The organism is Rubidibacter lacunae KORDI 51-2 (genome assembly GCF_000473895.1).
Classification (GTDB): domain Bacteria; phylum Cyanobacteriota; class Cyanobacteriia; order Cyanobacteriales; family Rubidibacteraceae; genus Rubidibacter; species Rubidibacter lacunae.
Window position 1 is genome coordinate 57,672 of sequence record NZ_ASSJ01000001.1, and the last position, 57,671, is coordinate 115,342.

The following is a 57,671-nucleotide window of genomic DNA, read 5'->3' on the forward strand; positions in this document are numbered from 1 at the left end:
CGTGTGCAGCTATGGGCTTCTGCAACAGGAGGACGTGGCCGCCATGCTCGCCAAGGTGTCTTGGGAAACGGTCATCCTCGACGAGGCGCAGGCGATAAAAAATGCGGCCACGAAACGATCGCGGGCGGCAATGTCTTTGCAGGCCGGATTCAAGTTAATTTTGACGGGCACGCCGATCGAAAATCACTTGGGCGAACTGTGGACTCTCTTTCAGTTCATCAATCCGGGTTTGCTCGGTTCCCTAGAGAGCTTCAACCAACGCTTTGCTTATCCGATCGAACGAGATCGCAACAAACAGGCACGCGAGCGTCTTAAAAAACTAATTCGGCCCTTTTTGTTGCGCCGCCGCAAGAGCCAGGTTCTCGAAGAGCTGCCAGCCCGCACGGAGATTGCGTTGCGCGTCGAGCTGAGCCTCGAGGAGAGGGCTTTTTACGAGGCGTTGCGACGAGAGGCGTTGGCGAATGTGTCAGACAGCAAAGCGGCAGCGGGGCAGAAGCACTTGCAAGTATTAGCCGAAATTATGCGCTTGCGACGGGCTTGTTGCCACCCGCGCCTCGCGAACGACCAGGTGAACCTGCCCAGTGCAAAGCTGAAGTGCTTCGGCGAAGTCCTAGCGGAACTGTTAGAGAACAACCACAAAGCTCTAGTGTTCAGTCAGTTTGTCGATCATTTGCAGATCGTCCGCGAGTATCTGGAGACCCAAACTATTCGGTATCAGTACCTCGATGGCAGTACGCGGGCCGCAGATCGCCGCAAGCGGGTCCAGGCGTTTCAGGCTGGAGAGGGCGATGTCTTCTTAATCAGCCTGAAGGCTGGAGGCACGGGTTTGAATCTGACGGCGGCAGACTACGTCATTCACCTCGACCCTTGGTGGAACCCAGCGGTTGAGGACCAAGCCTCCGATCGCGCCCATCGCATCGGCCAGCAGCGCCCGGTAACCATCTACCGACTGGTGACTGTCAGCACCATTGAGGAGAAAATCATCGACTTGCACCGCCACAAGCGCGATCTTGCCGATAGCTTACTTGCAGGCACTGATGCAGGCGGCAAGCTCTCCACTCACGAACTTCTGAAACTTATGGGCGCGTAGTTGCCGCGCGCAGCAGCAACGCTAGCTCTCTTCGCGCTCGACAACTTCACTGCCGGCAATCGCGAAGCCCCAAGCTGGATGCTTGTCTGCCAGATGCCGAGCGGCATCGACTTCGCCCAGCCGACACAGCTCGACCAGTTGCCGATAGCCGGATTCGCGATCGCTGCAACGGCCGAGACGGCGATCGCCGATCGGTCGGGCAAATGCATCGATGTTCCCGAGTTTCTTCATGGCGGTTGCCGGTGCTTGCGCGTGACGTGCGAGGAGCAGGCGATCGCGTCCTGTCCTAGCTCGCACATTATCTCGCAAGCTGAGGTGACGCTGGTGGAACGCCCGGCACCTCAAATCGAGAGACTCCCATGCGGTCGTGGATTGTCGGGCGCGATCGCGCGCTGACATGCGGTAGGCAACGACGGCGATCGCGCGGCCGCCACCGAGCCAAGCGCTAAACTTAAACCAGCCGCATCCGAGCACTGCCAAGGCCTAAGGTGCCGGGCATTCGAGCCGGGGTGACACTTCCGCTGACCTCCGACAGCGATTGTGCGACTAGACCGCTTGCAAAACTTCCGATTGGCTTTACGGCGCTTCAAGAGGCGTTGTAGGCGGTCTGCTTGTAGTAGCGAGGAGGGGTGTCGAGCTGCATGCTGCGAATCATCACTAATGTTGCCGAGGCTCGGATGGAGCTGCGGCGTATCGGCAACCGCATTCGCGACATTCAAATTGCCGACCGGGAAGCGGCCGTGCGCGAGCTGTTCGGTCGAGTTCGGCGTATCGGCGATCGCGCGATCTTTGAAGCCGGCGCCCGCGAACCGCTCCGCACGACTGGCTCGGAACTGGATGCAGCGTATCAACAGCTTTCCAAAGAAGCTATCGACGCCCTGCGCGCAGCCTATCGCGAGGTCGAGGCCTTTCACCGCCAGCAACTGCTGCACCCCTGGGTGCAGTTCGGCGCGGGCGGACGCGTCTGGGGTCGGCGCTACCAGCCAGTGGATTGCGCGGGGATTTATGTGGACGGCGGTCAGTCCGCTGGCGCAGCAACGACGATCGCCCTGGCAGTGCCAGCTCGAATAGCGGGCGTGGCGCGCGCGGTTTTAGTTGCAGCCCCGGAAGCCGACGGGCGCGTGCACCCAGCCGTCCTGGTGGCAGCGCAGGAAGCAGGCATTACCGAGATCTATCGCGTGCGGGGAGCTGCCGCGATCGCAGCGCTAACGTACGGTACCGAGACGATTCCTGCCGCCAATGCAATCGCGGGGGTCGGCGATGTGGATGTGGCGCTGGCGAAACAGCTGGCCTACGGCACGACGGGCGTTGACGGGCTGCAGGGACTGACGGAGTTGGCAATCGTGGCTGATGACAGTGCCGACCCAGCAATAGTGGCCGCAGATATGCTGGCCGAAGCCGAACGGGATTCGATGGCAGCTGCCGTGTTGCTGACAGCAGACATCGATTTTGCCCGGGGTGTTCAAAAGGCTGTAGAGCAATTGCTGCCAGCACACCCGCGCCGGACGCTCGCTGAAAAGGCGATCGCCCATTACGGATCGATTGCGGTAGTCGGGTCGATGGCTGAGGCGATCGCGCTAGCAAACGAGTTTGCGCCTGAGCGTCTAGCACTTGCAGTGCGGGATCCGTGGGCGCTGCTGGAGTCGGTGCGCCATGCAGGGACGATTTTCCTCGGGCAAGAAACTCCTTTGGCGGCGGGCGATTACCTGGCTGGCTGCGATCGCGCCTTGCCGGCGTCGGGGGGAGCGCGCTACGCATCTGGTGTGGGCGTAGAGACATTCTTGAAGGCATCTAGATTAGTGCAGTACCCTGCTGCTGCGCTGGAAGGCGGGATAGCGACCCTGGCAACGCTTGCCGATTTGGAAGGACGCTACGCCCAAGTCAAGGCTTTATCCCTACGCCAGCAACTGGATGATAAGAGCGCGTTCGGCTGAGATGCCTTTGGAACTGTAGAGAACAGCTTAAGAGGTACGGCGATCGCGGGCATAGGACCTGCCTTGCCAAGCGCTAGTTGCTGGCTGCGCGATCGTCAGAAATCGCCTGCTGGCAAGACGCGGCTTCAAAACGCAACTGTTGCTTTAAGCCCCCCGACTGCACCACCATCGCGTCACGCGGGGCAGTTTGCGAACGTCACTGCAGGGAGGCTCGCCTCCTAAAACGGCTTGCGCGCGACCCAGTACTTACTCGCGAGGTAGTTGTAGACAGATTCCACCTCGAAACCAGCACTCCGCAGGCGATCTTCTAGATTGTCGGTGATGTAGTGCTTGTAGTAGGGCTCGTGGAACGTAGCCGGAAAGTTTTTCATAAGCGGCAGCATCTCCGGCGAGTCAATCGCCTGAACCGAGTCGCAAATAACAAACGTCCCGCCCGGCTGTAACACGCGATAAATCTCGTTGATGACATTCTGGCGCGCGTCGCCCGGCAGCTCGTGAAACGAAAACACGCAGGTGATGCCGTGGAAATAGCTGTCGGCATAGGGCAACTGTTCGGCATTCGCTTGCAGCAACTGCGGCAGCTCGCCCGGCAGCTCAGACATCAGCGCATTTGCCTTGCGCAAGTAAGCAGGCGACAAATCCGTCCCGTACAACGAGGCTTGGGAAAGCGCTGCCCGCAACATGCGCAACGTCCGACCCGTCCCGCAGGCCACATCGAGCACGCGTACCAATGATTGAGGAACCGCTGCGAAGGCATACTCCAAACCCTGCTTCAGCGGAGCTAAAATGCGACGGCGCATGGCATCTGCCGAGCCGTTGAACAGTAATTCCACCTGTAGGTCGTAAAGCTCGGCTGAGGAGTCGCTAAGGTAGCCGTCAGTTTGGTTGTGGAATTTCTGCAGGTAATATTTCGGATAGCCTTCAGTGCTGACATCTGCAGGTACATCTTGATAGCGACGATTGCGAACGCATTCCCAGGTGTTCGGCAAGTCCAAGACTAATGCTGGGTAGAGCGTCAAGAAATCCAGCCAAGGGTTATCAAACAGCAGGCTTTTTGGGTAAACCCCGCACTCGGCGTCGTGCCAATCGGCGGACTGAAGCCGCTCTAAACGCTGTTGGAGGAAGGCAAAGGTCTCATCCGCAACTGCAACGGTGTCAGGCTTAGGCACGAAGCTGAATGTCTTTGCCAATCGCGTCGCTGTCGTTTTGTGTGCCAGGGCAAATGCCGCTTTGCTCTGCTGGAGTAGGTCGTATGCCGATTTCAGAAGTGGGTTGAGTGCTTGGGACAGTCGGTCGATGTTCGGCGTAGAAGTCATGGGCTATCGGTAAGCGAAGCAATAATGCGATTGCTTGCATCGCTTTATGTCAAGAATCTTTGAACAATCTTTTATTATATCAACCCAAGGAAGTGCTTAGTCAGATAGCAGATTGGGAACCTTTACCCCTCGGGATTGTTGGCCTCATCAGCGATCGACATTGTGAAAATTGGTATAACCAAGCCATTTATAGGAAGCTGGCGGCGTCTCCCGTAGGAGAACGTCCCGCCCGACAGTTGTTTTCAAGACCTCAAAAATCCCCACCCCCGAGGGATGTTCGGACAGAACTAAGCAATCGCACACCGCTCGGGGGAAAGCCTTTCCAAGGATCGGGATATTGGTTTGGCTTGTCGGACGGCTTGCATGCATTTTTTGAAGTTACGGCCGGATTGCTGAAGTCGTTGCGCAGAATCGCGATCGCGCCGGCGTGCTGGAACCGCAAAGTTGCAGGATATTGCAAGCAGACCGTTACCGCTTGCAGAACCCTTACTGCTCGCGGAGGACCTGACGGTATTTCTAGCAAGCTTGTTGTCAGTAAGGCTTCCTACCAACCGGATTTTTCAACAAGTATGAAATCGCAGTCTGCCAGCACGACCTAGACTTGGAGAAGATAAATCCAAGAGGCAACCCATGAGCTACGATTACGACCTATTCGTCATCGGCGGGGGCTCCGGTGGCATCGCTGCTGCGCGCCGGGCAGCTGGCTACGGAGCCAAAGTCGGCCTCGCCGAAGTCGATCGCCTTGGGGGCACCTGTGTCAATCGCGGCTGCATTCCCAAAAAGCTGATGGTCTATGCGTCGCATTTTCCCGACTTTTATGAAGATGCCACCGGCTACGGTTGGTCGCCGGTCAACAGTCAACTCGATTGGCCGCACCTCGTCTCGGCGATCGATAAGGAACTGCGCCGCCTCAACGACATCTACGTGACGAAACTGGCCGAAGTGGATATTCATCGGACTTACTCGCGGTTGTTAGATCCCCATACCGTCGAAGCGGGCGATCGCAAAGTCACGGCCGATAAAATCCTCATTGCTGTTGGCGGCAAACCCGTTCATCCCTCCATTCAAGGCATCGAGCACGCTGTTAGCTCCGACGCCATGTTTTCTTTGCCCGAACAGCCAAAGCGCATGCTCGCGATCGGCAGCGGCTACATTGCCTCAGAGTTTGCCTGCATTCTTCACCACCTCGGCACTGAAGTCACCCAGTTCACCAAACACGACCTCATCCTCAAGGGCTTCGATGACGATCTCCGCGAACACCTACAAAATTCAATGGGCGAACAGGGCATCCGGATCCTGCAGAAAAGTCAAGTCGGGTGGCCGGTGCAGATCGAACGCGTCGACAGCGGTTTAAAAGTATGCTTCGAGCAGGGCGACCCGATTGAAGTAGATCTGATCCTCAGTGCCGTCGGTCGCCGCCCGAACTTAGAGAAACTCGGACTTGAAAATGCCGATGTCGAAACCTCCAGCGGCGCGATCGCGGTGGACGAACATAGCCGCACGACGCAACCCAACATCTACGCGGTCGGAGACTGCACCAATCGCGTCAACCTCACGCCCGTTGCCATCCGCGAAGGTCGCGCCTTCGTCGATACAGAATACGGCAAGCAACCCTGGGTAATGAGCCACGAAAACGTGCCGTCCGCGATCTTCACGACGCCCGAAGCAGCTTCCGTCGGACTAGGTGAAGCGCAGGCTCGCGAGCGCTACGGCAACGAGGCGATCGACACCTACCGCGCCCGGTTTGCTGCCACTTATTACGCTTTGACTCCGCGCCGCCAGCGCTCGATGCTCAAGCTTGTAGTCGAGCGAGACAGCGATCGCGTCCTCGGCGTGCATATGGTCGGCGACCACGCGGCAGAGATTATTCAAGGCATGGCGATCGCGGTGAAGATGGGTGCCAAGAAAGCTGACTTCAATGCCACGGTCGGCATTCACCCATCTGTTGCCGAAGAGTTCGTGACAATGTAAGTGCGCTCAAGATTTAAGTGCGGACAAAGATTTTGCGATACTTTGCGCCGTTGCGCGATCGAAAAACAGTGCACTTACTATTCTTGGAAGCGCACTGTTTTTAACTGATTCAGAACTCAGAGATGCCGCCACAAAACTGACGGGCAAGCGGGGCAAGTCGTGGAGGTAAAGATACTTCAACTACAGTCTTGAAAGTTGTGATTTTGCCGCATAATAGATGATAATTTTAATCGATATAGACACCCTCACCATTCACCTTTAAGACCCGAAAATTTAGCTTGTCTTGCGATGATTTCACCTGAAGAGATTGCCCGCCCCGAGGTTCTAAGTCTTTGTGAAAATGCTCGTAAGCAACTGTTGAGTTAATATCCGGAAGCGTATTACCAAAAGGGTCGGAAGATGCGCCCCAACCGATTATTTGTGACCGGGTTCCATCTGTTGAATTGCATTATCATATCCGACAGTTTCCTGACCGGACCCAATCTCAACCTCGAGCGGATCTCGCCCCTACGACGAGTCAAAAACACCATCGTCTAGCGTTCCTTGGCAATGGGCTTTGTTCGTTTTCCCCAGGTGCTACACGGTTGACTCTTAAGTTCGTTGAGCGACCGGCTTGCGGGCACAAACATCCCCACCTTGCTATGTTCCGTGCAAGGGTTTTACGAGGAGTATTCCGAGCTTAATGCCCACCAAATATTTCCAACACCCACCCGTACGGTCTCCAGTGCTGTAAGTCCTCAGCAATGACCCCCCTGAAGAACGTCGTTAATGTTAATATTCCGCTGCCGTCGCCTAGATCCAACAACACTCCGGCGATCGCCGCACTCCAGGCGCAACGGGTTTACTGTTGTTAAATAGGAAAGAACGCTCACCACATCAGGCACGCGGTTATGTCCGAGATGCCAACGTCAATCGCGCAGCACTACCACGAGCGCACCAAGTACGACCCAGATACCCTCGCCGCCAAAAACCGAGCGCTTGACTGGGACAATCAGCCCGTACCGTTCAAAACCTACAAGATCGGCACCACCTACGACCTCAAGCCTTATCTCCACGACCCGCAGCCCGAAGCCGACCCGGATTGGCGTCGGTGGCAGAGGTTGTCGCTGTTTTTACGCTGCAGTTACGGCATCACGGCCAAAGTCTCACCTCCGGGCAGCGATCCGATGTATTTGCGAGCGTCGCCTTCAGCTGGTGGGTTGTACCCCGCGGAACTTTATTTGATCGTGCGCGGCATGGCTTTCATGCCTCCCGGGCTTTACAACTATCAATGCCTCACGCACAAGCTAGTCCATTTCTGGGAAGATTCGGTCTGGTCCGAGCTGCAAGCTGCGTGCTTCTGGCATCCGGTGCTTGAAAATACTCAGCTTGCCTTGGTAACGACGGCGGTGTTTTTCCGGTCGGCCTGGCGCTATGAAGATCGCGCGTACCGGCGCATTTTCCTAGATACTGGCCATCTGCTCGGCAACCTCGAACTGATCGGTTCGCTGACCGATTTGCGCCCGCATCTGATTGGCGGCTTCAACGACGATACAGCCAACGCGTTGCTTTATCTGGACGCCGATCGCGAGGGCGTCACGGCGATCGCGGCCCTGGCCGACCAACTCGAAATCGACCAAAATCTCACGCCAAGACGGCTTACGGTCCTACCGTCGGGAACGACGACGTACTTCCCGAGCCTTCCCGATGGCGAATTGCTGCACTATTTACACCAACAAACTCGCATCAAAACCGAACCCTCTGGCGAGATGCTGCGGCGGCAACCCGAATCCATCCAGGAAGACAAATACAACTTTCCATTCTGCTTGAAGGTACCGGTCACCAGCCCTGGCATTGATTGGGAGTCGGACCTCAGCGGACTGCCGACAACAATGCTGCGGCGGCGATCGACGCGCGCCTACACCGGCTCTAATTTGAGCCTCGAAGAGTTAAATGCGCTGCTTCACTTCACCTACCAGCCGCAAGCTTACGCCGATGACGGTCTCGACCCGATGCCGGACTATTTCGACCTGAATTTAATTTCCACGTTTGTTGCCGTATCGGGCGTCAGCGATCTGGAGGCAGGCTGCTACTACTTCGCGCCCATGGCTCAAGAGTTGCGGCAGATTCGCTTCAAGAATTTCCGACGTGAGTTGCACTACCTTTGTCTCGGCCAGGAACTCGGACGCGATGCAGCAGCCATCGTTTTCCATACTGCCGACCTGCGGCAGGCGATTCAGCGCTACGGCGATCGCGTCTATCGGTACTTACATGCCGATGCCGGACATCTCGGGCAGCGGTTGAACTTGGCAGCCATCCATTTGGGACTGGGCGCGAGCGGAATTGCGGGCTTTTTTGACGACCTCGTCAATGACGTCCTCGGTATTCCCGAAGACGAAGCCGTTCTCTATATAACAACCCTCGGGCAACCGCGCGTCCAGCCGTCGGTTTGAAGCAACTGCTCGATCGCATTCGGCGATTGCCCGCCCGCGATGCACGCCAATCCGACAAGATTTCCCCTGGTGAATGATTCCTGTCGCAATCCGGGTGGACTGTTACTGGGAAAACTGAATGCGAGCGATCGCTCGGCAACCTTATTCCACCAGCGTTACCTGAGAAGGATTCCTCTGGATACACGCTGACGCGATGTGAATGCCGGGTGACAGCTTTCACCCCATCTAGTAGAGGTAATTTAACGTCACGGCTGGAGCTTTTTCCGGTCGAAGGCAGTCTTAATCCATGTCTTGGCGAAGCAACATCTGCTCGCGTAGCGCAATTACATGCGATGCCTCTTTTCAACGATTGGCTGACCCCAGTCCCTACCCAGCAAGGAGCTTGACACCATGTTCGACTTACTCATCATTGCCGGATTCGCCCTTACCCCCGTTATTATTCAGCATTACATGACAAACCGTCTGACGATCGTCGATTCAGATAGGCTCCGCGAAGCACAGCCTGAATCGTTTGGCGACTGAGCGATTCGTTCGAGCAAAGGGCGCGCCTGGGTTTCGTCGGTTTTGTACTTCTTCATACACGCGAACGATCGTTGGCACCTCGCCGCGCTATCGGAGGCGCGATCGCCTGCTCGTTCGCAATTAGCTCTCAGGTTGCAGCCGACGCTGATAGTCGGGCAACGTTATTTCTAGCGTCCTAGCGCTCCTCCCGCCAAGTGTTTGTCTGCCGAAAGCATCGGTGCGTCCGAAAGTTGCGCCTCATCGAGCCGGGAAAACAGCTGCCAGCCCTTCTCGGGCAAGAGAGTCGAGTCCTCGCGATCGCCGCGGGCAGAGCAGCGGTGCAGATCGGCTTAAATGAGAAAGACCAACTTACCCTGCCTGCAGCCGAGGAACCGCACTATGCTTCAGCAACCTTCCCGGCAAGACGCCCAGCGGCAAGAGCTGGACGTGCCGATTCCAATTCCACTCGGGATCGGACTGGCGCTGACGTTGCTCACCGTTGTCATCGTTCCCGAGCGGAGCTATCTCGGCGAGTTGTTGTTCGAACGGGGCTTCACTCAATACGTTGTTATCTATTTTGCGTGGGTTGTCGCGGCCTTCACCGGTCTTAAAGCCTACAAGCTCGCGATCGAACAGCAAGTTGCGAACCGTGCTTGGGTCCCGGGCTCGTCGTACCTGAAACCCGCCACCGGGCCCCAGGTGGCACAGCTTTACGAGAACTTGGCGCGATCGCCTCACTTGGCACCTGCACGCTACCGTCGCGCGTTGGGGACCTACATCCAAACAGGCAGCGCCCGGCAAGCAACCGAGCAAGCGGCCGACGATTCATCGTTCTATCAATCAGCATCGGGAGCGTCCTACGCCTTTCCACGCATCCTAGTGTGGGCGATTCCGTTGCTCGGGTTTATCGGCACGGTGGTTGGCATCAGCGGGGCGGTGGCCGGGTTTTCTGGGTTTCTGGATGCCGCCGCCGATGTGGATAGCCTGCGCGAGGGCATTGGCAATGTAACAACGGGCTTGGCTGTGGCATTCGATACCACGCTGCTGGCATTGCTGCTTAGCGTGCTGGTGATGGTGCCGCTCTCGCTGGTGGAACGTCTAGAAGCCCGCTTACTGCTAAATCTAGATATTTACATCAGCGATCGCCTGTTATCCAAGCTCGACGAGCCGACCGAAGAGCGCGTCAGCGATGTCATCCGCGACGCTGTGGCCGGCTCGATCCAAGCGCACATGCCCGCACCAGAGGCGTTGCTTCAGCCCGCACGCGACTACGCCGAACGCGCCGCCAGCGAACTCGCCCAAAACTTCATCGCCGAAGTCGGTCCGGTGCGCGAGGTGGCCGGACAATTGCTCGCACGCTTGCAAACCGAAAGCGAGTGCACCTTCGAGCGTCACCAATCCCTCGCCGAGGCGATCGCCCGCCAGCACGACGTGCAGCAAACTGCTGTAACTGCTGCAATCGACGAACTTCGCACCGCCACTGCCATGCTGCTCGGCGAGCTGCAAGCGAGCAACGCCGATGCAACCGCTCGCTTGCAGGACCGCGCGGCCGAACTCGCCCAACATCTGGAAGCGGCGGCGGCTGCCCTCGACCAACGCGTTGCCAGCATCGAGCGCCTGGCCGCTCAAACTGCCGAGCTCGCCCAACTGCACGCCAGCGTCGAGGGGGCGATCCGCGATCTCCAAACCGGTAACAAACTGCAAGCAACCTTCGACGGCGTCAGCGATCGCCTCGCGCAACTCAAGCCCGTCTTGGAGCAGTTGCGCCAGCCGCGCCGCATCATCCTGATGGAAAATAACGACGAGTAGACGAGTAAGCCATGCGCCGCCCCTCTACCCCGCTCGCGCGCCCGCAACTGGAACTGTTTCCCTTCCTGTCTGTTCTGGCTTGCACCATTGGCAGTTTGATTTTGCTGATTGTCGTCATTGCCGCTCAAATGCTCGATAGCGATCGCGAGGTAGCGATCGTGGCACGGCTCGAAGCGGGACGCACCCAGCAAAAAGTACCGCGCTACATCGAAATCCGCGGCGATGGTGTTGTTATCCATCCCGGTGAAGTCTTCGTGTCGGTCCTCAATCTTGATGACGCTAAATCGCCCTTAGTACAGTTACTCGACGAGATCGAACAGCGACGCGATTCGGAGTATCTGATCGCCGCCGTGCGCCCCAGCGGCGTTTCCCTATTCGACGCCGTCCGCACGCTCATCGAGCGGCGCGAGATCGACCTGGGCTTCGAGCCTATTGATGAGACCTGGCAATTGCGCGTTGAAGCAGGAGCCGAAGCGTTACCGAATTCGCCCTGAACGGATTTCTCTCGAAGCGCGTTTGCTTCGAAACCCTGCGTAACTCGGCTACCACCGGACACAACTGCCGCCGGTCACAAATGCCGCCAAATTTGTGCGACCGCCTCAACGCTCGCCTCGGCTTGCTTTCCATACACCTCTACTCCTCGACCGAGCTATGCACCGCCGCCGTCCCATCCGCTTTACTGCTCCCGAGCAGAACCTGGATTCTTTCCTCGATATCCTCACCAATACGGTCGGCGTATTGATGTTCATCGGCCTGTTCGTCAGCCTCGTGGCCGTGGAAACTGGCACGATCGTCCGGACACCCTTGGTCGCTCCCAGCCGCAAGCAAGCTCATTTCCTCGAAGCCAACGGCAACGAAGTTTTCAACTTGACCGCCAGCATGAATTCCGTAGACGTGCAGGTTGATGGATATGCTTACGAGCTACCGGATTGTCCCGAGCCCTTGCCCCCGAGGTCCAAAACCTACAACGCTTGGGACCGCTACCTAGATCGAGTGGGGGACTACCAGCGCTGCCTCGAGGCGCGCTCGCAGCAGCTGAAGAACTTCCGTACCACCACTGATGATTACCGCGTGCGCCTTTCCGGAACGGGCGCAATCGAATTCGAACTGGTCGCCAATGCCGATGGCGAGTCGTCCGGCGACCTGGCACGCCCAGGTTCGGAGTTCCGCCAATTACTCGCCAGTCTCAACCCGCGAGGCGATTATCTGGCGTTTGTCGTGCGGCCGGATAGTTTCGAGGTGTTTCGCAAAGCACGGCAGATCGCTCAAGCCGAGGGCTTTGAGGTCGGGTGGGAACCATTTCCGTCGGAGCGATCGCTCGCGTTCGGGTCGTCGGGTCGCAGTATCGGCGTGCAGTAGCACGCGCCAATTCGTCCACTGCGGATGCTAGCGGCCGGGCGATCGCTCTCGCGTCCGCCCAAAGCGGTCGCGCCAAGGGACTAGGTTTGCTAATGTGGGTGCTTAATTGCTTCACAATGTCGCTCGTCGCGATCGCCCAGCGATCTGCCGCGAAGAGCATATCAGTCTGCTCCCCTGCCGTCCCGATGAGCAAACGCCTCCCCGAAACCGTTGCCCACGTTCGCATCACGCAACAATCCTGGCAACAGGGTTGCATCGAGGGCGAAGTCCGCGCGGCATCCTATCAATGGCAATTCCAATGGCGCTTCCGGCAAAGCCAGCTGGTCGTCGAGCCGTCCCTAGGTCGCGCGTTGATCCTCGAACCACTGGGTCGCTTTCTAGAGCGCAGCGACTACCAACTCGAACCCGGCGGCGACTACCAGTTCAAGGTCCGTGCCGAGCTTTAGCCGGCGGACAAGCAGCTCGTTCGCATCCAGCCAAGTCCGGGGCGCCCCAGCAATCCCCCACGCGGACACCATCGGGTTCTGCTTCGGAGCGCGATCGCCCTGTCAAGTTGACCCGATCTACTCCAACAGCATCGGCCAGCCGTCCGCGGGATCGTCGACTCCAGTTATGTCCGATGGCGTAACCTCGGGCGGGAATAGCGCGACGACATGCGGGACCGGACGCGGCGTGTATTCCACCTGTGATGCACCTTCGTAAACCAGCGACGTGCTCGCCCCCGAATCCAGCATGACAGCATCGCGGAAGTCCAACTCGTGAAGCGCTTGCCCCAACGTCACTGAGTCGGTCCGCGAAGTCGTGACGCCGATGACCGGCTGTCCGGTGCGATCGATGCCCCAAAAGGCCCGGAAACGTATGGCATCGAAGCCATACAGATCGCGGAACGTGGCGCGCGACTGTGGTGAGCCATCTCGAACCAGCCAGGCGGCCGCGACAAAGGCGTCGGTGACGGTCGGCAGCGCGTCGCTCAATCCGGTCCGCGTATTGTGAGCGTCCGGGTCGAACGGGACGAACGCCACGCGATCGCTGCCGATCAGCACCAGCGGGCGATCGCGCAGCAGGGGATTTTCGCCCGGATTTCCGGGAACGAACTCCTCCCAGTTCTGGCTCTCGGCACTGAGGACCGGCCCGATCATCGTGTTGGCTTTCAGGTCCCGTAACGAGAAAAAGCCGCCGTCAACCGCCGCGATCGCGTCCGTCCCCGCCAAAATCTCCGCGACCTGATAGCGACTATCGGCGTGAATCGTCGTCGGCCGGCCGCCGCGAATCAACCGCACGCGAACGCCATTAGCTTCTCGATCCTGTTTGCGAATCGGAGTGGTGAAATTAGCGGCACCATCTCTCCGTGCCAGGGGAAACCCGCCCCAGGCGGACTCGATGACTTCTTCGATGCGCGACTGACCGAAGCGCGCGATCTGGAGCAAGTCGTCCGATGTGCCCGCATAGTCTTCGTTGTAATCGTCCATCGACAAGGCAGCCACGTATCCGGCTTCGGCGACGAGTTCCCGCACGCGCTCGTCAGACTTACCAACTGGATAGGTAAAGTAGTCGATTTCGATGCCCAGCCGCTCTTCGAGGATTTGCTTTGAGACAAAAACCTCCTCGCGTAACTCGGCGTCCGGCAGCGGGCGCAGGTCGTTCGGGTGTGAAATGCTGTGGGAGGCGATCGTGACGAGCGGGTCGGCAGCGAGTTCGGCAAGTTGCTCCCAGGTGACGCTGCTACGTCCGGTGGTTTGGTCCATCTTGTTGACGTAGATGGACAATACCGCTGGGTATTCGAAGCGCTGTAGCAGCGGATAAACGTACTCGTAGTGTCCGCCGTAGCCGTCGTCGAAGGTCAACAGCACGGGCTTCGGCGGCAGCGGCACGCCCGTTCGCAAATGCTTCACCACGGCATCGATGCTAACGGGCCGGACGCCCTCAGCGCTTAACAACTCGAAGTGCGCTTCCAGCTCTTCCGGCGTGACATCGAAGAAAACTTCCTTCTCCGGCAAAATGTCGTGATACATCAAAATCGGCACTTTCGCCAACCGCGCGCGATCGCCGATCTCCGGCCAAGGTGCAGGCGCAGGGATTTCCTCGAAGCGCATAACGACGAGTTCGGTTAGCGGCTCCAAGCTCGGAACTAGCGTCGGCAACGACGTCGTCGGGCGCGCCAATTGCCAGAGGTAACTCGGACCGGGCGATGCGAGGAACGCGCCGAGTCCAGTTGAGGCGATCGCGATCGCGCTGCCGAGGAGCCAAAACGGCAGCGGCTTTCGCTGCGGTCGAGCATAGCGCGATCGGGCATATAGCGGGCGGTGCTTTTTGTCGGGCGTCAGCATAGATCCGCAACGTGAAACCGCAGCATCGAGGCGCGATGGCGGGCGATCGCGGACGACCTGCGAGCGACTGTTAAGAAAAGCCTAGACTGTCTTGACAAGCCCGGCAACACCCGAGACGCCCGAAATGTAGCTGCGTTCCCCAGACGTGCTGCACGAACTCTCTCTCAAAATTTAATTTAACCCCCTCTTCCGCTTGGGAGGAGGGGGTCGAGTCCGACAAGTTGCAAGCGAGTGACTGCGGTTTAAGACCTACGATGCTGCCATCGCTGCCGAGCGCCGGCGGCGCCGTCCGGTTGACTTCCCGTTACCATTCGTGTCGCCGTTGGCGCTACTGCCAGTGGTTGAGTCACCAGCGATCTTGCCTTTTGCATTACCGTTAGCGGCTGCATCGACAGCGTTTACCGCCTCGATCGCAGCATCGGCACCGACAGCGGTGAGTGCCAGGGCCACCAGCGGCTGACTGCGAAGCTCTCGGCGGACCAAGCGCTGTATACTGCTTTCGAGTTCCGCTCGCAACCCCGCCCAATCAATACCGTTTGCACCGCGATTGCTGGAGCGAACGAACTCGCTCCACCGGTTGTCCACGAGTTGCGTCACCGTGCGCGCGACCAGCGATTGAATTGCGCTCGTCGCGATCGGCGTAACGACTCCGTGCAGGCTGACCTGCGGTGGAGCTAAGAATTTGCCCGCTCCATCCAAAACTGCTGCTACAACCAGCGTGCCGTCTTGAGCCAGTTGCTGGCGATCGCGCAGGACCTCTTTGTGCACGATTCCCGAGCGATCGACTAGTTCGATACCCGACGGGACTTGACCGCCGATGCCGATCCGATCGGCAGTAACCTCAACGATGTCGCCGTTATTAATCACGACCATGTTTTCCTGCGGGATGCCGACAGACCGGGCCATTGCCGCGTGCTTGACCAACATGCGATGCTCTCCATGAACGGGCACGAAGAACTTTGGTTTCACCAACGCCAGCATCAACTTGTGATCTTCTTGGCTGCCATGACCGGATACATGGATGCCTAGATGGCGGCCATACAGTACGTTCGCTCCCTGCATCATCAAGCGGTCGATCGTATTGACGACAGCGATCGTGTTCCCCGGAATCGGGTTGGCTGAGAACACCACCGTATCGCCTTCGCGGATCTTGATATGCTGGTGCTCCCCGCGCGAGATCCGCGTTAAGGCTGCAAGCGGCTCGCCTTGAGAGCCCGTAGTCAAGATCAAGACCTTCTCATCCGGGTACTTATTCAAACCCTTAAAGGGCACGAACAGGTCGTCTTTGCAATTGATGTAACCGAGATTGCGAGCATGGGCGATCGTGTTGAGCATCGATCGTCCCACCACCGATACAACGCGCCCGTGCTTGGCAGCGAGTTCCAACAAAATCCGTACGCGGTGAATCGACGAGGCGAAGGTCGTCACCAGCAAGCGCCCGTTCGTTGTGGCAAAGATGCGATCGAGGTTGGGGCGGACCGACTGCTCGGAGGGCGTGTGTCCCGGCACTTCTGCATTGGTCGAGTCACTCAGCAAGCAAAGGACGCCCTTTGTCCCGTGCTCGGCAAGGCGATGCAAGTCGAAGTGTTCGCCATCGACCGGCGTGTGGTCGATCTTGAAGTCGCCCGTATGCACCACCACGCCCAGCGGGGTATGAATGGCGAGGCAGCAACTGTCGGCGATCGAGTGCGTATTGCGGATGAACTCGATGAAAAAGGAGCGTCCGATGCGAACCGTGTCGCGCGGCAAGACCGATTTGATCGCCGTGCGATCGCTCAGGGCGGCTTCCTCGAGCTTGTTGTGCAGAAGAGCCATCGCCAGGCGCGGGCCGTAGATGACCGGGATGTCGAACTGTTTGAGGTGGTAGGGAATGCCGCCGATGTGGTCTTCGTGTCCGTGGGTGACGACCATTCCCTTGATTTTGTGGCGATTTTCGCGCAGGTAGGTCATGTCCGGCAACACGACATTAACGCCGTGCATGTCGTCACTGGGGAAGCCGATACCGGCGTCGATCAAAAGGATCTCGTCGTCGTATTCGAGCACGCAGGTGTTTTTACCAATTTCGTGCAATCCCCCCAAGGGAACGATTTTCAATGCCGGTTGGTTGACGTTATCGCTCATCTTAGTTTCTCGCGATTCTCCAAGTCGATTGAACAAACTGCGCTTTGGGTAGCATCAATAATTGGTATCAATAATTCGCTAAAGGGCACGAGGGTTATGTGGAAGAAGGCTATACGGCTAGACCTGCACGCGCGCCGACGCGCTCGCCATTCAGAACCCGACGTTTGCGTTCCCGCACAAGCCGACGCAAGCCACAGCTGTGAAGTTGTCCGAACGGAATCGTAACGTACCGATTGGCTACAACACGCCTAATTCTTCCAGGACCGCCGACAATTGCGCTTGGAGGTTGGATGGGATGTCCCCCAGGGGCAATCGCGGGGTGCCTACCGGCCATCCTTGCAAGCGGAGCGCTGCCTTGATGGGAATGGGATTTGTCGTTGCAAATAAAATTGAAAATAGCGGCATCAGCCTCAAATGCAGGTCTCGGGCAGTATTCACATCTCCAGCGAAGAATGCGCGGATCATCGTTTGCAGGTGAACTCCTGCCACGTGGCTGGCAACACTCACTACTCCTGCACCACCCACGGCAAGCATCGGTAACGTCAGGGCATCCTCGCCCGAATAAATTGCAAATTCCGGTGGGGTGAGACGGCGCAGTTCTGCCGCACGCTCTACGCTACCACTAGCATCCTTAATTGCGACAATGTTGTCGATCTCGGCCAAATCTGCCACCGTCTCCGCGGCGAGGTCCCGGCTCGTCCGTCCCGGAACGTTATACAGCATTAAGGGTAGTTCGGGACATGCTCGAGCAATTGCCCTGAAGTGCGCGTAAAGCCCTGCCTGCGGCGGCTTGTTGTAGTAAGGCACGACTTGAAGCGTACCGCTCATGCCTAGTTTAGCAGCCTTCTCCGTCGCCGCGATCGCCTCGCGGGTGGAGTTCGAGCCCGTTCCGGCTAAAACCGGAGCGCGATCGCCAACGGCCGCTTGCACGACTTGAAAGAGCCGGTATTCCTCATCCCAAGTCAGAGTCGGCGACTCGCCAGTCGTCCCGCAGATGACGAGAGCATCGTTGCCGTTGTCGAGCAGGTGGACGGCCAGGCGCTCGGCTACGGCGTAATCGACGTTGCCGTCTGCCCCAAAGGGCGTTACCATTGCCGCGATTGTCCGCCCGAAAGGCGCTCCTGTCGTGCTGCTATCCGTCACGCGATCGTTACTCCGTTCGCACTAAGTTCTCAGTAGCGGCTGCAGTCGGACGCAAACCTCGCTCGCGAAGGAGCAATTCGGCAATCTGTACGGCATTCAACGCCGCGCCTTTCCGAATCTGATCGCCGCTCAACCATAACTCCAAACCGCAGGGATGCGAAAGATCTTGGCGAATGCGACCGACAAAGACATCGTCTTGTCCGGCAGCATCGATCGGCATGGGGAAACGGTTGGCTTGCCAGTCTTCTAAAAGGGTGACCCCCGGTGCATCGGCGAGGAGCGCCCGCGCGCGACTCGCTGGAAAGGGCGCGTCAAATTCCAGATTAACCGCCTCGGAATGAGCGCGCAGTACGGGTACGCGCACGCAGGTCGCCGTCATGCGTAAGTCGGGCACGCCAAAAATCTTTCGCGTTTCATACACCATCTTCAGTTCTTCTTGGCAGTAGCCGTTGTCGCTGAGGTCGGAGTTGTGTGGAAACACGTTGAACGCTAGCGGAAATGGGAATGCTTCCGTTGGGGGAGCCTTGCCGTCGAGAATCGAACGCGCTTGGGTTTTGAGTTCTGTCATCGCCCGCGCGCCCGCGCCGCTAGCTGACTGATAGGTAGCGACGATCGCTCGGCGGATGGGCTGTTCGCGGTGGAGCGGATACGCGGCCATCGCCATCAAAATCGTCGAGCAGTTGGGATTGGCAACAATCCCGTGGTGGGTAGCGATCGCTTGAGGGTTAATTTCCGGGATGACGAGAGGCACCTTCGGATCCATGCGGAAGGCGCTGGAATTATCGATCGTGACGGCCCCCGACTCGACTGCCGTTTGCGCCCACGCTTTGGAGATCGCGCTGCCAGCCGACGCTAGTACCAAATCTATATCTCGAAATGACTCGGACGTCACTGCTTCCACTGTCAGCGGTTCGCCTTTAAAGTTCAGCATCTTACCTGCTGACTGCGGCGAGGCTAAAAGTTTCAACTCTGCCACGGGGAAGCTCCTGGTAGCCAGGAGCTCTAGTAGCTCCGCTCCCACCGCACCTGTCGCACCAAGAATTGCGACCCGAACTCCCTCAGACAAAATAGAGGCCCTCCCCTGTACAGCACCACCAAGCACGCTGGGTTTGCGCCGATCGCGATGCCCGCGTCACTAATTATAGGGGGTCGAACCGCCCCCCTGCGCGCACTCAAGTTGCCAGACGCTCTCCTCTAGGCTGCCCGCGAGCCGTGAAGAGTTACCCCGGCTTTCAATCGGACTGTGCGAGATACCGGGGCTGGGGTGCTAGCATAAGCGTCGCGGTTGCCGTGAGGCTTCGCTAGCATGTGGGTGCGATCGCGCTACGGGTTATGGTTCGGAGGCAGCTTCTTTCGGAGCGCTTCTGGCTCAACCGCGATGGCATCTGCCAGCCGAAAAATGACCGCACCTAGTAACTGTTTCTGCCGCACATCGAGGTCGATTTGACAATGAAAGTAACCCAGGAGAAACTCGCCAACAGCCAAGTTGGATTGGGCATTGAAGTTTCCGCCGATGACACGAAGAAGGCTTATGAAAAAGTCGTCAGCAACATCGCGCGATCGGCGAACATTCCTGGGTTCCGCAAGGGCAAGGTGCCGCGTCAGGTATTGCTACAACGGATGGGTCGCCAGCGCATAAAAGCAGCGGCGATTGAAGAACTCATGTCGGACAAGCTAGAGAAAGCCGTCCGAGAAGCTGATATTAAAGCCCTTGGCGATCCACAGCTCCGTCAATCTCCCGAGGAACTTACGTCACGTTTCGAGCCGGGGCAGCCTTTTGCTTTTGGAGTTGCGGTTGATGTCTCGCCAGAAATCGATTTGGGCGGGTCGTACGAAAAGCTCAGTATTCGTGCCGAAAAGTACGAGTTGGATGCCAAGGATGTCGAGTTGCATATCGAGCGCTTGCGCAAGGAAGCTGCCACACTCGTTCCCGTGGAAGATCGCCCGGCTGCTATGGATGATTCGGTCGAGATCGACTTTGCCGGACGCTTCCCCGATGCTGCGGACGACTCACCACCCATAGAGGGAACGGAAGCCAGCGGCTACGAATGTACGATCGCCGCCGGGCAGATGGTTGAGGGGCTGCTCGAGGGTGTAGTCGGAATGCAACCGGGCGAAACCAAGCAAATCCCCGTTACCTTCCCCACGCCATATCCGCGCGAAGACTTGCAAGGCAAGGACGTCGTCTTTACTGTTGCGCTTAAAGAGTTGAAGGTGCTGGAGCTGCCCGAACTCGATGATGACTTCGTGCAAGAAGCCACGAATGACGACTTCGATACGCTAGCGGCTTGGCAAGAGTTTCTGTCTGCTGATTTTGCCGAACAAGCGGAGACAAACACGAAGGACGGCGTTCGCGCGCGGCTGCTCGACGCTCTGGTGGAGCAGTTGCACGTCGATCTCCCTCAAACACTGATTGAAGAGGAGCTCAAAACTCTGCTTACGCAATCGGCTATGCAACTAGCACAAATGGGAATGGATATTCGGCAGCTCTTCAACGAGCAATCCCTTCCTGCTATGCGCGATCGCGCCCGGCCCGACGCCGAGAAGCGCCTGCGAGGCACGCTCGCATTGGAGGCACTGGCCGACCGCGAAGGATTGGAACCGACTCAAGAGGCAATTGAAGAGAAACTCAAGGACGTGCTGGCCGAATTTGAGTCCCAGAACGGACGCTCTGCTTCCGAGGTCGAACAGGAGCAAATTCAAGGTGCAGTTCGCATGACAATTGCACGCGAGCTTGCCCTGGATTGGTTGGAAGAGCGTGCGGAGATTGAATATGTCCCTCAAGGGACTTTCGAGGCGGAAGCTGCAGAAGATGAAGAATCCGACCAAGGAACCGAGTCAGTCGAGGTCGTAGCGGATGCGTCTGCAGCCAGCTCGACGGGCGATGGAGCCGCGGAGGACGCGCCGACCGCGGAACCAAACCCGTAATCGGCAGTCAGCGAAGGAGGCGACCCGATCGCTGCCAACACAAGAAGAAGAGTAGGGCATTTGCCCTTCCTAAAAGCCTTCTAAGGTTTCCCGTCTCGGGACCCTAAACCTCTAAGTCAATTGAGGCATAATGGTCGGAGAAACCGCTCGTTGCATTGCTTGCACATAGCATGACGATCTTGTCCGCATTACCCAACTCCCATTCCCTACACTCGCTGCGCGACTTTTCGGTGATTGCCGCTTTCGACGGCGTTGTACCGATGGTGGTCGAGCAGTCAGGGATGGGCGAGCGGGCGTTTGATATATACTCGCGGCTCTTGCGCGAGCGGATCGTGTTCCTCGGCTCGCCAGTAGACGATACTGTTGCTGATTCGGTCGTTGCTCAGCTGCTATTTTTGGAAGCTGAAGATCCCGAGAAGGACATTCAACTCTACATCAACTCGCCCGGCGGTGCGGTTTACGCGGGCATGGCAATTTACGACACGATGCAGCAGATCCGTCCGGACGTAGCAACGATTTGTTACGGGTTGGCTGCTAGTATGGGCGCGTTTCTTTTGGCTGGAGGTGCGAGCGGCAAACGCATGGCACTTCCCAATGCTCGTATCATGATCCACCAACCTTTGGGGGGCGCGCGCGGTCAGGCTGCCGATATCGAGATACAAGCGCGCGAGATTCTTTACATCAAGCAGACGCTCAATGAGTTGTTGGTCAAGCACACCGGGCAGCCCATGGAGCGCATTGCCGAAGATACCGACCGAGATTTTTACATGTCGGCACGCGAAGCGGCGGAGTACGGATTAATCGACCGGGCGATCGCGCGGTTGGAGCAGGCATCCCCAGTTGCGGCTGCCACTTGAAGCACCATGCGAGGCAGTATGTCTAAATACGACTCCCATCTGAAATGTTCGTTTTGCGGGAAATCACAAGAGCAAGTCCGCAAGCTAATCGCCGGTCCCGGAGTCTACATCTGTGACGAGTGCGTCGAGTTGTGTAACGAGATTCTCGACGACGAGTTGGTCGATGCCACCCCGCGGGCTCCACAGCCCGTGCCGCCAGCTGACGAATCGCATCACAAGCGTCGCAGCACAGAACGCATTGCCTTTCACCAAATTCCCAAACCCCGGGAGATCAAGACCTATCTTGACGAGCATGTTATCGACCAGGACGAGGCCAAGAAAGTGCTATCGGTAGCGGTGTACAACCACTACAAGCGCTTGAGTTCGCTACAAGCCGAGGGAACAACTGAGGACCGGGTGCAGTTGCAGAAGTCAAACATTCTGCTGATCGGTCCAACCGGTTGTGGCAAGACGCTATTGGCACAAACCCTGGCGGAAATTTTGGACGTGCCCTTTGCCGTTGCCGATGCGACGACATTAACGGAGGCAGGTTACGTCGGCGAGGACGTGGAAAATATTTTGTTGCGCCTGCTACAAGTAGCCGACCTCGACGTAGAGCAGGCTCAGCGCGGGATCGTCTATATCGACGAAATCGATAAAGTTGCGCGCAAGAGCGAAAACCCATCCATTACGCGGGATGTGTCGGGCGAGGGCGTTCAGCAAGCCTTGCTGAAGATGCTGGAAGGAACAGTTGCAAACGTGCCGCCTCAGGGCGGCCGCAAGCACCCTTACCAAGACTGCATTCAGATCGACACGACCAACATTTTGTTCATCTGCGGCGGTGCGTTTGTCGGACTTGACAAGGTCGTGGAGCGACGGATTGGCAAGAAATCCATGGGCTTCGTTCGACCCGGCGAAACTCCCTCAAAAGAGAAGCGTACGGCGGATATTCTCCGTCACCTAGAGCCGGACGACTTCGTGAAGTTCGGCATGATTCCCGAGTTCGTCGGCCGTTTGCCGGTAGCGGCAGTAGTCGAACCGCTCGATGTGGAAGCACTCTCAGCGATCCTCACTCAGCCGCGTAACGCGCTTGTCAAGCAGTACCAGAAACTGCTTGGGATGGACAACATCGACCTGGAATTCAGTGCCGATGCCGTCTGCGCAATTGCTCAGGAAGCCTACCGTCGCAAGACAGGTGCCCGTGCACTGCGCGGCATCATCGAGGAGTTGATGCTCGACATCATGTACGACCTGCCCTCGCGTAAGGACGTCCGCCGTTGCAAAGTGACGCGGCACATGGTCGAGCAGCGCTCGACGGCAGACTTGCTGCTGCATCCCTCGTCTTTGCCCAAGCCGGAGACGGCCTGAGGTCGCACGAGCGAGCACGGGGCTGGTTTCTTGAGAGTCGAGCGCGTATGAGTTCTGGACTGAGGTCTGGTGCGACGGTCGTCGTCCGCGGCGTCGAGCATTATTATGAGTGGATTCGCCAGCCAAGCGATCGCGTTAAGCCGACGCTGGTGTTTGTCCACGGATGGGGGGGCTCGAGCCGCTATTGGCGCAGTACGGCACAGATGCTGTCGGCGGAATACGACTGCTTGCTCTACGATTTACGTGGATTTGGGCGGTCGCGCCTGCCGGAGACAGCTCGACTCGACCTCGGCTACGAACTGGAAACCTATGCGGAGGATTTAGCGCTGTTGTTGGACGCGCTGGGGGTGGAGCGTGCGACGATTAATGCCCACTCGATGGGGGCGTCGATCGCCGTTCTGTTTCTCAACCGCTATAGCGATCGCGTCGAGCAGGCCGTGCTGACCTGCAGCGGCGTGTTTGAATACAATCCACTGACGTTTGGCGCGTTTCACTGGGCGGGCAGTTACGTAGTGAAGCTGCGATTCGGTTGGTATCTGCGGGTGCCGCTGCTCGATCGCGCGTTCATGGCGCGTTTTTTGCACCGACCGATTCCGGCAGAGGAGCGCCAGGCGTTTTTAGAAGACTTTTTGCTGGCCGATCCGGCAGCGGCAGCTGGCACGATCTATACGGCGGTCAGCAAGCAACAAGCCGACATCATGCCAGGTGAATTCGCACAGCTGCCGGTCCCGACGCTGCTGATTGCAGGTGAAAAAGACATCATCATCCCGACGCGATTGGGACGCAAAGCCGCCGACATGGGCGATCGCATTGAGTATTGCGAGATTCCGCAGGCGGGTCACTTTCCCATGCTGGAAGATGCACCAACCTACCTTGCCAAGGTCCGCGAATTTTTGGGCTTGTCAGCGCCAGCTGTCGCCCAGTCCTAGCTCGAGCAATGCAGCTCGCAGATTGCGTTGCCGCTAGCACGGATATCCCGCATCGACGGCCCTCAGTCTTTCCGGTACCGGTCGAGCGCTGAGTATCCTCTCGAGCAAGCTGGGAGGGCTGGCTCGGAGTTGTTTTAGACTAGGCACCTAGTATGACTCTTTTGACGCGCGGTCGTGCGGCTTCGGACTTCTGGGGTTGAAGCACTCACGCCAGGATACCCAACCCGCGCCATGTTGAAACCGTGCAGTTCATTGCGTGCAGGAGGTTCGCCGATCGCCGCGATCTCGCCACGGGTTTGCTTGGCTTATCGATATGAATGCACCTTCTCTTTCGCGCATCGGCCGGGAAATGTCGCAGCTAAGCGGCGTCCGCGCAATCATGAAAGACATTATCGAGACGCTGCGCGCGGGAGCGGGACAAAACTTTATCGATCTCAGTGCGGGCAATCCGACCTTATTGCCTGCCGTCGAACAGCTGTGGCGCGACTGCACCCATGAACTACTTGATAGGTCTGAATACGGGGCAGTCGTCAGCCGCTACGGATCCTCTCAGGGTTACGCGCCCTTGATCGAGGCGGTCGTTAACGACTTCAATCAGCGCTATGGATTGAACCTCAGCGATCGCCACATTCTGATTACGCCCGGTTCCCAGGCACTGTATTTCTACATTGCCAACGCGTTCGGCGGGCAAGCATCCGACGGCAGTCTGCGGAAAATCGTATTGCCGCTCAGTCCGGAATACACGGGCTACAGCGGCGTGACGCTGTTCGAGGACGCTCTAGTGGCCTATCAACCGGCGCTCGATTGCGACGATCGCGCCCATCGTTTCAAGTACCGGCCTGACTTCGACTGCTTGCAGATCGACGAACATGCGGGCTGCGTGTTGCTGTCGCGACCTTGCAATCCAACGGGCAATATCCTAACCGACGCAGAAGTACGTCAAATTGCCGACCTGGCTGCCGCTCGCCATATTCCCGTGGCAATCGACTCTGCCTACGCACCGCCCTATCCCGCACTCAATTTCGCTCCGCTGACGCCACAGTTCGGCAGCAACATCCTGCACTGTCTCAGCCTTTCCAAGGCCGGCTTGCCCGGCGAGCGCATCGGCATCGGCATCGGCGACCCGCAACTGATTGCCGTACTCGAAGCGTTCCAAACCAACCTCTGCATCCACTCGGCCCGCTACGGCCAGGCAATCGCCGCGCGCGCGATCGAGTCGGGTCGCCTGCACGAGATCGCCACCGAAATTATCCGCCCGCATTACCGCCAGAAGTTTGCGGTGCTGGAAGCCACGCTCGATGAAGAGATGCCGAGCGACCTGCCTTGGTATCTGCACCGTGCGGAGGGCGGCATTTTTGCTTGGCTGTGGTTCCGCGATTTGCCCATCACCGACTGGGACCTCTACCAACAGCTGAAAGCCGAGGAGGTTATTGCCGTGCCGGGCAGCCCGTTCTTCCCTGGCTTGCGCGCGCCGTGGGCTCACGCCCAGCAGTGCTTGCGCTTCAGCCTCACTGCTACCCCTGAGGCGATTGCGGAGGGGATGCGCCGCCTCGCGCGGGTGGTGGAGCGCGTTTATCGCCCGGCAATCGCCTCGGTTTAGTGCTATGCAAATGAATGCCATGCAATCTGGCGAGACGGGCAACAATCGAACGACGGCCGTACCGCAGGAATGGCTGGAAGTCGGCAAAATCGTTGGCGTGCGGGGTTTGCGCGGAGAAGTACGCGTGTTACCGAGCACGGATTTTCCCGAGCGCTTTGAAGTGCCGGGTCCGCGTTGGCTGCAAACGGAACGCTCGTCCGCACCGCACTCGTTCGAGCTGGAACGCGGGCAGCTATTGCCGGGTAAAAACATCTATATCGTAAAGTTTGCCGGTGTCGACGATCGCGAGGGCGCCGAGGCGCTGCGCGGGGCGCGGGTGCTAGTCCCCGCCAGCGACCGCCCGGAACTGGCAGCAGACGAATATCATGTTGCCGATTTAATCGGGCTCGACGTCGTGTTGCAGGCTACGGGCGAATCGATCGGGGTTGTGGTCGATCTGTACGAAGCCGGCAACGACTTGCTCGAGATCGAGTTGCGTGCCCCATCGGACTCAAGCGATACCGCAGCGAAGCGATCGCCGCCGACCGTCCTCGTTCCCTTCGTGAAGGCGATCGTCCCTGTCGTCGATATCGCGGCCGGCCGGCTGGAACTCGATCCGCCAACCGGGTTGTTGGCGATCGACCGTCGCTGAGTCGCGATCGCCGCTCCAACCATGGCGTCAATTTTTTGCTGGTCCGCTGCAGTAGACGGTTGAGAAAGCTGCCGACCAATAGAACCGCTCGGGCCGTGGCTGGTGTGGGATCGAGGTGTCAAGGCCGGGGAATTCCATGACCGACGAGACCGACCAGAGCGAAGCAAGACAATCGCGCGCATTCTCGATCGCGGTTTTAGCCGATCGACCGCATCTGATCGACGGGTTGAACGTTTGGTTGGAACTCGGACTTGTCGAAGACGAGGAAGTCCGCCGAATTTGTGCCGAACACTTAAGCTGTCCGGTACCTGCTCCCGCCGCGATCGCAACCACCAGACAACAGCCCCATCGCAGAGAACCCGCAGTTTTAGATAGCACGCACCCTCCACAGCTAGCTGATTCAGCAAATGTAAGGGGATCCGAGGTCCAAGCTACCCAATCGCCATCTTGGTGGGTGCAGGTATGGCAGCCATTCAAGCAGGAAATCAGCCTGCGCTGGTTGCAGTTTTTGGGCGTTTTTTTGATAGTCGTGTCCTCTGGCGTACTCGCAGCATCTCTGTGGGAAGGGTTCTCGGTAGTCCTGCGGGAAGGGCACCTGGCAGTCGGGCAATACGGCATTTTATTGCTCTACACGCTGGGGTTCGGCAGAATCGGCGCGTGGGGTCTGCAGCAAGGCAATTTGACGCTGACCGGGCAAACGCTACAAACCGTTGCGCTGCTCTTGGTACCGGTTAATTTTTGGGCGCAGGATACCTTCGGACTGTGGCGCTATCCGTTCGGCTGGGTGACGATCGCGATCGCCAGTGCTATTTTGATGCGGGCGACACTGCAGCAGTTGCGCCCGAGGTTGCCCGTAGGAGCGGTTGCGGCATTCTTAGCTGCCAGCGCGTTGCACTGGGGTTGGCAGGTGCCGTTTGTGCCTTTAGGTGCAGTTAGTGCGGGCGCGATCGCTGCCGGTGCTTGGTTATGGCAGCAGCAGCGGCAGGGTGCAGCGTACATCATCTACGCGGCAGCAGTCTTGCTAGTCCGAGCGCGGTTTGTCGAGAGCCTGCCGCCGCAGGATCTCGGACTGAGCGTAGGGTTGTTGGGCTGGGCGATCGCGCAGCTTGGGTTGCCGGTTTTAACTGCACCGTTCGAAACACTGAAGTCGGATGCGACAGAGGAAGCGATCGCTTCACCCGACTCGACCGAGCTAGATCCACCATCGGATAAAGCCGGTGAGGCAATATCACCGCTCGCCAAGACGGAGGCGGGATCGGAGGACTCAGTCGCACCGCCCGCACCGCCCACCCTGGAACCACAATCGGAACCGACGGATGACGCGATTGTGCCTTCCGACTCGAACGGACCGGCTCAGCCAGCTCGCGAGCCGGACATTCCGCCGCTTGCAGGGGTTTGGACCCTTTTGGGGTGGGGCGTGCTGGTGGTGGGCTGGTTGCTGGGGATAGAGACAGATTATCCGTGGCAGGCAACGGCGGTCAGCGGGTTGGGGATCGTGCTCTGCGCGCAGCGGTTACAACGATACTGGCGTTACGGAGATTTAATCCTGGCGTTCGCAATCGGGCTGCAGGCACAGTTTCTACTATTGGGCTTGTTGCCGGATGCTACCTGGCAGGCGATGGTAGCAACCCTAGCGCGTTGGCTCGACACGGAAGCCACGCTGTTAGCGATCGCCCCGGTGGTCTTGTTTCCCTACGCGCTGGTCTGTCTGGGCGTCGCGCGCTGGCTGAATCGGCACGGGTCGCGCTCCGAGGTGCGATCGGTTGCGTCCTTCGGCAAATGGTTGACCTTTACCTACGCGCTGCTGCTGGGGATATGGAGCTGTGCAAGCGAGGGAACCGCAGCGGTAGTGCTGTCACTCTTGGCAGTGACGGTGGGAGCGATCGCCCGCGTGCGTCCGCGTGTGGGCTACATCTACGCCGTGCAAGTCTTCGGCATCGCGGCTGCCTGTGCTTGGGGTCTTTGGACGTTACCCACGTTGCAGCCGACGGGCTGGGCGATCGCGTTCCTGGGTTTGATGGCAGTCGAATGGACGGCAAGCGTGCGACTGGCGGACGGAACGACGGTGCCACAGCAGATTTGGTCGCGGTGCTGCTGGCAGGCGGGTCTGCTGTTGGCGGGATTTAGTTTCCTACTGCTAGCGGGTGAATCTCAGCACGAGTTGAATTTAGTGTGGGAAATAGTGCCGATTGGGCTAGCGGTCGTTGCCGCGCGCAGCCAAACCTATCGCGATCGCGCCGTACAACTAGGAGCGGTCGCGGCAGGATTCGCATCCATTCTGGTGCTGCCACTGCCAGGCGCGCGCATTGCCAGCTTTGCAGTAGCTACTTTGTTGCTGGTACTGCTCGCGCGCCTGAACCGATCGCGGTGGTTGGCCCCTCTCCACGTTGGCTACGTGATTGCATTTGCAGCAGCGTGCAGCAGCGAGCTGCTGCACGACGCCGATTGGTTGCTGTTCGGTCCGATTGCTTCGGCGAGTTTATGGGTGTGGCGCGATCGCTGGCAGGCGCGCCGAGGTTGGCGGCAAGCATACGCACGGGCGGCGGATGGGTGGGCGATCGCGGGGTGCGTGCTGATGCTGTTCGTGTTGGTGTGGCAATGCTTCGTCATCTATCTCTTCCCAAGCGCGAGCGGATCCGGGCAAGCGATCGCGGCGACGGCGATCCTCGCTGTGGCGGTGGTGTGGCGATCGCGGACGCAGCCGAGCAATTGGACGGTGATGGCGGTGGCAATCGCGGCGGAGCTGCTGCTGGTCGAGGGCGTATTGCTGGCGACGCGGGCGGACCCGGTTTCGGAGATAAGGCTTTCGGCAGCAACGGTCCTGCTAGGCATTGCGACACTATTCGTAACGGAGTGGTTGCTGGCTGAGCAATCCGGGCGTTGGCGATTGTCTGGTGTTAAGTTCGCGCCGCTGGTCTACGCCGTGCTGAGCGTGTTATGGCGATCGTCGCAAATTACGGCAACAACGGGATTGCTGACGCTGGGAGCAGCCATTGTCGCGATCGGGGTCGGCCGGCGCATGGCGAACAAAGCGCTGCCATACCTGGGATTCAACGGTATCGCGATCGCATGGTACGAGCTCGTTCTCTACCAACTCCTTCAAGGAAGCGGTGGCAGCCCGGCTGATGCCTGGGTACTTCTGGCAACTGTAGCGGTGACGATGGCCTATGGCTCCAGACTGTTGGGGCTGGCCGGGCAACGGCACGCGGTGGCATTGCTAAATCTGACGGTCGGCGAACTGCAAGCGATCGCGCACGTGCATTGGGGCATGGGCAGTGCGCTGCTGGGGTTGGCAGCAATCTACGCTAAGGTCGGACCCACTCCACGCCTGACGCCACTGGCAATAGTACTGTGGGCGCTGCTCGCGCTCTACGCGCTGCTTCAGGGGCGCGCCCATTGCGACGGCTGGATTTATGTGGCGATCTGCGAAGTTGGTATCGCATTCATCCACGCGCGCTCGGTTTGGACCGAATTAGCAGTCTTAGATCCCCACTTGCTGGCGATCGCGAGCGTCCTAGCAGTTGCGTTCGACGTGGTGCCGTGGGCGCGTCTGGGTTGGCGGCAGCAACCGTGGCAATGGAGCGCGCTGGTAATCCCGGCCGTGGCCGCAGTTGCCACGACATCAGCCGTGGCAAAACCGAGCTTGGTGTTAGCGGCAGTAGCCTACGCTTGGCTGGCGTGGCGGCATCGCAATTGGCGCATTAGCTACGGCAGCACGATCGCTGCGGCTTGGGTGCTGTGGCAGTGGGGCGAAGAGTTGGGCGCGGGTCAGCTGTGGTTTGCCGCGATTGTCGCAGCTGCTCTGTTGTATCTAGCGCAAGTCGATCCGGGGTTGCGATCGCCTGTCGGTCGCGCCCCGCGCCACGGCTTGCGGGTGCTCGGTAGCGCGATCGTTTGCGGTACGGCGTTCTTGCACAACTCAGGCGCGATCGGTCTCGTGCCCGGAGCGATCGCGGTCGGATTTGTATTGGCCGGCATCGGCACGCGCGTGCGGGCGTTTCTATTTGTCGGCACGGGCTTTTTGCTCTTGACGATCGGCGACCAAGCACTGGTTTCCGTCTTCCGATATGCCTTTTTCAAGTGGATTATCGGCATCGTTGTCGGCATTGCACTAATCGCGATCGCGGCCGACTTCGAGCGCCGCCGCGTGCAGTTATCGGCGGCAGTACGACACTGGTTAGCCGAGCTGGCAACTTGGCAGTGAAGCAACTTTCCGACCGGACTCCAGTCGGGTCTTATGTTCCCATTGCTCTGAATTGCCTTCGAGCCATAGGGATTGGTGGGTGTTTGTTCTCATCGCGGCCTAACTTTTCCCGACAAGTCTGTAACTACCGGACAGCAGGGGGTTCAAGCCTTGTAGCGATACACAATAAGCTGAGGCTTTGAGATGGAACAACGGGATAATTGGCGTTCGAGCGCCCCGAAGACCTGCCGATTTTACTCGCCAAAAGATAACGGGAAAAGCCGGCTCGTGGAGCTGCAACTATAACCGCGAGAGCCCCCATCAAAAAACGCGATCGCCCCGCATGGAGGCAATCGCGTCAGGATCGATCGGAGTTGCTCGGAGCTATTGCAACCGAACTCGATTCGTCACGAACTTAGTAGTCGAAGTCACCGCCGCCCGGAGCCGGAGCTTTGTCCTTCTCGGGCAGGTCGACCACGATGCACTCGGTGGTCAAAACCATGCTGGCGATTGACGCTGCATTCTGCAGAGCAGAACGCGTCACTTTCGCCGGATCGACGATGCCAGCTTCGAACATGTTGACGAACTCGCCCGTCGCGGCGTCGTAGCCGACGTCGAAGGTTTTTTCCTTCACGCGCTCGGAAATCACCGCGCCGTTTTGACCGGCGTTCTCGGCAATGCGCTTCAGGGGTGCCGTCAACGCGCGCGTTACGATCGCCGCGCCGATCGACTCTTCGCCCTTGAGGTTGCTGTTTGCCCACTCCTCGAGCTGCGGAGCCAAGTGCGCGAGCGTGGTACCGCCGCCGGGGACGATGCCTTCTTCAACAGCTGCCTTCGTCGCGTTGATCGCATCTTCCAGACGCAGCTTGCGATCCTTCATTTCCGTCTCGGTAGCCGCGCCGACTTTGATCACTGCCACGCCTCCGGCCAGTTTGGCCAGGCGCTCCTGCAGCTTCTCTTTGTCGTAGCTGGAGTCGGTCTCGTCGATCTGGCGGCGAATTTGGTCGCAGCGCGCCTTCACGGCTTGCTCGTTGCCCTCGGCGACAATCGTGGTGTTATCTTTGGAAATCGTCACGCGACGTGCTTTACCGAGCATTTCGAGGCTGGCATTCTCCAGCTTCAAACCAGCATCTTCGGTAATCACGCGGCCGCCCGTCAGCACGGAGATGTCTTCCAACATCTGTTTGCGGCGATCGCCAAAGCCCGGAGCCTTAACTGCTGCCACGTTGAGCACGCCGCGCAGGCGGTTGACCACCAAGGTTGCCAGAGCTTCTTTCTCGATGTCCTCGGCCACGATCAGCAGCGGCTTGCCGGAGCGCGATACTTGCTCCAGCACCGGCACCAGATCTTGGACCAAGGCAATCTTTTTGTCGGTAATCAGCAGCAATGGCTCGTCGAAGACGGCTTCCATGCGCTCGGCATCGGTGACGAAGTAGGGGCTGATGTAACCCTTGTCAAAGCGCATGCCCTCGGTGACCTCCAGTTCGGTGGTCATGGACTTGCCTTCTTCAAGGGAAATGACGCCCTCTTTGCCGACCTTCTCCATCGCCTCGGCGATCATGCGACCGACCTCTTCGTCGTTGCCCGCCGAGATCGAGCCTACCTGCGAGATCGAGGTGGAGTCGCTGATTTCACGGGCGTGCTCGCCGATCTTGCCGACCAGGAAGCCCGTTGCCAGGTCGATACCCCGCTTGAGTGCGATCGCGTTCGCGCCAGCTGCAACGTTGCGCAGCCCCTCTTTCACCATCGCGTGGGCGAGGAGCGTTGCTGTGGTGGTGCCGTCGCCGGCGACGTCGTTGGTCTTAGCTGCGGCTTGACGGATCAAGGAAACGCCGGTGTTCTCGACATGATCGTCGAGTTCGACTTCTTTCGCGATTGTGACGCCGTCATTCACGATTTGGGGGGCGCCAAACTTCTTCTCCAGGACGACATTGCGTCCCTTCGGACCGAGGGTAACCGCTACCGACTCAGCCAACATGTCGATGCCGCGCTCGAGAGCGCGACGGGCTTCTTCGTTGTAAATGATTTGCTTCGCCATAGCTCTTGCGAGTACTCGTTACGAGTGGTCGGTAAGGTGTTTACTGAACGGATGCGAGGATGTCCTTCTCGGACAGCAGCACGTATTCTTCGCTGGCCAGACGGATGTCAGTACCGGCGTACTTGGAATACAGCACCTTGTCGCCGACTTTCACGTCGAGGGTGGCGCGGCTGCCATCATCGTTGCGCTTACCCGGGCCCACAGCCACGATCTCGCCCACCTGTGGCTTTTCTTGTGCGGTGTCCGGCAGGACGATGCCGCCGGCCGTTTTCTCTTCGGACGGGCTGACCTTGACGAAGACGCGATCGCCCAGCGGTTGCACGGTAGACACGCTCAGGGAAACTGCCATTGTTACCTCTCTCCAGGTTTGTCGGGTGCCTCGTGGAATTAGCACTCTCCTATTCCGAGTGCTAATTTAGCGAAGCGCATGCGTGGCGTGCAACTGCTCGGTCAGTGCGGGTTCCCGTACTCGACTGCCATCGCTGCTCCAGCAGGGAATCGCGTTTATTGCTAGCAGGACGGGCGATCGCGCCGGGCGCGAGTGCGGCGGATAAGAAGCCCATTAGACCGATCGAGACCGCAGCGGGCGGGTGCTTACGAGGCGCGACCGAGTTGCAAGATTTTGACCGCGACCTCCTCGGCAACAGGCATCACGGAGAGGCGGTTGCCGCGCCGGACGAGGAGCAGTTCGTCGGGACTGAAGGTAGCTTTGAGTGTGGCGATCGGGATATAGGTGGCAAAAGTTTCGAGATATTCGACGGTAGCAGTGCGCCAGCGCGGGTCCTCGGGTGTGGATTTGGCGTCGTAATAATGACTGTCTGGGTCGAATTGTGTCGGATCGACAACGCGGGCTTCAACGACGCGGACCAGCCCGGCGACGCCCGGTGGCTTGGTATTGGAGTGATAGAAAAACGCCAAGTCTCCCGGTTCCATCTCACACAGGAAGTTTCGCGCCTGGTAGTTGCGGACGCCATCCCAGATCGAGCGCCTCTCGCGTTCCATGTCCTTGATGCCATAGGTGCCCGGTTCCGACTTCAGCAACCAATATTTCACCTGAGCCCGCTCCTCTCGCGATCGCTACTGCTTGCAGGTCCTCGATTGGTTAGTCGGGCGGCCTGCAGTGCTGTCAATAACTCTAACGGCAATTGCAACTGGTTGAGCGTGGGACCGTCCTTAATGGGTCCGTGGTAGTCGCTGCCGCCAGTCGCGACCAGATTGTAGGTGCGAGCCAGCTGTGCGAGCATCGCGTGTTGAGTCGGCGTGTGGGTCGGGTGATAGATTTCGATGCCGCGCAGACCGGCTGCTACCAACTCGGGGAGTATCTCCGACGGCTCGCCCCCCCGGAATAGAAATGGATGCGCCCACACGGGCACCGCACCGCAGTCGCGGAGCAAGCGGATGCCTTCTACCGCAGAGAACTTTTCGTAGCTGACATAAGCCGGCCCGCCATCGGACAACCAGCGGTCGAATGCTTCGCGCTCGGTTCGAGCGTGACCGGCTGCCACAAGAGCTCGAGCAATGTGCGGTCGCCCTGGCGCGATACCCGCTCCAATTTGCGGCAGCACGATCGGGTAGCCTAGCTTGGCAAGTTTATCGGCCATCTGTCGAGCGCGACGCCTGCGACCCTCGAAGCGATCGCGCAGCGGCGGTTCTAAGAGATCGCGCTGGGGATAAAACCCCAAAACATGCAGGGAGCGACCGTGCCACACCGTACTGAGTTCGATTCCGGGGACGATGGTGAGTCCGAACCTGCGGGCCGCAGCGATTGCCTCATCCCAGCCGCCGAGGGTGTCGTGGTCGGTGATGGCTAGAGCGCGGACGCCTGCCGCCGCCGCCGCTTCCACCAGTTCGGTTGGTGCGAGCGTGCCGTCCGAAAATGTCGTGTGACAGTGTAGCTCTAGCATGATTGACGGGCTCGCAAAAAGATGGCTACGCCATTATCTTATAAGCTGCTTCCCACCAGATAGTTTACGAGCTCGGGGGTTGAAGACGGGCGCGGTCTGAAGGAACCTCCTGCCGGGCGCGACCGTGCTTGGGTGGGGCCGGCGTTGCTCGCACGCGATCTCGGGACGTAAAATCGAACGAAGCTCGCCAGCGCAATGCACGAACCCCCAGGACTGGAAGCTGGAGTTACGAGATGGAATTGACAACGACCTTAGAAGGACAACGCGTCGAGAATCGCGTGCGGGCGATCGGCATCAACCCCAACCACTGGTATGCCGTTGCCCGATCCGAAGATCTCAAGCCCGGCTGCACGCTACCTGTAACCGTTTGGCAACAGGCGATTGCGCTCTTCCGCGATACAACCGGCACCGTTCGCGCGCTCGAAGATGCCTGCCCGCACAAGGGCATTGCCTTGCACAAAGGCGACGTGTGCGGAACGCGGCTGGTGTGTCCCTACCACGGCTGGGAGTTTGAGGGCGACACCGGTCGGTGCGCGCGCATTCCTTACTTACCCGCAACCCAGAAGCTGCCCCCTGCCTGCGCCCGCAGCTTTCCCGTACGGGAGCAATATGGCGCGGTCTGGTTGTTTCCTGGAGACCCGGAGCTGGCTCGCGATCGCGCGCTACCCGTCATGACCGAGTTCGGCAACGACGAGTGGCTGTGCGTGCCCTTGGCTGCAAAGTTTGCCGCCCATTTCTCGATGTGCAACGAGAACACGATGGACGTGTTCCACGGCTATTTGCATCGAGGTCTGCAAGGTTGGTTCGATCCGCGACTGAGCAGCCTGCACGCAACTGACGATACCATCCGCGCCACCTACGACGTGTCCTATCGCGGTCGGCTGGCAACGTGGTTGGGTCTGAGCGATCGCGCCGATCGGGTGACGACCCTGCCGGTGTCAATCGAGTACCGCTACCCGCACTACGAAACCCACTTGGAGGGCGTGTCTGCGTTGTATTTGTTTCGCCTGCCAGTACATCCGACCGAAAGTCATTCGTTTGCGTACTTTTTCTTCCGGGTCCCGCTACCCCGATGGTTGTTGCGCGGGCTGCGATCGCCCCTCAGGGTGCTATTGCGGCGCTTCATATTGCGGCGTTTCCTCGCCCAAGATATCGAAATGGTGGAAAACGAACAGCGTACTTACCTCACCAATCCGCAGCGGCGCTATGTGGAAATCAACCCGGCAATCATTGCGCTGCAGCGCTTGCTCGTGCGCCAGTATTGCCAATACGAGCGCGATCGGCACGAGGATCGCGGAAAAGTGGATGCGGCGGGCACATGCCAAGACGATACCAGTCTGGATAGCAGTCCGCGGAGAGATCGGTCGACGGTTTAGGCTTTCAAAGCGGAGTTTTGGGGTAGATTTGCAATGGGAACTTGCGGCATGCTTTGCAACGCCGAGCTGCAGTCCAAAGCAACACGCGATTGTGGTGGGAAGTGGGACATGAGTCGTCCGATCGGAATCGATCTGTTTGCCGGTGCGGGCGGTCTCAGCCTCGGCTTCGAACAAGCAGGATTTGATGTTGTAGCGGCGGTAGAACTCGATCCGGTGCACGCAGCAGTCCATCACTACAACTTTCCCAACTGCGCGATGCTGCCCAAATCTGCTGCCAGTCTTTCGGGTGCAGAGATTCGGGGGGCGGCAGGCATCGGGTCGCGAGCGGTCGATGTGGTGTTTGGTGGCGCGCCCTGCCAGGGGTTTTCGTTGATGGGCAGGCGCTCGCTGGATGACCCGCGCAACGCGCTGGTGAGAGAGTTCGTGCGGCTCGTGGCCGAACTTGACGCCCGTTATTTCGTCTTCGAGAACGTGAAGGGGTTAGCAACCGGACAGCAGCGGCAATTCCTCGAAGAAGTCATCGATGCTTTTACTGCCCTCGGCTATTTAATCCGATTGCCGTGGCAGATCCTGAACGCCGTCCATTTTGGGGTGCCGCAACAGCGAGAGCGTCTGATTTTGATGGGAGCGAAGCGCGACTGTCCGCTGCCGGAGTATCCAAAGGCGATCGCGCGACCGGCTGGCAAATCCCCAGCACTCGCTGCCGGCTCGCTGCCGCCGGGTCCGTCCTGCCGCGAAGCGATCGGCGATTTGCCGGATGCAGATAAATTTGCTCGGCTAGCGGCAACCGACTCGACACCAGTATCTGCCTGGGATGCCGGAGACTTGAGCGCTTACGCGCGAGAAATGCGATGCGTCGAGGCGGCAGGGTGGCACTATGGCTATCGTCGTCACTGGAATTCGATGGTGCTGACGGCAAGCGCGCGCACGACCCACACGGCAATCTCGCGCCGCCGCTTTGCTGCCGCTGACTCCGGTCGTATCGAGCCAATTTCGCGATTTTTCAAGCTCGCCCCCGATGGGGTCAGCAATACGCTGCGAGCTGGAACCGACTCGGCACGCGGGGCCTTTACCAGTCCGCGCCCGATCCACTACGCGCGTTCGCGGTGCGTAACGGTGCGGGAGATGGCGCGGTTGCATGGGTTTCCAGATTGGTTCCGTCCTCACGCAACGAAGTGGCACGGTGCGCGACAGATCGGCAACGCCGTGCCGCCGCCGCTGGCTCGTGCAATTGCTGGGGAGATCGGTCGGGCACTGGGCGCGACGCCGACACTGCCGCGACGTATTGTGGCATTAGGCGAGCCGCGCTTGGTCAACTTCGACATGTCCCAAGCCGCGCGGTTTTGGGGCGTTCCGATCGCGATCGCCAAGCGCACTAGCAAAAGCGGCGTCCGCAAACGCAAGCAATCCGATGTTGAAGCAGCGCGTCTGTTAGCCCGCGACAATCGATCTGGGATCGCCGACTAGCGTTTGCTCGAGCCCTGGGCTCTCTCAAGCGAGGTTATTTTGGGGAGGTCGATTTGGTGACGTACTCACCCTGATGACATTCACCAAGCTTACATTGAGCGGGGGCGGTAGTAATGGCGTTCGCGTCTTCAGTTGGAGCCGCGAAGTGAGCGTTCTCGATTCACTCAAGAATTGGTAGGGGTGTTGTTGAAAGCCAAGTGTAAATGTGTTCACAGCTTGCGGAACTCTTCAGCCTCAGCTGCAAACGCTGCTTGTAAAGCCGGTGCGGATGCTTGCGGAATGAGCACTGCATCGAAATCCCGATCTTGACTGAGATATGCGGCGTAAGCAGGGTTCAGGTAAGCGCGATACTCCTCGTTACCGGCCACAAACACTTGGGCAAAGGCGGCTTGAAAGGGTTCAGCATAGTAGTCGCGTAGGTCCTCGCTCGGCAGCGTCAATCCGATCACTGAAGTGACCGCGAAATAACTGCCGCCATCTAAGTCGGGTATAGGAACATGGCTGTCTCCTTCTATCAACAGTAGGAAACTTTCTGGCGCGTTTGCCAACCAGGGGAAGGAGCGCGCTTGTTCGAAGACGAATGGTGTAGACAGATCGTAGCTGCCAGCCCCCACCATTACCGGTACGGTCACGTTTGCCAGTCCGTTGGGTCCAAAGATGCTGGCATTAACTGGATTAGCAAGAAAGACTGAACCAACGCGATCGTCTTTGAGATTTGGCAACGGTTGTTCGAGTTTGAGGGCCCGACACTGTAATAACAAAGCCGTATTAAAGCGGCCGGGTCCTGTGGGGGTGCAGTCGCGCTCTAAATGTTCGAAATCGAGGGTCGCCCCGGCTGTGGCGAGAGCGGTGTAGCCGCCGAAGGAATGCCCCATGGATCCGACGTTGGTCAAGTTCAGTCGTCCGCCAAATTCGGCTTCGTTGCGCCGTTCTAGTTCGTTGAGGGTGTAGCTGATGTCTAAGGGGCGATCGATAAACTCATTGCGGTGGAAAATTTGACGGCTTGTCCCATCGATTAGGGCAGCCGCTTGGAGTTCGTCGCTGCCTGGATGTTGGGGCATAACGACTAAAAAACCCTGAGACGCCAACAACTCCCCTAGCTCGCTAAAGCTCTCGGGCTCGTCCGTCAGTCCGTGGGAAAACACGACCACGGGAATTTCGCCCGTCTCCTGGGATTGTGGACGGTAAACATCCACATAAAAGCTGCGATCGCGACTGGGATCTTCCAAATCCCAGCGATCGCGCACGACGGTGGCCGAACCGGGAGTGGCCGGGTTCGGCAGCTGCGCGAAATCTACTGCTGGATAACCTTCGGCCTCCTCCAGCCCAATAGCTTTGGTTACTGCTACCAACCGCTCGGTTGCCCCCACCAAATACTCTGCTTGTTTGGCACGCCACAAAGCCTTTTCCAGGTTGATTTGCATATTCACGGGTAGCTGCTCGAAAAAGCCCAGCACCGTGAGCCCTCCGGGCTCATTCGCTGCCTCGATCATGGCTGCTCGTAGTGCGGGCTTACCATTAATGCCACCCTGAATTTCAATGGTGTTTCCCAATACGGTCAGAAGGCGATCGCCTTCATCGGTGTTCAACAGTCGGGAGAGCAGCAGCGGATCGATCTCCACCGGCTCGACTAGCGTTCTCTGAAACTTGGCTTTCTCTTCCTCAGTTGGCTTTACGACCCGCAAGAAATCCCTAATATTTGCGTTCGTCGTCCCGTCAGCCGCAAAGGCAGCGAGCGATTCCACGCGTAAGGTCAGCGCAGCAACGCTGTAGAAGAACCTAATTTCCTCGGCAGCGATCGCGGGAGCAGGCGCGATCGCTGCAGCTAGAAAACTCCCCAATGCAAGAATGCTATGCAGCCTTTGCCCCCATCGACGCTCGGTTGTCGGCACGGTCATTCTTGGGGGATTCAAGCCAGACCTAGGGCCATGACTTGTTAGATAAGCACGGACGTATTCAAATAGAGAGTGACTCACGGGTTTGCTTACTCCTCAGCGGTTATCCCTTTGCACCTAGGTCAGTCATACTGCAGTTATAGAGACTGACGAGAACTATTTAAGCAGCGAAAAACCAACATGACTATGGTATTCGATCGCATTCGATCGGTTGCGATTTCGGCAATCTATCCGCTCGGATCGCCTCCGGAGTCCGAACGTAAAACGATGTAAAAAGGTGAATAAGTTGTACAAAGCCGATTTAGTGAAGCCCAGCCCAGGTGCTGCAATTTGTTTGGGTTCTTTGGTCTGGCAAGGGCCGATCGGATTGAGGAAAGGCAAGCAATCGTGAATATCGTGCTGTTGGGCAATCCCGGAGCCGGCAAAAATGCGCTAGTGATTCGCTCGATCGCCGACCGGCAAATCGCAGGCCGGTCGCTCGATGAAATTCTTGAGATGAAGGAACGACCTGCAAGCCACTCGCAGAGAGCATCGCTCTGCTCGAAGCCTTACTCCCCCAAAAAGCAAGCTGGATTATTGAAGTCTGCAAAAGCGATCTGGTTGCAGCCACCCTACCGCATAGCGATCGACTTTGCTTCTTAAATCTGGGTATCGAAACATGCGTTTTGCACTGCCGCCACCGCCTCTAGGAACCCGAAAAATTCAACTCTCCAGACATAAGCGATCGCCATTCAACGACCTCGCGAACAGGGTAAAAGCCGATACATCTCGCACCGACGAACTCGCTTGAAACGTGACTGGGAGTTGTTCGAGCCTTTCCTGGCAAAACGCGAGTAAGTCAGCCTCGACGACTAGGTTGGCGAGTAAGCCCAACCTCGGAATGCGCTCCTAAGACCGTACTTGAGCCCCATGGCTGCGCGGGTCGGCATTACCTGCAGGCGGCGCTTCGAATCCCGGCGTGTCTAACTCGCTCGTCCGGCCGCGGCGAACACTCGGCAGTGCTTCCCCCACCACCAGCGCTTGCAAATTCTCTTCCAGCAGCGATCGCGGTTGCTCCCCGATTGCCATCCCGACCGGTTCTCCCGACCGGTCCAAATACACGAAATGCGGGATGCCGTCCACTCGGTAGCGCAGTAACTCCGGCAGCCACTTGGTGTTATCGACGTTCAACATCGCAAAGTTCAGATCGCCCGCAAACTCCGCCTTTACATCCGCCAGTTCCGGTGCCATTGCCCGGCAGGTCGTGCACCAATCCGCATAGAACTCCAGCAACGTCGGCTTCCCGTTCGCCGTCGCGATTTCAAGCGGCGTTGCAGCCCGCGCTTGTTTCTCGAGCGACCCAGCGGCCGAACCAGACTGCATACTGAAGAAAAAGACTGCTCCGATCGCGATCGCGCCCAAGGCTACTAGCACATTCCGCAACCGTCGGCTCAGTGCCGAACCTTCATCCAACGCGCTCGTCCCCGAACGATTGACGGGAGTCTCCACGTTTTTTCCAGACTTTTCCGACATCATCTTACGCTCCGCGATCGCATCGAATTGCTATCGACACTCTAGCAAGCTATCCCTCGCTCCCACCCCACGTGCAAACCCCATGAAAAAGCGCGTCACCCTGACATTCCCGCGCGATCGCGTTCCAGTTCCCATTACCTACCGTTTGGCGAAAGACTTCAACGTTGCTGCCAACATCATTCGCGCCCACATCGCGCCCAACCAAGTCGGCAAACTCGTCATCGAACTCCTCGGTGACATCGACGCTATCGAAGCTGCAATTGACTGGATGGGCTCCCAAGGCGTCAGCGTTTCCTTTGCCAGCCGCGAAATTCTTATTGATGAGGATTCCTGCGTCGATTGCGGACTGTGTACTGGCGTTTGTCCCTCCACGGCCCTTACCCTCGAACCGAACAGCTTCAAACTGCTCTTCACGCGATCGCGCTGCATCGTCTGCGAGCAGTGCATTCCCACTTGCCCCGTCCAAGCCATCACCACCAACTTATGAGGTGGGCTCGGGCTCTGCATGTCCCCGATCGTCTCTGATAAAGCAAGGACGTCACCCCTTACTGAGGTCGTTGGGGACGCTCGACCGCATCTGAAGTAGCGATTGCTGCCGAAATTTATGTCGTTTGCCGGCGGATGAACAAGACAATTAAGACGGTCTACAGAATTGATTCCCTTGGAACTTGCCGGCGGCAATACAGAGCCGACTGAGTTGCTCGGGCGCGCCTACTGGATGGATGCCGCCACCCCCGCACCTGCTACTGCCAGCCCCAGCCACAGTAAAAAGCAATTGCGTGCCAGATCCAGGGCCCGCTCAATTGTTTCCGGCGCGATCGCGCGCTCCGGCTCGCCCAACCGGGGTTTGAACGTCGCCGCACCTTGGTAATAGTTCGTCCCGCCGAGCTGCACTCCCAAGCTAGCCGCAAATGCACACTCGCTCCAGCCGGCATTGGGACTGGGATCCAAAGCGGCGTCGCGACGGCACAATTGCCAAACTGCCCGCGGTCGCCCGCCAAGCATAGCGATCGTCAGGACCGTCAGCCGGCACGGCAGCCACGTCAGCACATCCTCAAATCGCGCGCTGAACCACCCCAGATCTCGATATGGTTCGTACCGGTAACCCACCATCGAGTCGAGGGTGCTCGCTCCCTTGTAAGCCAGCGCCAGCGCCGGGCCAGTCACGCCTGGCAGTGCCATCCCCACAATCCCGTAGAACAGGGGAGCCGTCACCCCATCCGTCGTATTCTCCGCCACGGTCTCCAGCACCGCTCTAAGTATTTCCGGTTCGTCCAGATCCGCCGTATCCCTTCCGACATATCGACTCAGCTGCGACCTCGCTGCCGGTAAATCACCTGCTGCCAGGGGCTCCAGCACTTCGCCAGCTGCCCGCCGCAAAGTCCGCAGTGCAAAACAGCTCGCGAGCAGCACGATCTCCACAGCAATTGCCAGGCTAGGATGCAAGACTCCCGCCAACCGCACGGCACCCCATCCCACGAGTCCGCTGCCAATGATGGTGCATACGCCCATTAAGACACCTGCCAGTCGCTGCAATGACCCCCCCGGACACGTTGCGAGAATCGCGCGCGTCCCGCCGGCAATTGTTACTCCCATCACCTGGACGGGATGCAGCCATTGTTGTGGATCGCCGAGACAGAAGTCCAATCCTGCTGCCCCAACTAATATCACTGCTGCCGCGATCGCATCGTGCAACTGCTGACCTCCTGACAGGTTCTCCTTCGCCGCCAAGTATCCGATGTGGACGTGAAAACGAGAGCGATTTCAACTCACAATTGAACTGCGTAAGCGTATAACCGATCGGACGATTCGAAACAGGAGAGAAGACCCGTACAGTCGCTCAACTCGCTGCCGTTCCAACATCCGACATTTCTAGATCACAAAATTCGTTTCTTCACCCTGTGCAGCTTGCCAGCTCCGAGCATCGTAATACAGATCTGCCAAACTCACGCCATGCAAAGCTTCGTGCAGCTTGCGATGTAATTGTCGCCACAAACTTAATGTCACCCAGTCTTCTGCATGCGAGGATGCTGGCTCGTGTCGTGGCAACGGCTCGACCGTCTCGCCAACGGCTTCGAAAATTTCACCCACAGAAATCTCGGCAGGCGATCGCGCCAGTTGATAGCCGCCGCGGGCGCCACGGATCGAGCGGACTATCCCTGCTTGACGCAACTCGATTAGCAGCTTTTCCAGATACGGAGCGGGCAAATCCTGCCGGCTGGCGATCGCCTTCACCGAAACTGGAGTGCCATCAACTTGCAAGCTTAGATCGAGCAGCGCCTTGACGCTGTAATGTCCGCGCGTAGTCAGTTTCATGTACCAAAGCGGTATCGGAATCGATGCCGAGCCAATCGGGGCTTCTCTCAAACTTCTTTACTGTAAAACCCCCTAACCTAAAATGGTCGGTGCCCGGTCTGATATCGCCGTACAAGCATTTATAATGACGCGTTGGGCTGCTTCTCTTGCGCGTCAAAACCCTTGCCAAGAGGGCGATTCCAATCATTGGGTATTCTCGAGGTCAGTTCATTAAACTTTCAGAGCACTATTGCCTAAATAATTGGGAACGCGCGCATCCATCGTCCGTCTAGCAAGGCATCTCCGGGCATTCGGGCGGTAGAATCGTTTGACAATAGGCGTATCGATTGAGCGGTTGCCCGGCGATCGCCGCACCGTCGGGGAAATAGTAGTTGCACGCGATCGTGTGACAGCTTCTCAATTACGCAAACGGTGGGAATGTCGCGATTTTCTCGGACAGCTAGTAGTTAATTCGGTTGCATGTTGCGATCGCTTTTCGCCGTTGAATGTACTATAGTTTTAAGAAGTCAACCAACAGGTGAATTGCGGGCGACCGCATACCCGGAGTCGAGCGATTCTCTCTGTCACCCTCGTTCGTTACTTAGCGAGTTTCAATTGATGGCTACCAAAAAGAAAAAAATCGAGCTGCTGACCGGCGAAGAGTTACTCAAGAAAGTCGACGAGCTCGGCGACCTCAGTAAAGTGGAGAAGGCTCGAGAGTGCGGTTACTACACCGTCACAAAGAATAACGTCGAGCGCGTGAACATGATGAAGTTCTACAACGCGCTGATTGAAGCCAAGGGAGTCGAACTCGACAGTAGTGGCAACGGACACGGACGTGGAGGTCGTTCGGCCAGCTATCGCATCAGCGTGCAGTCGAATGGCAATTTGCTTATCGGCTCGGCGTATACGAAAAAGATGAGTCTTAACCCAGGCGACGAGTTCGAGATTACACTTGGTCGCAAGCACATCCACCTCAAACAAGTTGGGGCGGGTGACGACGAGGAATAAATTTTCGACTACCCCAAGGGGTCTACCCTGCCGATTTGATTTAAAGGTTTGAAGGATATTGGCAGGCAAACGATAGTGAGATCGTGTGCCGGCTTGAGATGGCTGCTTCGCGGCACTCCAGTCCTAGGAGTGCCGCGTTTGGTGCGTGTGGGTTCGAGGTGCGGATATTCTGTTGACCCTAGCCCGGCTGACATTGAGCTACGGGAATTGATGCGTCTTCTACCGCGGACAGTTTTCTCACCATGACTAGCTTGGGTCCAATCTCCCGACCGGGCAGGGACTCGAACTGCAAGGCAGCCAAGGTTTCCGGATCGAGTAGGAAATGCGAGCCGGCCTCGGCTGCATGCCAGCGTTCGCAAGCGTTATCCGCCGATACTGGCATCACTCGACGGCCGCTGTAGAAACTGAGCGACGGTCGTTCCTTCGGCGCAATGTACACGGGCTCCGATACAGGTAGATTGTGGATCTCTGCGGCAACGGGAAGCACCGGGAACGCTTCCTCTAACTCCCACAACCAAGCTGGGGTAGAAAAAAAGACGAATAACGACACGTAAGTACCCCAAAAGAGTATGGCAATAAATTGCGGATCGCGACGCCAGAGCAATAATGCCGACATCCCTTGTGTCAGTGCCAGACACGCCACGGCGATAACAACCCCGGTAATGCCATTGTTGTTGGTTTGCACTAGGTGTAGACCGTAAACTGCGGCCGTTAAACTCAATCCTGCTGCCCCTAGCGCCCAGAACTTGGGATAAGGTTGGGCTGCCGGGCGGCACTCGAGGTCCGCGAGTGCCGCTCCAGCTGCTAAAGCTAGCCCAGGATAGATCGGCAGCACGTACCAGTACAATTTTGTGGACATCAATGTAACTGCTGTGAAGTAGAGCCCGCACCACACCATGACTAGCCGCGCCCAACTCCACGGGTGCTCCCGCCCCGCCAGATTCAGTCCCCATGCTGCCACTACCAACCACGGCAACGAACGCAGCATCTGCAGCAGATAAAACCAAGGTGGTTCGGCATGTTCGTCCACTGTTGACCAGATGCGTTCGGCTGACTGCGCCCAGAGTGCGGTTTCTGCAAACGTCTCGGCGTAGCGCGACCACTGAGCTGCGTACCATGCGATCGCAGGTGCGCTACCAAGCGTAAGCCCGCACCAGAACGACAAACTGAGGAATAATCGAGGCGTATCCCACAGCACGAACGCCCCCAGGATCGCGCCGACGAGCAAGCCAGCGATGCCCTTTGTCAGCACCATCAAACTCAGCCCCAGTCCGATACCCAAACTCCAGCGTGCGTCCCGTCGCGATCGCAATACGCACCACAGGGTCAGGATGGCAAAGCAGGTCAGCGCTCCATCCAGCATTGCCAAACGACCGTGCCGTATCACGGGCAGCGTCGTCAGATAGACTAGTGCCGCGAGCAATGCCGGGCGTCTTGTGGGAAATAGCTCGCACCCGACTCCATACAGCAACGGCACTGACAGAGCTGTCAGCAATGCTCCCGGAAAACGTGCCGTCCAGGCTGTTGCAGACCCGCCAAATCTGTAAGCAAGCGCGACGAGATTGTGGACGAGCGGGGGTTTGTTGAGATAAGGCTTGCCCCAAAGCGTCGGGAACAACCAGTGCTGCGATCCGGAGGGTGCGATCCAGATTTCACGCGCCACCTGCGCCACGATCCCTTCATCCCAGTCACGCAGCGGTACGCCACCTAAATTAACTGTGGCTAACGCGATCGCGGCAATGAACAATCCAACAATCCACGCACCCTCACTCCAGTCCAGTCGCTGGCGCACCCGTTGCCGCGCGCGGTCCCAGGCAAATGCTTGACGACTCATGATTCCTGTTTAGCGACCCATTAGACCGCAAACGTCTCGCGCGTTGCGCCATATGGTCTGCCCTGGCAAGAGCTTCCCATCACTCTTTTAACGCCTTCCCGATTGAGGGGGCAGCACCATCAGTGGAGACGGGCTACTACAAAGCCTTCTCATTCTATCGGGCACTGCGCCGCCCCCATGCAGTTGGGTTTAAAACTGCCTTACTCGCAATCGGTTGAGCTGATTTGCAGGGAATTCAAGGAGTCCAATAAGCAGAAATACTAGTGCTAATATAGGGTGAACTAATACAGGCGTCTGAAAAGCTCTGGCATAGCGTTCCTTTTGTGCTGCACGAACGGCGGCAGTATAAGGACGGGAAAGTTGGAGCGACTTATTCGCCAACCCTGCAGAGCAGCTGCAACGTTAGGAGTTTGCTCCGCATCTTTAGTTTCGCAGAGCATTTGCGCACTCCCGAATGGTTGCATGGCTATTGTCAGTTTGCAAAGGCTGTAGGATGAGCTCTCTGTTTGTTGCTTTCACAGAAGTTGCCACCTTCCCGACAGGTAGGACTTAACATACTCGGTACATGGAAGGATTCTCGCTGACCCTGCAGATTGTCATTGCTGTCTTCGCCGGGATCGGCGCGCAGGTGCTGGGCGAAACCTTAAAGGTACCGAGCATTGTTTTTCTGCTGCTATCCGGACTCTTGCTTGGATCGGAGGGACTCGGACTGCTTCGACCGTCTGAGCTGGGTGTAGGGCTCGAGTCCCTCGTGGCGCTGTCGGTCGCAATCATTTTGTTCGAAGGGGGGCTCAACCTGTCCCTCCGCGACCTCGGCCGCGTGTCGAGCAGCCTGCGCAATTTGGTGACGCTTGGGACCGGATTAACGCTGGCTGGAGGCGGCATGGCAGCGCACTGGTTGGGCGAGTTCCCTTGGCAGCTTGCCTTCCTCTATGCGTCGTTAGTGGTGGTTACCGGGCCGACGGTGATCGGGCCGCTGCTCAAGCAAGTTGCAGTCGACAAACAGGTAGCAACGCTGCTCGAAGGGGAAGGGGTATTGATCGATCCGGTTGGTGCCATTTTGGCGGTGGTCGTGCTGGATACGATCCTCAACAGCAACGCCGATGCAGTCGTCGACGTTCTAGTCGGGCTGGCACTGCGCTCGGCAATCGGGATTGGTTTGGGCATCGCAGGTGGCAGTCTGCTGGGGTTAGCGCTACGGCGGCTCAATTTTTTATCTGAGGACCTTAAGAACCTCGTTGTCCTGGCAGGTGTCTGGGGGTTGTTCGGACTCTCACAGATGCTACAAAGCGAGTCGGGTTTGATGACAACAGTCGTTGCGGGCATCGTTCTGCGCGACTTCTCAGTGCCCGAAGAGCGCATGCTGCGACGCTTTAAGGGTCAATTGACGTTGCTGTGCGTTTCGGTATTGTTCGTGCTGCTATCAGCAGATCTTTCGGTTGCCAGTATCGTTGCCCTGGGCTGGGGAAGCGTGCTGACGGTGCTCGTGCTCATGCTGCTCGTTCGGCCGCTGAGCGTGTGGTTGTGTACGTTTAATAGCAATCTTCACTGGCGGCAAAAGCTTTTCGTTGCATGGGTGGCTCCAAAGGGCATCGTATCGGCATCGGTGGCATCGCTGTTCGCAATATTGTTGACTCAACGCGGCTACAACGGCGGCGACTCGCTGAAAGCCATTGTTTTCTTGACCATTATGATGACCGTGTTCGCCCAGGGATTAACGGCGCGTTGGGTAGCAAATTGGTTGCAGATTACATCCGAGGAAGCTACTGGAGCCGTCATCGTCGGCTGTAATCCCCTGGGACGGTTAGTCGGACGTCTGTTTCAGGAACAGGGGGAATCGGTTGTGATGATCGACACCGACCCAGATGCTTGTGCCTTGGCTGAAGCCGATAACCTGCCGGTGTTTCAAAGCAGCGCGCTCAATGCTGACGTGTTGCATGAGGCAGGAATTGGCTCAGTCGGCACATTCCTGGCCATGACCAGCAATGGTGAGGTGAACTCGGTGCTAGCACAGCGAGCAGTGGAAGAATTCCAACCACCACGCGTATTTGCGGTTTTGCCCCAAAGTATGCCGACAGCAGCAAACGGCGTCAAGACCAAAGTCAATTCGGCGTTTGTCGCGCGACTGCCGATTAAAACTTGGAATCAATATCTCACCGAAGGGCAGATGAAGCTCGGTCGCACGGTGTTAGGGGGCGAAGGATTGTCGTTTCAGCAAGCTCACCTGCAGGCCCTGATTCGGGCTGGCGAGTTGCTGCCACTGCTGCTGCGGCGAAGCGGTCGCTTACAAATCGCAAGAGCGACAGAAGCGTGGCAGCAAGACGACGAACTTGTTTATATACTGCACGATCCGCGACCAAAACTACTCAAGCGGTTGTCGGGGAGTAGTTCGACCTCCCGGCTGGCGTTAGAGAAGCTACCTGAGGTCGAGGAAGTGCCCCTGGCTGCTCCTACGGACAAATATCCGCCAGTTGCCGACCCCCAGCTTTAGCAATAGCAAAATGCTCGAACGCTCTAGCGAGAGCGGGGTAAGTGACCCGCTCTTCTAAGCTCAGATATGCCTTGCCCGACCGAACCGGTCGGGCAAAAGACAAGCCTAAGCGGTTGCGGCCGCCTCGCGTGCAGCAGCGGCTTCATCTGGGTGGATATTGAGACGCGTAAGGTTAATGCGGCCCTTGCTGTCGAGTTCGCGGACCTTCACGACCACCTCATCGCCGATCGCAACTTCATCTTCGACCTTACCAACGCGATAGTCGGCGAGTTGCGAAATGTGGATCATGCCCTCTTTGCCCGGGGCAATTTCCACAAACGCTCCAATCGGGATGATGCGCGTGACGCGTCCTACACAAACATCGCCTTCGGTCACTTTGCGCGTCATGCCCTTAACGATACTCAGAGCGCGCTTGGCACCCTCCGAATCTGAAGACGACACGGTAACCGTTCCGTCATCTTCAATGTCGATCTTGGCTCCCGTTTGCTCGGTGATGCCCTTGATCGTGCGCCCGCCGGGCCCGATGACCAGACCGATCAGGTCGGGGTCGATTTTGTGCGACAGAAGGCGCGGTGCGAACTCCGACATCTCAGGGCGCGGTGTCGCCAATACGGCCGTCATCTTTTCCAGAATGTGCAGGCGACCGGGCAATGCCTGGCGGATCGCGTCGGCGACGACATTGAGCGGCAGACCGGTAATCTTCATATCCATCTGCAACGCTGTAATGCCCGCATCGGTCCCCGCCACCTTAAAGTCCATGTCACCGAGGAAATCCTCAATGCCTTGGATATCGGTGAGGATCCGCACTTCCTCACTTTCTTTAATCAACCCCATCGCCACACCGCCAACTGGCTTGACGATGGGGACGCCCGCATCCATTAATGCCAGGGTCGAACCGCAGACCGAGCCCATTGAGGTCGAGCCGTTCGAAGATAGCACCTCAGAAACGACCCGCAGCACGTAGGGGAAGTCTTCCTTGGGGGGCAACACCGGCACGATCGCGCGTTCGGCGAGGGCACCGTGTCCGATTTCGCGGCGGCCGGGCGAGCGCATGGGCTTGGTTTCGCCCACCGAGTAGGGTGGGAAGTTGTAGTGGTGCAGGTAGCGCTTCTCGTCGTTGGGATGCAGCTCGTCGGCCAGATCCTGGGCGTCGCTGGGGGTGCCGAGGGTGGCAACCGATAGCACCTGGGTCAGACCGCGCCGGAACATACCGCTACCGTGAACGCGCTTGGGCAACAGACCAACCCGGCAGTTAATCGGACGGACTTGGTCGAGGCTGCGGCCGTCCACTCGGACCTTGTCGCGGACGATCTGTTGGCGCATCAGCGAACGGGTCACGCCCTTGAACACTTTTGAGATTGCCTTGGCATCAGCAGCAACTCCTCGGGCAGCTGGCGCATCCTCGGGCAGCTCCGCGATCGCGCCAACGACAGTTGCCTTGACGGCGTCAAGGGCTGCATCGCGCTCGGGCTTGCTCAGCTCGAACTGCTTGAGGACCTGCTCGATATCGTCCGTGGCGCGATCGCGGATGAATGTCTCCAGCTCGGGCGCGACGGCCGGTGGCGTCTCAATGGGGATTTCGAGATCTAACTCAGCCATGAGTTCTCGCTGGGCTTGAATCAGATCGCTCGCCGCTTCGTAACCAAACTCAATCGCTTCGATCACGTCTTGCTCGGGCAACTGATTGGCACCGGCTTCGACCATTACCACGCCGTCTGGCGACCCAGCGACCACTAAGTCGAGGTCGCCCCGCGCGATCTCGTCAAAGCTGGGGTTGATAATGAAGTCGTCACCGACCAGCCCGACCCGTACGGACGCCATCGGCCCTTGAAACGGAATTCCAGCCAGGATAGTTGCGAGTGATGCTCCCGTTACCGCCAACACGTCCGGCGGCACTTGCTCGTCCATGGATAAAGTAGTTGCTACGATCTGAATATCGTCGCGAATCCACTGGGCAATTAGCGGGCGGAGCGGACGGTCGATCAGGCGGCTCGTCAGCGTTACCTTCTCGGGCGGGCGCCCCTCGCGCCGCAAAAAACCGCCGGGAATGCGACCGGCGGCGTAGAGTCTTTCTTCGTAATCAACGAGTAGCGGCAAAAAGTCGATCCCTTCGCGGGCGCTGCTGCGAGTTGCCGTTACTAGCACGGTCGTATCGCCCGACTCGATGATGGCCGATCCGCCTGCCTGCGGCGCTAGCAAGCCGATCTTGACCTTGATGTCCCGACCGCTGAAGGGGATCGAGCGCTCTAACTCTTGCATGGGTGTCGAGGTCCCTAGTCTTTATCACGTTTCTTTTGCTGTGGCAATCCTAGCACTTGCGTATTGGAGCTGCGCCGCGGGAACTGCCAGTTTGGCTGTACTCGCTGTCGCCGCGGGCACTCCCCCGCCATGGGTTACATGGGTTGGCCGACAGCAACTGCCAACCAGGCGCGATTGCGGCGCGCTAGGTTAGGGGAACTGGCGCGGCGACTGCTAGCGTTCCGACCCGAAAGAGGGTTGGTTTTGCCGTTGGCGCTCGCTGCTGCCGCGTGCGATTGACTCCTACCGAGTCGCCACCCCTTCGACTGAAAAATTGACTATCAAACGCAACGCGCAATGACCATCGAGCTACACGGGAGCTGGATTTGTGAAGAACAGCCGGGCTATCTCTTTATTTGGGGAGAAACCTGGCGAGCCCTCGGTGACGACCCCGACGAGGCTGCACCCTCTCTCGAGCACCCATATGCTGCTGACTATCGGGAGCTAAACGCATTCTGGCGCGATCGCGGTTTGCCACTGGCCGAGCTGTTTGCCGACGAGCTGCTGCAGCAAACGCGCGTGCTGGGACTGCCAACTTACGTGGCAGCCGATGGCGAGCCCTTACTGCCCTTACTGGCCGGCGATCGCGGAGCGACGAACGGCAACGAGACATCTAGCGCGATCGCGCTGCATCCGTGGGTGGTCGATGGCATTCGCTTGCGTCCCGGGCATGCCCTGCAACTGTTGGACCAGCTGCCGCTCGGAGGCGCGGATCGCGGTTACCTCGGCGGCGACCTGCGTTTTTGGACCCATGTCAATCGCTGGAGTTTGGATCTACTAGTGCGCTGCAAGTTTCTGCCGGGCGTGCGCGCGCGCGCAGACCTTTTCGCCCAAGGCTGTTGGCAACCACTCCTCGACAGCGCGATCGACCAAGCCCGCCTGCAGCAATTTATCCACGCGATGCCGGAGTCCTGCCGCGTCTATACCGAGCCCGCCCCTATAGACGCGCTCGACCTGTTGCTGAATTTTCTCTCGGCAGCGGTGGACGCGCGGGCGCGGGCGATCGCGCCGCGCCGCATCCCACCCGTGCGCGATCCCAGCCTCAATCGCTGGCTGCCCTCGCTGACCCGTGCCTCGGGGTCATTTGCACTGGAGTCGCAACCATTCCAGCGCCTCCACAATGCACTCGGGACTTGGACGCAGCCGGTTCAAGGCTATCTTGGCGAGCAGGTGCTCGTCACTGCCCAGAATCCCTTTCGTGCCGCCTTAACGCTGGAGCCGCCTCAGGCCGGTCAGGGCGATTGGCTGTTGCACTTCGGACTGCAGGCACTAGATAACGAGCAGTTAGTGCTGCCAGCCGAGACCATCTGGCAGCATACCGGTGACGAACTGACGATCGGCAATCGCACCGTACTACACCCCCAAGAGGTGCTTTTGAAAGGATTGGGCGTAGCAGGGCGGATTTACGCCCCCGTAGCTGCCAGCTTGGATGCCGCCCACCCCTGTTCCTGCAGACTCGACCCGATTCAGGCCTATGAATTCGTGCGCGCGAAGGCTTGGCAGCTTGAAGACAACGGCATCAGCACGCTCTTACCCCCCGGGCTGGCTCCGGGGTCGGGCGAGCGCCGTTTGGGATTAAAAATCCGCGCGGGTAAGCCGCTCGAGCGCCACAGCGCGGGGTTGGGCAGTCCGTTGAACTTCGATTGGGAGCTAGCTGTAGGCGATCGCAGCCTGTCGAAGTCGGATTTCGAGCGCTTGTTGGCAATGCAGTCGCCTTTGGTGGAAGTCGATGGTGAATGGGTGGCACTACAGCCGGCGGACGTCCGCGCCGCTCAGAGCATGTTGGCATCGCACAATGGCGATATGCAACTGTCTTTGGCCGACGCGCTGCGCTACGGGAGCGGCGAGTCACAGCTATTAGGCAAGTTGCCGATCGTCGACTTTGAAGCCTCGGGTGCCCTACAGCGTTTATTCGACAATCTTGGCGACAGCAAGGCACTCGATGAAATTGCACCGCCGAGTGCACTTCGCGGGACGCTCCGACCCTATCAAGCCCGAGGCGTCAGCTGGCTGACGTTTTTGGAAGAGTGGGGCTTGGGTGCGTGCTTGGCTGATGATATGGGTTTGGGCAAGTCAATTCAGGCACTGGCATTTCTTCTTCACTTGCAAGAGAATGACGGTCTCGACAGACCAACGCTGTTAATTTGTCCCACGTCAGTGTTGGGAAACTGGCAACGGGAAGCACGGCGTTTTGCTCCGAGTCTGCGCACGCTCGTTCACCACGGTGACAAGCGCAGTAAAGGTCAAGCTTTTATCAAGGCAGCGCGTTCCCAGGATCTCGTTCTGACGAGCTACGCGATTGCCCAGCGGGATGCAAAAACGATTCAGAAAATCCGATGGCGCGGGACGATCCTCGATGAGGCGCAAAATATTAAAAACCCGCTCTCGAAACAATCCCAAGCAGTTCGGCAAGTGGACGCAGACTTCCGCATAGCCTTGACAGGCACCCCTATTGAAAACCGCTTGTCCGAGCTGTGGTCGATTCTCGATTTTCTCAATCCCGGCTATCTCGGCTCGCTACAGTTTTTCCAGAAACGCTTTGCTCGTCCGATCGAGAAGTACGGCGATCGCGATTCGCTGCAGATCTTACGATCGCTCGTGCAGCCGTTTATTTTGCGCCGAGTCAAAACCGACAAGAGCATCATTGCCGACTTACCCGAAAAAGAAGAAGCCAACGTTTATTGCGGGCTGTCGGTCGAACAGGCCACGCTATACCAGACGCTGGTGGATACGGCAATGGATGAAATCGACCGCGCCAAAGGAATCGAACGACGCGGCAAGATTCTGGCACTGCTGATGAAGCTCAAGCAGTTATGCAACCATCCCGCACATTTTTTGAAGGAGGCGGCGATCGAGAAACCGCAGCGCTCGGGCAAACTATTGCGCTTGACTGAGATGCTAGAGGAGATCGTTGCCGAGGGCGATCGCGCCCTCATATTCACGCAGTTTTCGGAGTGGGGTAAATTACTCAAGCCGTTTTTGGAAAAGCAGCTCAATACCGAAGCGATGTTTCTGTATGGCGCAACGCGACGCGATCGCCGCGAAGAGATGGTCGAGCGCTTCCAAAACGATCCGTCGGGACCGCGTATTTTTATTCTGTCTTTGAAAGCTGGCGGAACGGGGCTAAACTTAACGCGCGCTAATCACGTATTTCACGTCGATCGTTGGTGGAACCCGGCCGTGGAAAATCAGGCAACCGACCGCGCGTTTCGCATCGGGCAAAAGCGTAACGTGTTGGTGCACAAATTCGTGTGTACGGGCACGCTTGAAGAGCGCATCGACGACATTATCGAGAGCAAGAAACATCTTGCCGAGCAAACTGTGGGCGACGGGGAAGACTGGCTGACCGAACTCGATACCGAGCAGTTGCGCGACCTCGTGCTGCTCGATCGCAACACGATTATCGATGAGGAGTAACGGGACGGAGCCGACCCGCACCGTTCTTCGTAAGAATTTAAACCCGTACCCTAGACAGGGCACCCGATCGGTTTTTCAGCCCGATCGCAGGTCGATTTTTACCGCCAGACCACTCCCATTTGCATCCTGCGGCAGACTACTTTGTCATGGCAAACGCATACCAGTTTCGACTTCACGATAGAACAGTAGTTTCGGCGATGGGGGCACCAGAACTCAGCTTTCTGTTCTCAACAAACCCGGATTGAGCCGCTTATATTTAGAAAACCGAGCCGAGATTCGAGTATGCGTTTGCCCGAACTACTCTGACGCCTGGCACCCTCGTCTACTATACGAACATTTAAAGATAAGTCTGTTACGAACTGTTCTAATTACAGATACCCTTCAAGACGATGCGATTCCCTGACAGAGAGGATCGCAAGCGTTTGCAAGGAGATCCCATGGCCGGTGCGAGGGTCCGAGGATTGGTCTACAATACCGTCGTGCGTGAAGCTCTCAACTAACACTGTTGGCAAGAGAGGCGTGCTTTTGAAAAGACGCAGCTTAGAAAAGCAACGTTTCGTGCGACCTCAAGGCAACAAATATTGTCACGAACGGCAATTGCCTTGAACGAGCGTCATGGGCTTGCTATTGCATTGACTGGGTTAGGGAAACGCAACGTTCCTCGCAGCTTCACTCGCATAGCGCAACTAAGTTATCGGCACGAATAGGAGGAACCTTGGAATATTACTTGACTGCTCTGCGGAAATATGCGGTGTTTAGCGGACGAGCTCGCCGTAAGGAATATTGGTACTTCGTCCTTTTCAACTTCTTGATTTCTTTCGGGCTTGGCATCATCGATATGGTGTTGGGTTTGGCCGGGGAAGGTTCGGGTTTTGGTGTGCTCGGTGCTATCTATGCGCTAGCTGTTTTGGTTCCCGGTATCGCAGCCACGGTCAGGCGGTTGCACGACACGGGGCGCAGCGGCTGGTGGATCTTGATTGGCTTTATTCCCCTGGTCGGCACAATTGTACTGATCATTTTCTTGGTCGCTGGAAGCGAGTCCGGACAGAACCAGTTTGACGCAGCTTAGCTCCGATTACACGTCCCGGTTTTCCCTCCCAGCCCCCGCGCCTAGTATTTGTCCAGAAAATACTAGGCGCGCACATGACCCTTATGTAACATGGCATTGGAACGAAGCTGTAATTCGAGAGCCAAACCGAGTTCTAATGGTCTTTTTAGCAACTGCACCGTCGAAAGAGTTCGATCTCTAGTCCGACCGCCAACCCAGGTAGAAAACGGGTCAGTGTCAACGGGTTCTAAAAATTCGGGAAGTTATACCCGATTCCAAGCGTGAGTCCGACCGAGGGGTCGTCGTCGAGGAAGCCTACGCTGAGCGTTGCATTTGCCGTTAGGCGCGACGGCAGCGGGACGTCTAGTCCACTCGTGAACAAGAAACCGATATCGCCGTCGTCTTCATCCGTTTCTGTGGTGAAGGCCAAGCCGCCGCCCAAGAAGGGCGTGACGGCCTCATTCTGACGAAATGACTTGCCAACAATGGGAAAATCCACCGTGACGGGGACGAGGACTGCGGTGCGACTGCCGATGACGATCGCCGGTCGAATCGATACGGGCGTTGGCTGAATGCGAATGCGGCTATTGAGTGCAAAGCCGCCTTCAGCTCCTAGTGAGGCATCGCCGCTCAATCCGATGTGACCGCCCAGCCCAATGTAACTGGGGTTGCGAACGCCGCGTCTTACCAGTCGTTGCCGCCTCCCCCGAACGCCGCCTCGGGCAACCTCAATGGGGTCTACGTCCAGGGCTAGGGGTGTGATTGTCGTTGCAGCCGTACCCGGAACGGGCAATTGACCGGCTGCCGAACGCTTAGCAACGAGCTCGATGTCGACAACCCTCTCGGATTCTGCCGACTCAGCCTCCGCAGGGACTGGAAACGACAATACACTCGTAAACGCGATCGCCCAAACGGTGGTGCTGCGAACTATCACTCTTCAAGCCTCCCGTGCCCGTTAGCGATCGCAGTGTAGCCCAAAACGTTGGGGGATCGATTGACAGCGGCACCGGACAGAACCCGCGGGGAGGCACTCAAAGGCGAGTAGGCGGATCTGACGGGAGTGCGACTGCCCAACTCAAGACAAATCGATGGCAGGTCAGTGCCAGCTCTGGGTCGAGAGCTTCCATCCGGGATAAGGCCCGCATTGTCAGGCGGTACAGGCGACTATCTCGCTCCGCTACGGCATCTGTACTGTGAGATTGCGCGCGGTAAAGGTCGTTCGCACCGAACAGCGTTCCCGGCTCGTACACGCAGACGATCCGCCAGCGATCGTCGGCCTCGGCCACTTGCAAGCTGATACGACCCGTTTCCAGGAAATACAGACCGGTTGTTTCCTCGCCCCTACGGAACAGGCGATCGCCAGCAGTCAGTCGCATCGGCTCCAGATAACCCATGAAGCGCATGGCATTGTCGTCATCGGCGAAGCGCTGTTTGAGTTGCTCGGCCAGAGGTAAGAAACGTCGCTCCTGCGGTGGGGCTGCCATCAGCAACTCGTTTTCACACCAGCCCACCGCTTGAGCAAGGTCGGGAAAGAGCAGCATTGCCTCTGACTCTGCATCGACTGCACCAACTGTTTCAACTGCATCGACGAGGTGACAGCCGTTTTTCCGCAGGATGTATTGACCTGCGGGCGATAATCCGGAGACAATTGCCGTCCAGTTCCGGCGTGCTGCTAAGTGCTGTAGCTCCCGACAGTAGCGCACGGCGGCCGAGTCGAACTCGATCGCCGCCCGAAAATCCACGATCGCGTACGCTAGCGGCTCGCGATCGGGCGCTCGTTCCCGTTCGTACAAATGCTCGAGCACTGCGTATACCGTGCCGGGAAACAGATAACCGCGCAGCTCGGCTGCATAGATGCAATCGGCGCGCGTCCGTAAGAGTGTCCGTTGGTGTGGCGGTCGCAGCACAACACTGGCATCGCTGGGACCGAATTGTTGCGCTTCCAGTCGATCGCGATGGCGCGCGCGCGCGGCGCTCGCGACGACGGTCATGACGAGTCCGAGTGCCGCACCGGTAGGAAATCCGAATACGACAATAGCTAGGGCGATTGCCAATTGCAGCGCGTAGTCACCTGGCAACAACCGCGCCCGCGTTGCGATCAGCCAGTGCTCGAGAATTTCAATTCCTAACAGGATCGACAATCCGCCGACAATCGGCCGCGGGCAGACCGACAAAATGCTCGGCAGCTGCGTTGCCGCGATCGCCAACACCAGCCCAGAGAGTATGCCCGTTAGCCGCCCGCGGCCGCCATACTGCCGCGCTTCTAACGACTCATCGGCTCCATGGACGCCCGTTCCACCCGTGCCGAGCCCTGCCAGCAGGCTCGCGCAGCCCGCTACCCGCAACTCGACGTCAAGATCGAGGTCCCGGCCGGCCGCCAGGTTTAATTCGTCGAGGGCGATCGCAACTGCCAACACGCTTATCCCTGCCAGTGCAAGGACGAGTATTGCGTTTTCAGGCGTTGCCAGCGCTTCCCAGTTGAAGCGCTGCCAGCGGGAGAGCGGCAATAGCAGCGTGCCAACTCCATTGGCATCGTCGGTAGCAAATGGACCCAGCAGCCAACCAACCGCCCGTGCCTCGCTCACAGGCACTTGTAAGAGCAGTAGT

42 protein-coding genes (2 of these 42 cut by a window edge) are annotated in these 57,671 nt (G+C 58.2%); 23 read left to right on the forward strand and 19 right to left on the reverse strand.

Annotation, left to right across the window (positions count from 1 at the left end; all coding sequences use genetic code 11):
• Nucleotides 1–1,090, forward strand: the end of a protein-coding gene (locus tag KR51_RS00195) for a DEAD/DEAH box helicase (RefSeq protein WP_022603690.1). The gene continues 3,146 nt to the left of window position 1, outside the view; only the last 1,090 of its 4,236 coding nucleotides appear in the window; its start codon lies off the left edge, out of view; it ends in the stop codon at nucleotides 1,088–1,090.
• Nucleotides 1,091–1,111: 21 nt separating this feature from the next.
• Here KR51_RS00195 and KR51_RS18565 read toward each other — a convergent pair whose 3' ends face one another.
• Nucleotides 1,112–1,570 carry a hypothetical protein gene (locus KR51_RS18565; RefSeq protein ID WP_051357986.1) on the reverse strand — a complete coding sequence of 153 codons (459 nt, stop codon included), beginning with the start codon at nucleotides 1,568–1,570 and terminating at the stop codon, nucleotides 1,112–1,114.
• A gap of 161 nt (nucleotides 1,571–1,731) precedes the next feature.
• Between KR51_RS18565 and hisD the strand changes: the two genes are divergently transcribed.
• Nucleotides 1,732–3,024, forward strand: a complete 1,293-nt coding sequence (hisD, locus tag KR51_RS00205) for a histidinol dehydrogenase (protein ID WP_022603692.1) — start codon at nucleotides 1,732–1,734, stop codon at nucleotides 3,022–3,024.
• Between the two features lie 218 nt (nucleotides 3,025–3,242).
• Here the strand turns inward: hisD and KR51_RS00210 are convergent, their stop codons facing one another.
• The gene (locus KR51_RS00210) at nucleotides 3,243–4,340 is read right to left on the reverse strand and encodes a class I SAM-dependent methyltransferase (RefSeq protein WP_022603693.1); all 1,098 of its coding nucleotides are present in this window, start codon (nucleotides 4,338–4,340) and stop codon (nucleotides 3,243–3,245) included.
• 630 nt (nucleotides 4,341–4,970) lie between these two features.
• Here KR51_RS00210 and gorA point away from each other — a divergent pair.
• From gorA to KR51_RS00245, 7 genes are all read left to right on the forward strand, one after another.
• A complete protein-coding gene (gorA, locus tag KR51_RS00220; RefSeq protein ID WP_022603695.1) occupies nucleotides 4,971–6,311 on the forward strand; it encodes a glutathione-disulfide reductase in 1,341 nt (446 codons plus the stop codon).
• An 890-nt stretch (nucleotides 6,312–7,201) separates the two neighbouring features.
• The gene (locus KR51_RS00225; protein WP_022603696.1) at nucleotides 7,202–8,743 is read left to right on the forward strand and encodes a SagB/ThcOx family dehydrogenase; all 1,542 of its coding nucleotides are present in this window, start codon (nucleotides 7,202–7,204) and stop codon (nucleotides 8,741–8,743) included.
• Nucleotides 8,744–9,133: 390 nt separating this feature from the next.
• The gene (locus KR51_RS20830) at nucleotides 9,134–9,265 is read left to right on the forward strand and encodes a hypothetical protein (protein ID WP_022603697.1); all 132 of its coding nucleotides are present in this window, start codon (nucleotides 9,134–9,136) and stop codon (nucleotides 9,263–9,265) included.
• Between the two features lie 378 nt (nucleotides 9,266–9,643).
• Nucleotides 9,644–11,053, forward strand: coding sequence for a MotA/TolQ/ExbB proton channel family protein (locus KR51_RS00230; RefSeq protein WP_022603698.1), 1,410 nt, complete (start codon nucleotides 9,644–9,646; stop codon nucleotides 11,051–11,053).
• A gap of 11 nt (nucleotides 11,054–11,064) precedes the next feature.
• Nucleotides 11,065–11,547, forward strand: a complete 483-nt coding sequence (locus KR51_RS00235; RefSeq protein ID WP_022603699.1) for a hypothetical protein — start codon at nucleotides 11,065–11,067, stop codon at nucleotides 11,545–11,547.
• A 157-nt stretch (nucleotides 11,548–11,704) separates the two neighbouring features.
• Nucleotides 11,705–12,412 carry a hypothetical protein gene (locus KR51_RS00240; RefSeq protein ID WP_022603700.1) on the forward strand — a complete coding sequence of 236 codons (708 nt, stop codon included), beginning with the start codon at nucleotides 11,705–11,707 and terminating at the stop codon, nucleotides 12,410–12,412.
• Between the two features lie 185 nt (nucleotides 12,413–12,597).
• Entirely contained in the window at nucleotides 12,598–12,858 is a 261-nt protein-coding gene (locus KR51_RS00245; protein ID WP_022603701.1) for a DUF3146 family protein, read from the forward strand.
• A gap of 117 nt (nucleotides 12,859–12,975) precedes the next feature.
• Here KR51_RS00245 and KR51_RS00250 read toward each other — a convergent pair whose 3' ends face one another.
• The 4 genes from KR51_RS00250 to KR51_RS00265 form a co-directional block, all read right to left on the reverse strand.
• Nucleotides 12,976–14,739, reverse strand: coding sequence for a polysaccharide deacetylase family protein (locus tag KR51_RS00250; protein WP_022603703.1), 1,764 nt, complete (start codon nucleotides 14,737–14,739; stop codon nucleotides 12,976–12,978).
• Between the two features lie 249 nt (nucleotides 14,740–14,988).
• Nucleotides 14,989–16,860 carry a ribonuclease J gene (locus KR51_RS00255; RefSeq protein WP_022603704.1) on the reverse strand — a complete coding sequence of 624 codons (1,872 nt, stop codon included), beginning with the start codon at nucleotides 16,858–16,860 and terminating at the stop codon, nucleotides 14,989–14,991.
• Between the two features lie 237 nt (nucleotides 16,861–17,097).
• A complete protein-coding gene (dapA, locus tag KR51_RS00260) occupies nucleotides 17,098–18,003 on the reverse strand; it encodes a 4-hydroxy-tetrahydrodipicolinate synthase (RefSeq protein WP_022603705.1) in 906 nt (301 codons plus the stop codon).
• 7 nt (nucleotides 18,004–18,010) lie between these two features.
• Nucleotides 18,011–19,069 carry an aspartate-semialdehyde dehydrogenase gene (locus tag KR51_RS00265; protein WP_022603706.1) on the reverse strand — a complete coding sequence of 353 codons (1,059 nt, stop codon included), beginning with the start codon at nucleotides 19,067–19,069 and terminating at the stop codon, nucleotides 18,011–18,013.
• 383 nt (nucleotides 19,070–19,452) lie between these two features.
• On the opposite strand from KR51_RS00265, the gene tig reads away from it, so the two are divergent.
• The 7 genes from tig (at nucleotide 19,453) to KR51_RS00300 (ending at nucleotide 30,499) form a co-directional block, all read left to right on the forward strand.
• Nucleotides 19,453–20,931 (forward strand): trigger factor, encoded by a 1,479-nt coding sequence (gene tig / locus KR51_RS00270; RefSeq protein ID WP_022603707.1) that lies wholly within the window; start codon nucleotides 19,453–19,455, stop codon nucleotides 20,929–20,931.
• A gap of 170 nt (nucleotides 20,932–21,101) precedes the next feature.
• On the forward strand, nucleotides 21,102–21,788 hold the full coding sequence (gene clpP / locus KR51_RS00275) for an ATP-dependent Clp endopeptidase proteolytic subunit ClpP (RefSeq protein ID WP_022603708.1): 687 nt from the start codon (nucleotides 21,102–21,104) through the stop codon (nucleotides 21,786–21,788).
• An 18-nt stretch (nucleotides 21,789–21,806) separates the two neighbouring features.
• Nucleotides 21,807–23,135: an ATP-dependent protease ATP-binding subunit ClpX gene (gene clpX / locus KR51_RS00280; RefSeq protein WP_022603709.1), complete on the forward strand. Its 1,329-nt coding sequence runs from the start codon at nucleotides 21,807–21,809 to the stop codon at nucleotides 23,133–23,135.
• 47 nt (nucleotides 23,136–23,182) lie between these two features.
• Nucleotides 23,183–24,064: an alpha/beta fold hydrolase gene (locus tag KR51_RS00285; protein ID WP_022603710.1), complete on the forward strand. Its 882-nt coding sequence runs from the start codon at nucleotides 23,183–23,185 to the stop codon at nucleotides 24,062–24,064.
• Between the two features lie 313 nt (nucleotides 24,065–24,377).
• Nucleotides 24,378–25,664 carry a valine--pyruvate transaminase gene (locus KR51_RS00290; protein ID WP_022603711.1) on the forward strand — a complete coding sequence of 429 codons (1,287 nt, stop codon included), beginning with the start codon at nucleotides 24,378–24,380 and terminating at the stop codon, nucleotides 25,662–25,664.
• Between the two features lie 19 nt (nucleotides 25,665–25,683).
• On the forward strand, nucleotides 25,684–26,295 hold the full coding sequence (rimM, locus tag KR51_RS00295) for a ribosome maturation factor RimM (RefSeq protein ID WP_051357993.1): 612 nt from the start codon (nucleotides 25,684–25,686) through the stop codon (nucleotides 26,293–26,295).
• Between the two features lie 136 nt (nucleotides 26,296–26,431).
• A complete protein-coding gene (locus tag KR51_RS00300; RefSeq protein WP_022603713.1) occupies nucleotides 26,432–30,499 on the forward strand; it encodes a hypothetical protein in 4,068 nt (1,355 codons plus the stop codon).
• A gap of 394 nt (nucleotides 30,500–30,893) precedes the next feature.
• Here KR51_RS00300 and groL read toward each other — a convergent pair whose 3' ends face one another.
• From groL to KR51_RS00320, 4 genes are all read right to left on the reverse strand, one after another.
• Nucleotides 30,894–32,516, reverse strand: coding sequence for a chaperonin GroEL (gene groL, locus KR51_RS00305; RefSeq protein WP_022603714.1), 1,623 nt, complete (start codon nucleotides 32,514–32,516; stop codon nucleotides 30,894–30,896).
• A gap of 40 nt (nucleotides 32,517–32,556) precedes the next feature.
• A complete protein-coding gene (gene groES, locus KR51_RS00310; protein WP_022603715.1) occupies nucleotides 32,557–32,865 on the reverse strand; it encodes a co-chaperone GroES in 309 nt (102 codons plus the stop codon).
• Between the two features lie 245 nt (nucleotides 32,866–33,110).
• Nucleotides 33,111–33,569, reverse strand: a complete 459-nt coding sequence (locus tag KR51_RS00315; RefSeq protein WP_022603716.1) for an EVE domain-containing protein — start codon at nucleotides 33,567–33,569, stop codon at nucleotides 33,111–33,113.
• Nucleotides 33,566–34,420, reverse strand: a complete 855-nt coding sequence (locus KR51_RS00320) for a PHP domain-containing protein (RefSeq protein ID WP_022603717.1) — start codon at nucleotides 34,418–34,420, stop codon at nucleotides 33,566–33,568. Before KR51_RS00320 ends, KR51_RS00315 begins: the two co-directional genes overlap by 4 nt.
• Before the next feature lie 233 nt (nucleotides 34,421–34,653).
• Here KR51_RS00320 and KR51_RS00325 point away from each other — a divergent pair, with 233 nt between their 5' ends.
• Together KR51_RS00325 and KR51_RS00330 are read left to right on the forward strand one after the other, a co-directional pair.
• Complete coding sequence (locus tag KR51_RS00325; RefSeq protein WP_022603718.1) at nucleotides 34,654–35,796, forward strand: aromatic ring-hydroxylating dioxygenase subunit alpha; 1,143 nt, start codon at nucleotides 34,654–34,656, stop codon at nucleotides 35,794–35,796.
• A gap of 108 nt (nucleotides 35,797–35,904) precedes the next feature.
• On the forward strand, nucleotides 35,905–37,263 hold the full coding sequence (locus KR51_RS00330; protein ID WP_040654547.1) for a DNA cytosine methyltransferase: 1,359 nt from the start codon (nucleotides 35,905–35,907) through the stop codon (nucleotides 37,261–37,263).
• A 209-nt stretch (nucleotides 37,264–37,472) separates the two neighbouring features.
• Here KR51_RS00330 and KR51_RS00335 read toward each other — a convergent pair whose 3' ends face one another.
• Both KR51_RS00335 and KR51_RS00345 read right to left on the reverse strand, forming a co-directional pair.
• Nucleotides 37,473–39,161: an alpha/beta hydrolase gene (locus tag KR51_RS00335; protein ID WP_040654549.1), complete on the reverse strand. Its 1,689-nt coding sequence runs from the start codon at nucleotides 39,159–39,161 to the stop codon at nucleotides 37,473–37,475.
• Between the two features lie 885 nt (nucleotides 39,162–40,046).
• Nucleotides 40,047–40,646, reverse strand: a complete 600-nt coding sequence (locus KR51_RS00345; protein WP_232214474.1) for a thioredoxin family protein — start codon at nucleotides 40,644–40,646, stop codon at nucleotides 40,047–40,049.
• A gap of 106 nt (nucleotides 40,647–40,752) precedes the next feature.
• Between KR51_RS00345 and KR51_RS00350 the strand changes: the two genes are divergently transcribed.
• Entirely contained in the window at nucleotides 40,753–41,157 is a 405-nt protein-coding gene (locus KR51_RS00350; RefSeq protein WP_022603722.1) for an NIL domain-containing protein, read from the forward strand.
• A gap of 224 nt (nucleotides 41,158–41,381) precedes the next feature.
• Here the strand turns inward: KR51_RS00350 and cbiB are convergent, their stop codons facing one another.
• The 3 genes from cbiB to KR51_RS20835 all read right to left on the reverse strand — a co-directional run bounded on the left by cbiB (nucleotide 41,382) and on the right by KR51_RS20835 (nucleotide 43,386).
• Entirely contained in the window at nucleotides 41,382–42,365 is a 984-nt protein-coding gene (gene cbiB, locus KR51_RS00355) for an adenosylcobinamide-phosphate synthase CbiB (RefSeq protein ID WP_022603723.1), read from the reverse strand.
• A gap of 177 nt (nucleotides 42,366–42,542) precedes the next feature.
• Nucleotides 42,543–42,986, reverse strand: a complete 444-nt coding sequence (locus KR51_RS00360) for an Rrf2 family transcriptional regulator (protein ID WP_022603724.1) — start codon at nucleotides 42,984–42,986, stop codon at nucleotides 42,543–42,545.
• Between the two features lie 268 nt (nucleotides 42,987–43,254).
• Nucleotides 43,255–43,386, reverse strand: coding sequence for a hypothetical protein (locus KR51_RS20835; protein ID WP_269634851.1), 132 nt, complete (start codon nucleotides 43,384–43,386; stop codon nucleotides 43,255–43,257).
• Between the two features lie 197 nt (nucleotides 43,387–43,583).
• Between KR51_RS20835 and KR51_RS00365 the strand changes: the two genes are divergently transcribed.
• Nucleotides 43,584–43,976 carry an AbrB family transcriptional regulator gene (locus KR51_RS00365; RefSeq protein ID WP_022603725.1) on the forward strand — a complete coding sequence of 131 codons (393 nt, stop codon included), beginning with the start codon at nucleotides 43,584–43,586 and terminating at the stop codon, nucleotides 43,974–43,976.
• 178 nt (nucleotides 43,977–44,154) lie between these two features.
• Here KR51_RS00365 and KR51_RS00370 read toward each other — a convergent pair whose 3' ends face one another.
• On the reverse strand, nucleotides 44,155–45,810 hold the full coding sequence (locus KR51_RS00370) for an ArnT family glycosyltransferase (protein ID WP_022603727.1): 1,656 nt from the start codon (nucleotides 45,808–45,810) through the stop codon (nucleotides 44,155–44,157).
• A 565-nt stretch (nucleotides 45,811–46,375) separates the two neighbouring features.
• Between KR51_RS00370 and KR51_RS00375 the strand changes: the two genes are divergently transcribed.
• Nucleotides 46,376–48,301 (forward strand): cation:proton antiporter, encoded by a 1,926-nt coding sequence (locus KR51_RS00375; RefSeq protein ID WP_022603730.1) that lies wholly within the window; start codon nucleotides 46,376–46,378, stop codon nucleotides 48,299–48,301.
• 105 nt (nucleotides 48,302–48,406) lie between these two features.
• Here the strand turns inward: KR51_RS00375 and KR51_RS00380 are convergent, their stop codons facing one another.
• Nucleotides 48,407–50,560, reverse strand: coding sequence for a polyribonucleotide nucleotidyltransferase (locus KR51_RS00380; RefSeq protein WP_022603731.1), 2,154 nt, complete (start codon nucleotides 50,558–50,560; stop codon nucleotides 48,407–48,409).
• Between the two features lie 336 nt (nucleotides 50,561–50,896).
• Between KR51_RS00380 and KR51_RS00385 the strand changes: the two genes are divergently transcribed.
• Together KR51_RS00385 and KR51_RS00390 are read left to right on the forward strand one after the other, a co-directional pair.
• Nucleotides 50,897–54,016, forward strand: a complete 3,120-nt coding sequence (locus KR51_RS00385) for a DEAD/DEAH box helicase (protein ID WP_022603732.1) — start codon at nucleotides 50,897–50,899, stop codon at nucleotides 54,014–54,016.
• A 715-nt stretch (nucleotides 54,017–54,731) separates the two neighbouring features.
• Nucleotides 54,732–55,085, forward strand: a complete 354-nt coding sequence (locus KR51_RS00390) for a DUF805 domain-containing protein (protein ID WP_022603733.1) — start codon at nucleotides 54,732–54,734, stop codon at nucleotides 55,083–55,085.
• A 226-nt stretch (nucleotides 55,086–55,311) separates the two neighbouring features.
• On the opposite strand, the gene KR51_RS17090 is transcribed toward KR51_RS00390, so the two are convergent.
• The gene (locus KR51_RS17090) at nucleotides 55,312–55,998 is read right to left on the reverse strand and encodes a hypothetical protein (RefSeq protein WP_022603734.1); all 687 of its coding nucleotides are present in this window, start codon (nucleotides 55,996–55,998) and stop codon (nucleotides 55,312–55,314) included.
• 97 nt (nucleotides 55,999–56,095) lie between these two features.
• A protein-coding gene (locus KR51_RS00400; RefSeq protein WP_022603736.1) for a cyclic nucleotide-binding domain-containing protein crosses the window boundary here: on the reverse strand, nucleotides 56,096–57,671 show its 3' portion. It continues 698 nt past the right edge of the window; the window shows 1,576 of its 2,274 coding nt (coding positions 699–2,274); its start codon lies off the right edge, out of view — the gene reads right to left on this strand; it ends in the stop codon at nucleotides 56,096–56,098.

Bases quoted from the DNA above. Each gene is read 5' to 3' on its own strand.
- hisD (WP_022603692.1), top strand. From the start codon at position 1,732: ATGCTGCGAATCATCACTAATGTTGCCGAGGCTCGGATGGAGCTGCGG.
- KR51_RS00210 (WP_022603693.1), bottom strand. From the start codon at position 4,340: ATGACTTCTACGCCGAACATCGACCGACTGTCCCAAGCACTCAACCCA.
- gorA (WP_022603695.1), top strand. From the start codon at position 4,971: ATGAGCTACGATTACGACCTATTCGTCATCGGCGGGGGCTCCGGTGGC.
- KR51_RS00225 (WP_022603696.1), top strand. From the start codon at position 7,202: ATGTCCGAGATGCCAACGTCAATCGCGCAGCACTACCACGAGCGCACC.
- KR51_RS20830 (WP_022603697.1), top strand. From the start codon at position 9,134: ATGTTCGACTTACTCATCATTGCCGGATTCGCCCTTACCCCCGTTATT.
- KR51_RS00230 (WP_022603698.1), top strand. From the start codon at position 9,644: ATGCTTCAGCAACCTTCCCGGCAAGACGCCCAGCGGCAAGAGCTGGAC.
- KR51_RS00235 (WP_022603699.1), top strand. From the start codon at position 11,065: ATGCGCCGCCCCTCTACCCCGCTCGCGCGCCCGCAACTGGAACTGTTT.
- KR51_RS00240 (WP_022603700.1), top strand. From the start codon at position 11,705: ATGCACCGCCGCCGTCCCATCCGCTTTACTGCTCCCGAGCAGAACCTG.
- KR51_RS00245 (WP_022603701.1), top strand. From the start codon at position 12,598: ATGAGCAAACGCCTCCCCGAAACCGTTGCCCACGTTCGCATCACGCAA.
- KR51_RS00250 (WP_022603703.1), bottom strand. From the start codon at position 14,739: ATGCTGACGCCCGACAAAAAGCACCGCCCGCTATATGCCCGATCGCGC.
- KR51_RS00255 (WP_022603704.1), bottom strand. From the start codon at position 16,860: ATGAGCGATAACGTCAACCAACCGGCATTGAAAATCGTTCCCTTGGGG.
- tig (WP_022603707.1), top strand. From the start codon at position 19,453: ATGAAAGTAACCCAGGAGAAACTCGCCAACAGCCAAGTTGGATTGGGC.
- clpP (WP_022603708.1), top strand. From the start codon at position 21,102: ATGACGATCTTGTCCGCATTACCCAACTCCCATTCCCTACACTCGCTG.
- clpX (WP_022603709.1), top strand. From the start codon at position 21,807: ATGTCTAAATACGACTCCCATCTGAAATGTTCGTTTTGCGGGAAATCA.
- KR51_RS00285 (WP_022603710.1), top strand. From the start codon at position 23,183: ATGAGTTCTGGACTGAGGTCTGGTGCGACGGTCGTCGTCCGCGGCGTC.
- KR51_RS00290 (WP_022603711.1), top strand. From the start codon at position 24,378: ATGAATGCACCTTCTCTTTCGCGCATCGGCCGGGAAATGTCGCAGCTA.
- rimM (WP_051357993.1), top strand. From the start codon at position 25,684: ATGCAATCTGGCGAGACGGGCAACAATCGAACGACGGCCGTACCGCAG.
- KR51_RS00300 (WP_022603713.1), top strand. From the start codon at position 26,432: ATGACCGACGAGACCGACCAGAGCGAAGCAAGACAATCGCGCGCATTC.
- groL (WP_022603714.1), bottom strand. From the start codon at position 32,516: ATGGCGAAGCAAATCATTTACAACGAAGAAGCCCGTCGCGCTCTCGAG.
- groES (WP_022603715.1), bottom strand. From the start codon at position 32,865: ATGGCAGTTTCCCTGAGCGTGTCTACCGTGCAACCGCTGGGCGATCGC.
- KR51_RS00320 (WP_022603717.1), bottom strand. From the start codon at position 34,420: ATGCTAGAGCTACACTGTCACACGACATTTTCGGACGGCACGCTCGCA.
- KR51_RS00325 (WP_022603718.1), top strand. From the start codon at position 34,654: ATGGAATTGACAACGACCTTAGAAGGACAACGCGTCGAGAATCGCGTG.
- KR51_RS00330 (WP_040654547.1), top strand. From the start codon at position 35,905: ATGAGTCGTCCGATCGGAATCGATCTGTTTGCCGGTGCGGGCGGTCTC.
- KR51_RS00335 (WP_040654549.1), bottom strand. From the start codon at position 39,161: ATGACCGTGCCGACAACCGAGCGTCGATGGGGGCAAAGGCTGCATAGC.
- KR51_RS00350 (WP_022603722.1), top strand. From the start codon at position 40,753: ATGAAAAAGCGCGTCACCCTGACATTCCCGCGCGATCGCGTTCCAGTT.
- KR51_RS00360 (WP_022603724.1), bottom strand. From the start codon at position 42,986: ATGAAACTGACTACGCGCGGACATTACAGCGTCAAGGCGCTGCTCGAT.
- KR51_RS00365 (WP_022603725.1), top strand. From the start codon at position 43,584: ATGGCTACCAAAAAGAAAAAAATCGAGCTGCTGACCGGCGAAGAGTTA.
- KR51_RS00370 (WP_022603727.1), bottom strand. From the start codon at position 45,810: ATGAGTCGTCAAGCATTTGCCTGGGACCGCGCGCGGCAACGGGTGCGC.
- KR51_RS00375 (WP_022603730.1), top strand. From the start codon at position 46,376: ATGGAAGGATTCTCGCTGACCCTGCAGATTGTCATTGCTGTCTTCGCC.
- KR51_RS00380 (WP_022603731.1), bottom strand. From the start codon at position 50,560: ATGCAAGAGTTAGAGCGCTCGATCCCCTTCAGCGGTCGGGACATCAAG.
- KR51_RS00385 (WP_022603732.1), top strand. From the start codon at position 50,897: ATGACCATCGAGCTACACGGGAGCTGGATTTGTGAAGAACAGCCGGGC.